Source organism: Clostridium sp. (assembly GCF_016650035.1).
Lineage (GTDB): Bacteria > Bacillota > Clostridia > Clostridiales > Clostridiaceae > Clostridium_AD.
Genome location: NZ_JAENWM010000013.1, coordinates 1 through 57,671, shown reverse-complemented (window position 1 = coordinate 57,671; position 57,671 = coordinate 1). Strand labels below are relative to the sequence as shown.

Genomic DNA, 57,671 nt, shown 5'->3' with positions numbered 1-57,671 from the left:
ATTTTTATTAGAATTAAGGCTATCAAATTTTTTTCTTATTGTTTTTTCATCTACTTTCATTAAATGGCCTCCTTGTAGTTATCTAAGGTAGTCTCTTTGTTATTGTTTACATTAATATAAATTTTAGTCAAAAAAAATAAGATTACTTTATAAATAAACAACTTCAAATTCACCTATTGAAGTTGTTTATCTAATTTTCATCTTATCAACTCAACTTTTCTTTCATTATTTTCAAAACTTTCTTTTCTATTCTTGATACCTGTACTTGACTAATCCCCATCATCTTTGCCACTTGAATTTGGGTATTATCTTTAAAATATCTAAGCATAATTATTTGCCTTGATTTTGCATCAAGTTTTCTAAGTGCTTCTTTAAGGGCTATTTTATCTAAAACCTCATTATCTTCTTCGTACTTTTCACTTAATTTATCTATTAGTAGAACCGGTGCACCATCCTCTTGGTGTATAGTATCAAATAAATACTGCATGTTACTAGCAGATTCTAGTGCATATACTATATCTTCCTTTGGTACTCCTGAAAATACCGATAGTTCTTCAATCGTTGGGTCTCTACCCAATTCTTTTGTTAGAGTATCTTTATCATAATGTAATTTTCGAGCAGTATTTTTAACGCTTCTACTTACTTTTATAATTCCGTCATCCCTAAGAAACCTTTTGATTTCTCCTATTATCATAGGTACTGCGTATGTAGAAAATTTTACATTATATTTAGTATCAAAATTTTTAATTGATTTTACAAGCCCAATACACCCAATTTGGAAAATATCATCATACTCATATCCTCTATTAAGAAACTTTTTACTTATTGAAGCAGCTAACGGTAAATTCATTTCTACTAACCTATCCAGTGCACCAGGCTCTCCAATTTTAGCCATTTCAATGAGATGCACATTATCATCATAATTATAATTGTTTTTTCTCACTATTTTTTGATCCATAATATTCCACCTAATTTAAAGGAGTAAATAGTTTTTTCATGATTATACTTGTTCCCCTACCTTTATCAGACTTTACTTCTAAGCTATCCATAAAAGTATCCATTACAGTAAAACCCATACCTGATCTCTCTAAATCTGGGCGTGATGTGTATAATGGTTGAAGAGCTTCCTCTAAATTATCTATTCCTTTTCCTACGTCGTTTACTATCACTGTTAATTCATTTCCATCAATAATAGCTTCGATAGTTATTATTTCCTCTTCACTATCATATCCATGAATAATTGCATTTGTAACTGCCTCTGATACCGCTGTTTTAACGTCGTTAATCTCTTCAATTGTAGGATCTAATTGAGTAGCAAATGCTGCTACTGCTACTCTTGCAAAACCTTCATTCTGGGATTTACTTAAAAATTCAATTTTTATTTTATTGTGACACATTTTAATCCCCCCACTAAATATTCTTTATAGCTTGTTCAACGTCATCATATGACATTATAATCTTAAACATTCCTGACAACTCGAACACTCTTTTCACTGAAGATTTAATATTAGTTACACATACTTCTCCGTTTCTCATATGTAACTTTCTGTATCTTCCAATAACTACTCCAATACCAGAACTGTCCATGAAGGACACACCATTAAAGTCCATGATTAGCTTGTTGAATCTATCCCTGTCTAAACGATCATCAATAATATTCCTTACTTCTTCAGCACTATGATGATCTAATTCTCCAGACATGTAAACTATCAATTTATCTTGGCTATTTTCAAAATTTAAATGCATTTTCTTCCCCCCAAATAATTTGAAATTAAAATAATTTTCAATAAATATTATTCCTATTTTCTATATTCTACAAATTACATAATTTCCCTTCTTTTTTTGTAATATTTATTCAATTTTTTAATATTATAGTCATTTTTGTTAGTTTTAATACATTATAAATACTTATTTAGATTTTTTATAACTATTTTATTATAATAAAGTGATTGTTACACTTTTGTTTTAGTTTTAGTTATTTTAATTAATTTTTGTAATTATTTATGTAAATATTCAAAAAAAAAAGAAAATATTATACTTCTCCAAGTATAATATTTTTCTCCTCTTCATCAAATTGAAAAAAATCATAAAGATAATTATCGTCTTTGTAATTAAAATCTATCATAGTTGGCATACATAGTTTCATTAAATTATTTGGATAGTATTCATAAGCATCTTCGCCTAGTTTTTTTGCAAAGGTCTTAAAATAAAATTCGTATATTTTACTATTTAATAAATACAATAAAAAATCGTAAGTAAAAGGCACATCTTCTTTTAATATTAGTGCATATACATCTGCACTAAAGTAACTTCCCTTGTCAAGAGCGAATCTATTATTACTGGCTTTGAATGGAAAAATTATCTTTTCTCCTTCAAATATATTTTGATTTCTGCCCCATTGAAGTTCATACCATTTTCTAATACCTTTGACGCATTCTCTTCTTTTTAATAGCTTTTCCTTTTGCTTTCCAATATACGCTATGGCACTTGGATACTCTTTTGAGTTATGGATTAAATCCGAATATATTATGTAACTATCTTTTCTTAAGACTACATTTTTCCCTATGAAACTACTCTTAATCCAAGGCTTTATTATGCTTTTTTCTATGTTTTCTCTTTTAGAAGTATCATCTGTCAGTACAAAAGCTTTATCACAACCAGTTATTATCCCTTGATAACTATTACATATATTACTTAGATTGGTAAAGCTCCTCTGTTCTATTTTATTTATTATATTCCTCTGTTTTTCGTCCCTTAAAATCCAGCCCTTGTTATTTAGTTCATTTTTATTAATATAAAATTTATTATACTCATTGCCCATCTTTAAAAACAAACTGTTGTAAAACTCTCTATTATTTTTACCATTAATATTTATTGGTTTTATAATTTCAATTTCATTTTGATCTTTTTGATGATTTGTAATAAACATAATTACAGGGTCTATTCCCACATTTTTAAATGGCCTTATTCCGTAAAAGTCAATAATTCTGTCTATGTTGCATAATTCTTTTAAAACTTTTCGCAAATCCTTTCCACTAGGTGATTCTAAAAAATATCTAGAAGTTATAAAAGTAAGTTTTCCTATCTTATTAAGGCCTTCTAATGACTTCTTAAAAAAACAATATGATAAATCACCTTTATCTCTATACACTTCACTGTATCTAATTTTTAAATATGATGCATATTCTTTGTCTATAGATTTTTTACCCACATATGGTGGATTTCCTATGAAAATGTCATATTTATGGACCTTCTCATATAATAAAAAATCTTCATTAAAAATATTGCTACATATATTCCCCTGGCTTAAATCATATAAATCTATAACAAGTATTTTTATGGCTATATGGTCAATATCAAATCCGTATAGATTATGTTTTATTATATGTTCACTAATGCATTTGAACTTTATTTTCAAACCATTTTTCTCATTAATTTCAGTTAAATTTTCTTCATATAGATTTCTAAGAAATTTGAAACAAGGAATTAGTAAATTGCCTGTACCACAAGCGGGATCCACAATTTTTATATATGGGTTGTCTATTATTTGCTCCGACTTTATGGTATTCTCAATCATATAAGAGGCTATAGGCTCTGGAGTGTAAACTGTACCTTTTTCTTTATTATTTTTGATAAACTCATAATAAATTTCACCAAAGCACTTTTTCAGTGACGCATCTATTTCATTTTTATAGTTTTCTAAGGCAACTATTTTAAACATATCGTCTATTGGACTTAGAATAATATTATATAATTCACATATTTTCTGTTTAAACACATCTAACATTTATTATCCCCTATCTATTTAACTACAGCTTAACTTTACTTTGTTGTACGCAGATTTATATAATATAAGCTACATACAAACTATGCATAGTTAGTATGTAGCTTATATTTAAAAGTATATGATAAATACTTAATATGTTGAACTATATACTTTCATTAACAATTGCTAATACTTCATCTCGCTTTTTTCTTCCACATTTTATTAATTTTTCGCATTTTGAAGTAATTTCTTCTTTATATGTTTCATCTTTAATACTAGAAAGATTTATTTTAACATTTAAAACAGCACTTTCAATAGATGCTTGAAGCATTAAAGCTGCCACTCCAGCATCAGATAGTGCATTTTTGTTTCCCAGTTCTGCTGCTATTTTAACATGCATATAAATTTTATATGATTCTTCTGCAACCTTCATAGGAATTTCTAAAGCTGCTTTATATCCTTCTTGAATTTTTTGGCTTCTTAATTTCTTTTCTTCGTCGCTTTGTTTAGAAAGTTTAAAAGTTGACATCAGACTTAAAAAAACCTCTGCATCACTGTTCATTAGATCTAAAAATTCTTCCTTATGATTGACACATTGCGCTAAGTTTTTGTCAACAATCATTTTATTTTCTTCACTGTATTCGTTGTATGTCTTTTTATCTACAGTTAAATTAAACACCATTGCACATAAGGCACTAGCTAACGATGAACCTAAGGCCGCAACACTACCTCCTCCAGGTGCAGGGAAATTTGATCCGAGTTCCTTAATAAATTCTCTAACAGTCTTTTGGTCTAACATATTGTAATCTCCTTTATGATAATTTAATTTTGCACAACAATTTTACCGTTTTTTATCACTATGTCTACAGCATTTGCTCCAAAATGATATATTAAATAATTTAAATTTTTACTATTAAAGACAACAATATCTGCTTTCTTCCCAACTTCAATGCTTCCAATCTCCTTTTCACGATTTATAGCACATGCCGCATTTATTGTCATTGCATTGATAATCTCCTCTGGGAACATTTTCATACCAAAACATGCAAAAGTCATAACCGTTTGTAACGATTCTGTAGGAGATGTGCCGGGATTACAATCAGTAGCTAAAGCTACTGTAACTCCTTGCTCTATCATTTTTCTAGCTCTAGCAAAATTGTTTAACATTAAATAAAACGAGGTTGATGGTAATAATACAGCCACCACATCATTTTCAGCTAGTGCCTTTATTCCTGCATCTGAAGCTGCAACTAAATGTTCTGCCGATGTAGCTTTTAGCTCACCTGCAAGTTCAGCACCCTCAACTGTTTTAACTTCATCTGCATGAATTTTTATATTTAACCCAAACTTTTTACCAGCTTTTAAAATGTGTCTGCACTCTTCTACAGAAAACACACCTTCCTCACAAAAACAATCGATAAATTCTGCAAGTTTATTCTCGCTAATATATGGAATCATATTATTATTTATGTTTTCAATGTAACCTTCTCGATTATCTTTGTATTCCTTCGGCAACGCATGTGCACCCATAAATGTGGATATCACATCTATAGCATGGGTGTCGTTTAAAGTTTTATTAACCTTAAGAATTTTAACCTCTGTTTGAAGATCAAGTCCATATCCTGATTTACTTTCGACAGTCGTAGTACCATGTTTAAGCATTATGTCTAGCCTTTTTCTGCTTTCTTCTATAAGCTTCTCTACTTTAATACTTCTAGTATTTTGAACTGTGCTTAGTATTCCTCCGCCACTATTTAATATTTCAATATATCCCACCTCATTAAGTTTTAGAGGCAGTTCCTTTTCTCTCGAGCCCGCATACACAACATGGGTATGCGGATCTATAAGGCCCGGTGTAACAGTCCTACCCGATCCGTTAATAACTACGGAATCGCTTTTTATGTAGTCTTTATAACCATCGCCTTTCCCTACATCTTTTATTTTGTCATTTTCAATGACTATATAACCATTTTCTATAATTTGGGCATCCTTCATCGCTTCACGTTTTTTTCCGTAACTTCCGTTGCAAGTGACTAAGCAATCAATATTCTTTACTATAATAGACAAGATGCTTTCCTCCAATCCAACAAATAATATTATTATAATTTATCTTTAGTCAATTTCAACATTCTATTCCCAAATTCTCTTTTCTAAAACTTGATTCATTGAAAATTCCTCTATTTGCAAATAATATTCTGCACATTGAATTAACGCTTCCATTGGTAGTAATCCAATAACTTCACTTCCAACTACTGGAACTCCGTAGCGTTTTGCCTCCATCTTGACCATTTCGAAAGCTCTATATACTGCTGTTTTCTCATAATTAACTAGATTCATAGATACTTGTGTTATATTTCTTTCTTCCAGTTTTACTCCCATAGCTTTTACAAATCTTAAACCACCACCGAGATTTCTAACAGTTTTAGCTATTTTATCAGCAATTTTAAGGTTATCCGTTCCTAAATTCACATTAAAAGCTACTAGAGGTACTCTTGCGCCTATTGCAACGCAACCACCTTTAACATTAACCTCAGCTATACCGTAATCCGGTACCCATTTGTTTTCTTTAATCTTTTCAAAAAATCCTTCATATTGGCCTTTTCTTACTGTAGCTAAATTTTCTCTATGAGCGGCGGAAGCAGCTTTTTCATATAAATATACTGGTATATTGAATCTATTTGCTATTTCACTGCCTACCCTTTTAGCTAAAGCAACACACTCCTCCATAGTTACTTCGCTAATAGGAACAAATGGTACTACGTCTAAAGCTCCCATTCTAGGATGTGCACCTGTTTGCGAGGTCATATCAATATTCTCATACACTCTTGCTGCCATGTCTAAAATAGCTTTTTCTACTCTCTCTGGTGTTCCAAAAAAAGTAACCACTGTTCTATTATGGTCACTGTCTGATGAGTAATCTAATAATTTAATTCCTTCGGTATTTCTAACTGCATCAATTATTTTTTCAATTACCACTTTATTTCTTCCTTCACTAAAATTAGGTATACATTCAACTATTCTAGCCATTTTATTTCACTCCTAAAGTTTATTATTTACGGGTTATTGTAATTTAAACTAATACCTTTATCTTTTGTTCCACTCTTTTAAGTATATCTCCATCCTGAATTAACTTAGTAACCTTATCTAATTCAACATACATAATCACATCTTTTTCAATAAACTTTATATTTTCTCGTACAACTTCATAAGCCTGCTTTGTACCTACTCCTAAAGTATATCCTACTCTAAAATCTATAGCTTGACAAGCTGCCATAATCTCAGTAGCTAAGACTCTTTGAACATTTTCAATAATATCTCTGCCTTTTCTAGCTGCTATAGTTCCCATACTTACATGATCTTCTTGATTTGCAGAAGAAGGAATAGAATCAACGGAAGCCGGATGTGCTAAAATTTTATTCTCAGATACTAAGGCCGCAGCTGCATATTGAGTTATCATAAACCCTGAATTTAACCCACCTTCTTTTACTAAAAAAGCTGGTAAATCATTTAATTGATAATTAATAAGTCTTTCTAGTCTTCTTTCTGAAATACTAGCCACTTCAGCCATTGCTATTCCTAAAAAGTCAAAGCTTATTGCCATAGGTTGCCCATGAAAATTTCCTCCTGAAATAACATCCCCCTCTTCTGTAACTATTGGATTATCTGTAACGGAGTTAATTTCAATGTCAACCTTGCTTTTAATGTACTCCACTGCGTCTTTACTTGCACCATGAACTTGAGGTATACATCTTAATGAATACGCATCTTGCACTCTAATCTCCCCTTGAGAGGTTATGAATGTGCTTCCTTCTGTTAGATTCAATATGTTTTTAGCAGTTTGTATTTGACCTTTGTGTGGTCTTATACTATGTGTTCTTGGATCAAAGGCATCTTTTACACCTCTTAAAGCTTCTAAGCTTAATGCTGCTGCAATATCACTTATCTTAAGTAGGTTTATACTATCATACACTGCTAATGCACCTACGGCAGTCATAACTTGCGTACCATTTATTAGTGCTAATCCTTCTTTAGCTGTAAGTTCTATAATTTCTATGCCTGCCTTTTTCATAGCCTCTTTACCTTTTAATATTTCACCATTAAATTCAGCTTCTCCATTCCCAATCATTGGAAGCACCATATGAGCTAATGGTGCTAAATCCCCTGATGCTCCAAGTGACCCCTTTTCAGGTATTATTGGATTTACTCCGCTGTTTATCATTTGAATTAATGTTTTAAGTGTACTTAGTCTTATTCCAGAGTATCCTTTTGCAAGGGCATTTGCCCTTAATAACATTATAGTTTTAACAATCTCATTAGAAAAAGATTTTCCGGTACCACAAGCATGAGAAATTATCAGATTCCTTTGTAACTGTTTACAATCCTCTCCTGATATTGTTACATCACTAAATTTACCAAAACCTGTAGTAATACCATAAATCACTCTATTATTATCTACTATTTCATCTACAATACTTCTAGATTTAATAACTCTTTCTTCTGCTTCCACAGTTAATTCTACCTTATAACCTTTTCTTGCAACTTTCACTATTTCATCTAAAGTAAGCTTATTCCCGTTAATTTGTATAATTGTCATAAGTTATCCTCCCTAGTGCTAGGTATTTTGTTATCAGTACTAATATTCTTTATAACCCCACAATAATCCTCTTTAAAATCAATACACAATGGTATTAATATTATTAATTCGTTAATACATTACTAAAGTAAACTATTTAAAATCCTATGCACACTTGGTTTATAATTTGATTAAGCTTTTGTTAATATTACTATAGAAGCCACTATAGTTATACTTCCAATTATAATTCTAGCTGAAACAGGCTCGCCTAAAATTAGTATTCCTAGTAGAAGTGCAACAATAGGTTCAAGAGTATTAAAAATCGAAGCCTTGGACGGACCTATTATTCTAACACCTTCTAAAAATGCAGTTAAAGCCACCACTGTAGATATAAAAGCTAATAATAAAATTGCCACAAGCGCATAAAAATGAATGTTCAGATTTAAATTCTTAGTCATTATTGCTGCAAGAAACATCACTGCAGCAGATGCACACGAGATATAAAAAGTTAAAACATAACTATTTATATCTTTAATTTCTTTTAGGGATGTGCCTAGCACATATAATGAAAATAGTATTGCTGCCATACCAGCGAGTATTAGTCCTTTTAAATTAAAACTTTGGCTTCCTTTATCGATTAATATGTAAATACCTATTAAAGATATAAAAAGTGAAAGGATTTTTCTAGGGTACATCTTTTCTTTATAAAACACATAGGAAAGTAAAGTAACGATAACAGGGTATGTATATAAAATCATTGTTGCCATTCCAATACTTATATAATTATAGGACATAAATAAAGTAGTTGACGTAAGTGTATACCCTAGCACTCCTATTATAAGTACTATGAACAATTGTTTTTTAGTTAATTTAAGTGATATACCTTTAGATTTCAAATAAAGAAAAACCATAATCGCTGCAAAAAAGAATCTAAGAAATAATGTAGTATAAGTGTTTGCCCCTCCTCTATAAGATAATTTTGCAAGTATTGGCATAATACCAAAAGCAATAGTGGATAAAACAATATATAAGATTCCTTTTATTTTTTTCATGTTAGTCCCCCTGTTTAAATAAAAAACGAAAAATAAGTAGCTACTAAAATTGTACCATCTTTATGTTAATTTATCATCATATAAATTCAACTTATGAAATTAGTAAATATAAATCAATTTATAATAAAGTAAAAACCCTAAGTCTGCACATGCAAACCTAGGGTTTTTAAATTTATCTATAGCAATTTTGTTATTTTTTTTCAGTATAAGCATTATTCCAAGCATTCGAAAACACAAAATCTCTTACATCTTTTTTTTCATTATGTTCTTTGCTCTCAGAAATTTCTCCAATAGGAGTTAATGCAACTATTTTATAATTTTGTGGAATGGACAATGTGTTTTTAATAATATCTTCATCAAGTGCAGCAATCCAACATGTTCCATAGCCCTCATTGGTAGCTGATAAAATAAAATGTTCCATAGCTATGGCACTATCCACTAAATAGTAATCTTTGTTTTCTACTTCTCCAGAAGATTCTGGATCTGCCACTACAATAGCAGTCATTGGTGCTTCTAGTATTGACTGTGCTGCTGAATTATCCTTGTTGTTTATTGCTTTAGATATTTGCTCTAATTTTGTTTTATCATTGACTAGAATAAATTTGTAAGAAGTATTATTTTTCCATGAAGGGGACATCATAGCTGCAGTAACCATTCTATCTAATTTATTTGTATCTACGGGGGTATTTTTAAATTTTTTAATACTTTTTCTTGTTTTGACTACATCATAAAAATCCATATAATCACACTCCTTTAATTATAGTATGTCTATTTATTACATAAATAATGTAGCTATTTTAAATATATATTGTGGTAAAATAAAATCATCTGTTACTATATTTTTTCATGTACCTTATCCTATTTCATGATTTTTATAATATTATCATTAAGCATTTCTATTATAATATTCCAATCAAATCTTCGTTTGCATATATTATAAGTTTCATCCGCATATTTTTGCAAATTATTTTCATTAATATACTTTTCAAATCCCTTAGTTAATTCATCAACATCCCCTGGATTTACTAGCTTACCATTCTCATCACTTATAAGTTCTTTAGCTATACCTACATCTGTTGATACAATAACATTCCCCATTGCTGCTGCTTCAATAAAGACAATTCCAAAACTCTCAAATTTAGATGTTAAAGAAAAAATCTTTGCTTTACAATACTCATGAAAAATTTCATTTCTATCCGACATTTCTCCTAAAAAAATCACATTATCAATTAATTTTGGATATCTTTTAAAATATTGCTCGATATAGGGTTTGAATTCCTCTTCTACTGTTCCAACTAACTTTAATTTCCAACCAAGATTTTCTATATTCTTAATATTTGCAAAAGCCTCAAGAAGCATAGGCGTATTTTTTTCCTCAGTACCTATTCTAGCTACATTTAATATAACATTTTCTTTTTTAGAAAAGTCATAGCACAATCCTTTGCTTTTAAGTACTTCAAAATCTATGCCATTAGGAATATTAATTATTTTGCTCTCATGTTTTCCAAGTATTTTTTTTAGTCTATAATATAATTCTTCTTGCTCTATACTAATTAAATCTACCTTATTAAAAAATTTATTTAAAAAATATAATTGGATTTTATTCAGTTCTTTAATTCTCTCCAGCAACTTATGGCTGCAATCTAACTTTAAATACACTTTTCCTGCTTTATTCTTGAATTTATAACTATAAACATAAACTACAGAACTTAAGGTTACATGAAAAACCTGCATTACATCCATATTTTTGCCATGTTTTAATAAGTGTAATGCTCCATCTAGAGAATAACTATTAAATATTTTTTTAACAAATTTTAATTTTAATCCTTTTACTTCATCTTGTAAATATTTATACTCCCCATTTTTATAAGTGACCACGGTTGAATCGTATCCATATTTCTTATGAAGCAAATATGGTATCATACCCATATCTTTAATTAAGTTAACATTTGAAGTTTTAAGATACTGCATAAAATATCTCATACCTAAACACCTTCTTTTTTATCATCTTATTCATTAAAATGCCGCCTTAATGTGAACTCGAAAAATATTTGTCCTTTATAACCATTAAAATAAATTTAGGTATAGATGATAGTCTTTTAATTCTAAATGGTTCTTTAGCAACTCTATATAACCATTCCATCCCTATATTTATCATCCATTTTGGTGCACGTTTAAGATTACCAGCTATAATATCAAAACTACCTCCAACCCCCATAAATACACTACAAGGAAGTCTGTCCATATATTTAGCTATAAATATTTCTTGTCTAGGACATCCCATTGCAACAAATAGCACTTTTGGGTTAACATTTTCTATTTCCTTTAATATTTCTTCACAATTATCAATTTCGAAATATCCATCATGGCTACCTAAAATATCTAATTTTCGATATTTAGTTCGTAAATTAATATTACACATATCCACAGTTTCTTTTGTAGCTCCTAACAAATATATTCCTTGGTTTTCTTTTTCACACTTTTTTACTATACGTTCCATGAGTTCTACACCAGCTATCTTTTCTTGCACCGGCTTACCTACAATTTTTGAACATATTACTGTACTGATTCCGTCTGGAATGATGATTGAATTTTTACTAGTTAAATTATCTAACAATACATTATTTTGAAGTCCATTCAGAAGCACTTCTGGATTTCCTGAGACAATATGTACTTTTTCAAAATCACCTATAGTTTTAAGTAATTCTTCCATATTATTATCGAAAATTTGATACTGAAAAATTTTTGTCGTCATAAAACCCCTCCACGTAAACTACTTTATGCAGCTATTCCTATAAAATCAAACATTCTGATGGTTTAATAATGCTTCTGCAGTAGCTAATAAAAACCAAAAATAAGTTGTTGCTTTAGGAACAAAAAATAAATTATCTGATAAATTCATAAATAGAAAAGCAACCATACTGGCCATTACGCCCATATAAAATGGTTTATGAAACTTATCTTCCGTTGTTCTATAAAATTTTCTAATTCTAAAAAGTGCCGTTATCACTACTCCTAAGAAAGAACCTATTCCAATTATGCCGAGTTCACTTTGTACTTTTAAATATGAATTATGGGTAGGAAAATTTCGATATGAAAAATACCTAAGATCCTTATACTTAAATATATATTCATTATATCTCGCAACGTAATTTCCATTACCAACACCTAAAATCGGATGTTCCTTTATCATCATTAAAGCTGTTTTCCAAAGCTTAATTCTTATTACGTTTCCAGACATATTAGTAATACTTTTAATTCTTTGAAAAACAGAAGGAATAAAGCAAATTAAAACACCAAAGCCGCCAAGGGCAAAAATCAATTTATAGCTATAAATTACCGTAAGTACTAATAATCCGAGTACAAAGCCTAATAATGCATTTCTGGAATATGTCATAAGTAAATTAGTAAGTATTAATGCTGAAAGTAATATATATATTATTTTCCTATATTTATTTTTTTCATAAAAACCTAACATAATTACAGGAAATATTATTAATATTAAATAAGCACCATAAGAATTAGGGTTATATAGTGTAGCAGCTATCTTTACGTTTTTACCAGTTTCATAGATTACTAAAAACTGTCCCTCCAATGCAAACCCTGTAAAATATTGCATAATTCCTACAGAGCACAAAACAAAAGAAGTTACTATATAACATTTAAGCAAAATGTTTATTTGCTTCTTATTATTAAGTTCATATTTTATAATAAAATACATAAATATATAAGTTGCAAATCTTACACTTTCAGTTAATGCTAATTTTTTATTGAATGCATAAATAGCAGATGCAAACATTATAGCAAGTAATATCACCATAAATATACTCATTTTTTCTGTGAAGAAATCAATAATACCCACAACAAAATTTTCTCTGACTTTTTTAGACATTACTAAATTAATTAAATATGCAAGAATAACTAATGCTAAAATTAAATCAGTATATGGTATTCCTTTTAATTTTATTGATTGTGGAACTAAAGGCAATAAAGTAATATAAACACATGTTACTAAAAATAATATCCTCCGATAAAAATTCACACACACACCTCCAATATTTTTTCTTCTATATCTCAGCATATATTATTATATCCTAAATCTTGATATTTGTATAATTTAAAGATGCTCAACAATTAATAATTGTTAAGCATCTTTATCTATCATAGCAATTCTAATCTTGATTTTTATTGCATTTGTTATAAATTTCTTTAAACTTATCATTATCCTTAATAGTTAAAAGATACTTCATAAAAGTTTCCTTTAGGTCATCCCTTTTAAGTGCATATTCCACAGTTGCTTCTAAAAAGCCTTCTTTATCTCCTGCATCATATCTTCTACCCTCAAAATTATAAGCGTACATATCTTCTTCTGATATTAAAGTCTTTAAAGCATCCGTAAGTTGTATTTCTCCACCCTTACCAGGCTTTGTATTTGCTAAAATATTGAATATCCTAGGTGTTATGATATATCTCCCTAAAATAGCTATATTCGATGGTGCTTCACTCTCCTTGGGCTTTTCGATAACATCATTAACTTTATAAACTCTATCCGCTATAAGTGTTCCATCTACTATACCGTATTTAGAAACCTGGTTTAATGGTACCTTTTGAACTCCTAAAACTGAAGTTTTATGTTCTTCATAACAATTCATAAGTTGTTTTAGGCAAGGCACTTCACTATCTACTACGTCGTCACCCAACATTACAGCAAAAGGTTCATTGCCAACAAAAGTTTTAGCACAGTTTATAGCATGGCCAAGTCCTTTAGGTTCTTTCTGCCTTATGTAATAGATATTTGCCATATTAGATATATCTCTAACCATTTTTAAGACTTCGTCTTTACCAGTTTGCTCTAATTGTAATTCAAGTTCAATGGACTTATCAAAATGGTCTTCTATTGCTCTTTTATTTCTTCCTGTGATAATTAATATTTCCTCAATTCCAGATGCAACCGCTTCTTCTATAATATACTGTATTGTTGGTTTATCCACAATTGGTAACATCTCTTTAGGTTGAGACTTTGTAGCCGGTAAAAATCTTGTACCAAGTCCTGCTGCTGGTATTATAGCTTTTTTAACTCTCATATTTATTCTCCCCTCAAATAGCATAATTCTAGATTAAATCATCATCTGCGATGCTGCAATATTAACGACTTCAGAAGGAGATTTAGACTTCCACTGAAGTTTTTTATTTATTATAGCATGTAACTCCCACTTATAGAAGTTGAAGACTTTCCTTCTGAAATGTCATTAAACTTATTTAAAAATATTGAAAAATGAAAATTTCCCTTTTTTAAGGTTTAATTCTAAAAAATCAATCAATGCAATATTATTAATAATATTAGTTTCATTTTGCAAAATCCAGTGATGCAAAGCTTCATTACTTTTCTTTATTATTTCGTAACCATCCTTTAGTGTTGTCTTTCTGCTTGTAATATTATGTCCATCACTACCCAAAATATGTATCATATTCCCTTTTACAAAGTCTTGCGCTGTCTTTTTAATTTCTTTACCATAATCGCCTAATAAACTTCCAACATTTGTTTGCATAAGCACACCTTGTTTTATCAAATTAATAGCCAAATCATGATTTTGCATAATTTTATGATTTCTCTCTGGATGAGCTAAAATAGGTTTAGCTCCAAGTAACATTAATTCATAAAATATATCTTCAGTATACATAGGAAATTGCCCCATAGGAAGTTCAATTAATAAATACTCAGAACCATTAATTCCCCAAATTTTTTTTTCTTTATAGAGTTTTGGTAAACTTGGGTGCATATAAATTTCTAGGCCAGATAAAATTTTTATACTAAATTTTTTTTCTCTTGATGCTAAAATTAACTCATCTAGTTTTTCAGTATATTTTTCACTGCTAATTTCAAATTCTTCAGTTATAAAATGAGGAGTAGCACAAATATATTCTACACCTTCACTCTCTGCATTTCTTAACATCTGAAGAGACATGTCCAAGGTTTTTGCGCCATCATCAATTCCATTAATTATATGGCTGTGAAAATCTATCATAAACTTACACCTTCTAAACTTTTATTCTTCATTTTCATAACAGCAAAGTATTCTATAAGCTACATTATTTATGCTCCGTCAATATATTTTCTAACTTAAGTACTATTTCATCCTCTGGATCTATTTTTCTAGCTATGTCTAAATGCAACCTTGCATCATCAAAATTTTTAGTGTTTATATAACACATAACAAGGTTTGTACATATCTCTATAGATTTTGTAACCTGGAATGCTTTTCTAAAGTACTTAATAGCCATCTCGTGGTTTTCAAGAAGAGCATAATTAATACCAAATTCATTTACTACCTCAATTAAATCTGTATCAATTGCCTCCGCTTCGTTTAAATAATATATAGCCTTTTCATAATTTTGAAGTAGCCGATAAGCTATAGCGCTGTGGTAATATATATCTGGTTTATCTCCTAATTGATCCATTAACGGGATCAAAATTCGGAGTGCTTCTGTAGGATTACTTGGAACCAATTCTTTTGCCCTTTCATAATTTGTTATAGTTTCCAAAGTGTTTTTAAGTTGCATAATTTCTACTGATTGTTCGCCGCCATTTGTAAAATAATTATTTAAAGCTATTAATGCTAAGTCATATTTACTCTCATCATTACGAACTAAAGCTTCATATAAATAAGGGGTACTATAATCGGTTATTTTTTTAGCTTTTTCTACAAGCCCTAGTTGTTCATCCTTGAACATAATATTAGTAGATCTTAATTTATCTACTACAAGAAATATTTTGTCATAATTCTCTTTATTATCTTCAATAGCTAATAGTCCTTTTAATATAATATAGGCTTCTTCATAATTTTCATTTTTAATTTCTTTAAAGATAACACCCTTAATAAACCCTATTGAGTTTGATGTAGTATTTATAATTTTTTTATATTCCTCATTATATCTAAAGTATTCATCTGCTCCTAAAACATAGAACATTCCTTCAATAAATAAATTAACTGGTATATTATCAAAGTCTTCCTTTTGCTTAACCTTTTGAATTACTTCATTAGTTCGCACAGGAAAATATATGTCCTCCAAAATTACATAATCATTAATTTTGCTATTTCTTTTAATTTCTAAAAAAAGAAGTTCTGATAATTTCTCTGAAAAATATGTTTTAATATCCATGCTTACCCCTTCCTACTAATCTTAAATGTATATATATTTAGTCTACTATTAATCATAGTATACTAAATATAATTTGTAAACCATACAAAGTTTTAGTCCTAAAGATTATAATTTAATACTATTTTTAATTTATGCATGCTGCATCCATTATTAACATAACATTTTCTTTTAACTCAATTTTTTTTTGAGATGCATCTTCAAGTGAATTACCTCTAACCGATAAATAAATTTTCATTTTTGGTTCAGTTCCAGAAGGTCTAACCACAAACCAAGAACCATCCTCTAAAACAAACTTTAGTACATTTGATTTTGGTAGTTCCATTGATTTTTTCTTATTATTTATTAAATCCTCTTCTAGTCCAATTTTATAATCCATTTTTTTAATAATTTTTTTATTTCCTATTAGTCCTTTAAGTGAACACCTTAAACCTTCTAATATATTAGCTATTTTTTCAGCACCATCTTTTCCTTTAAGTTCTATGGAAACTAGAGATTCTTTATAATAACCATGTTCTTTATAAACATTCATTAATGCATCATAAAGACTCATTCCTTTATTTTTATAATAAAGTGTCATTTCGCAAATTAGCATTGCTGCTATAACTGCATCTTTATCCCTTACAAAATTTCCTGCTAAATAACCAAAGCTTTCTTCAAAACCAAATACAAATTCTTTTTTACCATCCTGTTCAAATTCCTTGATTTTTTCTCCAATATATTTAAATCCAGTAAGTACATCTAACACTTCAACATTATATTTTTTTGCAATACCTTCTACCATATCTGTAGTGACAATGGTTTTAATTACTACAGCATTTTTAGAAAGTCCCCTCGTCTCATTTAATGAACTCAAGATATAATTACACAACAAAACACCTGTCTGGTTTCCTGTAAGAACCTTATACTCTCCTTCTTTGTCTTTGACTACTACTCCAATCCTATCACAGTCTGGGTCTGTACCAAAAATAATGTCTGGGTTAATATTTTTTGCCATTTCAAGTGCCAACGCAAACACCTTTGGGTCTTCTGGATTAGGGTATGGAGCTGTTGGAAAGTTTCCATCTGGCTTTTCCTGTTCCTTTACAACAAATACATTGTCATATCCTAGTTCACGTAATACTCTTCTCACAGGTATATTTCCAGAACCATGAATAGGCGTATAAATTATTTTTAAATCCTTGGCCTTTTCCTGAACTAACTCTTTTCTCAAAGTTAACCTTTTAGTCTTGTCCATATATGATAAATAAATGTTTTCTCCAATGATTTTTAGCATTCCATCTTTTTTTGCTTTAGAAAGCTCCATAGTTTTCACTTTAGAAAAATCCAGTATGTTCCCTGCACAGGTAATAATTTCTTTTGCAGCTTCATCAGTAACCTGTCCACCATCTTCACTATAGACCTTATATCCATTATACTGCTTGGGATTATGTGATGCAGTAATAACAATACCTGCTTTACTCTTTAGCTCACGAACAGCATAAGACAAAACTGGGGTTGGTGCTAATTCTTCGAACAAATTAACAGTAATCCCATTGCCGCAAAGAGTTTCTGCAGTAGCCTCTGCAAATTCCTTCGACATATTTCTTGAATCATATGCTATACTAACTGAGATAGCTTCCTTATATTTAGAATTTAAATAGTCTGCTAACCCTTGCGTAGCTTTACCTATAGTATGTATATTCATTCTGTTTGTTCCAGCACCAATCACACCTCTTAGTCCACCTGTACCAAACTCTAAATCCTTATAAAATCTATCTTCAATTTCTTTTTCATCTGTTAACTGCATAAGTTCGCGCTTTAATTCCAAATTTATTGAATTAGAATTAATCCAACTTTTATATTTCTCTTTATATGACATAAATATGCATATCCCCCTTGCGATTGTCTTTAATCTACCTTTAGTCTATCATATTATACTATCAACCCAATACAAATAAAAGACATTTTTGTTTGTATTCCATTATAGTTTCCAAATTTATCAATATACAATTGCAAATTTCAAATTATTATTGCAATTGTATATCTTATACTCTATAATTATTAATTGGTTGAATGAATATAATCTAAGTAACTTATTTAATAATAAGACATCTAAAAAGAATATACTTGCGTACCGCATAATTTTTTTTAAAAAATACCACAATATAAATTCTTTTGAAAGGGGTGTATAAATTGTATAGATTAAATCAAAATGAGACTCCGTTATTTGATGTTTTAATGGAATATGTAGATAGAGAAACCTTGCCTCTTCACGTACCAGGGCATAAAAAAGGAATAGGCGCTGATGAACAATTTAGAAATTTTATGGGAGAAAACCCTTTTAAAATTGATGTTACAGTTTTCAAACTTGTTGATAGTTTTCATCACCCAACTGGCGCTATCAAAAAAGCACAAGAATTAGCAGCAGATGCTTATGGTGCTGATGCATCATTTTTCTCAGTTCATGGAACTTCTGGTGCTATTCAAGCTATGATTATGTCTGTAGTTGGTACTGGCGATAAAATTATTGTACCAAGAAATGTTCATAAATCAATAACCGGTGGTATTATATTATCCGGTGCTACCCCAGTTTATATGCAACCTGAATTAGATAAAAAAATCGGTGTTGCTCATGGAGTATCCCCCGAAGTAGTTGAAGCATCCTTAAAGGAAAATCCCGATGCAAAAGCTGTACTTATAATTAACCCTACATATTACGGGGTTTCTACTGATATTAAGAAAATTGCAGATCTTGTCCATGAATACGATATTCCTTTTATAGTTGATGAAGCTCATGGACCTCACCTTAATTTTAATGATAGACTACCAATGTCTGCAATGGAAGCAGGTGCAGATATCTGTTGTCAAAGCACTCATAAAATTATAGGTGCATTAACTCAAGGGTCTATGCTACATGTTAATTCAAGGCGTATTAACCCTGCTAGAGTTAAGCAACTAATAAACCTAATGCACACAACGTCACCTTCCTACATATTAATGGCATCACTAGATTGCGCAAGACGACAAATTGCATTAAAAGGCACAGAGCTTTTAGAAAGAACTATTGATTTATCTAATTATGTGAGAAGTGAAGTAAATAAAATCCCCGGGTTTTATTGTTTTGGCGAAGAGGTTTTAGATGGTTTTGGTGCTTACGCTTTTGATCCAACTAAAATCACAATAACTTGTAGAGATTTAGGTATAACAGGTTATGACTTAGATATGATTCTTTCAAACAAATATCATATACAAATGGAGTTATCTGATCTTTATAACATATTAGCAGTAGGTTCTTATGGAGATACAGAAGAGGGTATGGAGCAATTACTTAAGGCTTTAAGAGAAATAAGTAATGATTACTATGGCAAAGGTATGAAAAAAGCTGATTTTATTGATATACCTAGTATTCCAGAACAAGTTCAAATTCCTCGTGAAGCTTTCAACAGTATAAATACTGCTGTAGAAATTAAAAAGAGTGTTGGTATGATTAGCGGAGAATTCTTAATGGCATATCCACCTGGTATTCCAATACTTTGCCCAGGTGAGAGAATAACTCAAGAAATTATAGATTATGTTGAAAAATTAAAAGCAACTGGATTATATGTTCAAGGAACTGAAGACCCTGAAGTTGAATATATAAAAGTTGTTAGGGAAGAAGACGCAATTTATATAACTGTTGAATAGAAGTAAAAAGAACTCCTAAGAAATTAGGAGTTCTTTTTACTTCTATTTAAGTTTACTCTATAATCATTATAAAATTTAATAATTTTTAAACTACTACCGCTCCAAGAGCTATAGAATATAATTTTGATTTTGCACTATCAGCCCTAGAAACCAATACTACCGGACATTTTGCTCCTACTATAATCCCCGCACTGCAGGCTTTGGCAAAGTACGTAAGCGATTTCCCTAAAAAATTTCCAGCCTCTATATTTGGTACAAGCAATATATCACTATCACCAGCTACATCACTTATAATCCCTTTATGCTCAGCAGCCTCCTTTGAAATAGCATTATCTAGTCCAAGTGGTCCGTCTATTATACATCCCTTTATTTGTCCTCTTTTATTCATTTGTGTTAGTACTGCAGCGTCTACCGTTGCTTGCATTGAAATACTTACAACTTCCACAGCACAAATTGGAGCAACCTTCGGAACATTTATTTGCAGTGCATGTGCTACTACTACTGCATTATTAATTATCTCAATTTTTTCTTTAAGTTCAGGGTACGTAACCATTCCTCCATCAGTTAAAAATAATAATTTATGGTAAGTAGGTACATCGTAAATCATTACGTGTGATAGGAGTCCTTTGCCCCTTAATCCAGCTTCTTTACTGAGAACTGCCTTTAACAAATCAGAAGTACCAAGCATCCCTTTCATAATGAAATGAGCCTCTCCATTAGATACCAGTTCTACTGCCTTTGCTGCTGCCGCTAGTATGTTTTCCTCATTTATGATCCTAATGTTTTGAAGAGATAAATTTTCATCAAGTGCAATTTCTACTATTTTCTTCTCATCACCAACTAATATTGCATCAATAATTTGTAGTTTAACTGCTTCTACTACCGCCTTTAAAACAACACTATCTTGTGCTACTGCTACTGCTAATGTTTTTTTATCTTTTTTAGTGGCAAGTTCTATTAATTCATCAAGTCTTTTAACCATAATCTAACTCCCTTTCTATTATCATATATTAAGTTCATATTTTTTTAATCTTCTGATTTCAGTATAATACATGAATTTTTTTTGTCAATTCAACCTGCTAAAGCGACTATAGTGATTACTCCAGCTTCCTTTCATCATTCCTAGCTTTCAATCAATACACTACAAAAAACACCAAAAACCTTATTACAAAGTTTTTGGTGTCTTTTTAAATTATCGAACCTATATTTTCAACTTGTTAAATTCCAACAACACTCCACGTAGGTGGTGCTTAAACTCCTGATTGTAAAAGTGAAGGACCCTCTTCTGAAATCTCATTAAATATTATTGATTTTAATGGTGTTATGGTAGATATAGCATGCTTGTATATCATCATTTGTTTTCCATCGCAGTTTAATACTACTGTGAAGCTATCAAATCCTGTTACATTACCCTTTAACTGAAAACCATTTGTCAAATATAAAATAATTGGTATTTTATTTTTCCTTGCACCATTCAAAATTATATCTTGTAAATTGTTAGTAGATTTATTCATAATGCACCTCCATAAGACCTATTATTAGAATATTCTATAAATATCTTTAAAATCCTTTTAATATATGAAAATACTGTAATTTATAATTTTTTCATAGAAGATAGCAGGTCTACAATATATTCTACAATTTCATCATCATCTTTAAAATCATCTTTATTAATCCGATTTACCCTTGGGTCTTTTCTAAACCAAGTAAGTTGCCTTTTAGCATAATTTCTGCTACCTTTTTTAATCATTTCTATAGCTTCAACTAATGATATTTTATTGTTTAAATAGTATAATATCTCCTTATATCCTATGCCCTTCATTGATTGCATATCAGAATTATAGCCCATTTCTTTTAATTTTATCACTTCATGGATCAAATTATTATTCATCATTATATCTACGCGAAGATTTATTCTATTATATAATTTTTGTCGTTCCATATTTAACACAAAATAATGTACGTTATAAGGAATATCTAAGGTGTCTTGCTCTGCAGAAAATTCACTCATGGGTTTACCACTTACTTTATATACCTCTAAAGCTCTAATAACTCTTTTTAAATCATTAGGGTATAGTTTGTTGTAAGAATGAGTGTCAATGCCTTTAAGTAAGCTATGTACATATTCATTACCTTTAGTTTCTGCAAGTTTCGTAAGATACTCTCTGTACTCTTCATCCTTATTGGTGTCCGCAAAACTATAATTATATATTAGTGAATTTATGTAGAATCCAGTTCCTCCAACTAACATTGGGAGCTTGTTTTTACTTGATATGTTTTCAATAGCACTTTCAGCTCTTTCTTTAAATTCTGCCACACTAAAGTCAACACTTGGATATATTATATCTACTAGATGATGGGGGACTCCCTGCATCTCCTCTTTTGTAATCTTAGCTGAGCCAACATCCATGCCCTTGTATATTTGCATTGAATCAGCTGATATAATTTCTCCATTTAGCCTCTGCGCAAGTTTAATAGAAATTTCTGTTTTGCCTACGGCTGTGGGGCCTGCTAAAATAAATAGGTCTTTCATATTTTCACCTTTTTCTATTGTATTCTTTTAAATCTTTTTTCTAATTCATTAAGTGTCATCTTTATTATTGTAGGTCTACCATGAGGGCAAGTAAAAGGCTCCTCAATATATCTTAAATCACTAATCAATTTATTCATTTCGGGTTCAGATAACTGATTATTTGCTTTTACAGCAGCTTTACAGGCAATGGATGCTATCTTATTATATTTAATTTCTGCAGTTCCACCTGTACCCATATTTTTTAAATTATCTAATATGTCATTAAAGAGATATTTAATGTCTGGTTTACCAAGTATTATAGGAACTTCCCTTATACTTATTGTATTTTCACCAAATTCTATAATATCAAACCCCGTATTTTTGAAAACCGCCTCATTTTCAATATAGTATGCATAGTCCTCATGTTTAAGCTCTATTACTAGTGGTATAAGTAAGATCTGGGATAATACCTCTGCGTTTATAATATCTCTTTTATATTTCTCGAATATCACTTTTTCATGTGCTGCATGTTGGTCAATTAAATAAAGCTCATTATAGGCCTCACCTATGATATATGTTTTATTAAATTGACCTATAAGCCTAAGCTCTGGAAACTTTGAAATCTTGGATATTTCATTTAATGATGTAACTTTATCATAATTAATATCATAACTTTCTTTAACATTTTCAGTTACATTGTCATTTGGTAATATATTAGTAGTTTCATTGTAACCATCTCTTTCATTTTCAACTTCTTTATAATTAAAATCTATGGGTATTTGAACTCTCTTTTCTAGTTCTTCTTTATCTTTTTCATCTATAACCATTCTGTTAAAACCATAAATTTCACTTCTTAGTGTTTTTTCTCTAGTTTCTTCTGCCCTATCATTTTCATTATTCTCTTCTGGTATATTAAAATTGCCTCTTAAACTATCAGCAATTGCAGTATGTACTGCATCAAAAACTAGCTTGAATACTAATTTATCTTGCTGAAATTTAATTTCAGTCTTTTGTGGATGAACATTTATATCTATATACTCAGGAAAAATGTCTAGAAATATAACAAAGAAAGGGAATTTGTGAACAGTTAAAAATGATTTAAATGCATTTTCAACTGCTGCAGTAATTAGAGCACTTTTAATATATCTTTTATTAACAAAAATACTTTGCCTGTTTCTGCTTCCTCTACTTATTTCTGCATTACCAATAAATCCATGAACAGACATTATATCGTTGTAATTCTCAAAACTTGTAATGTTATCTACAACCTCTTTACCATAAATATATCTAATAGTATCGCATTTATTTGTAGAGCTATAGGTTGCCAAAACCTTTTTATCATTATTTAATAATTTAAAAGAAATTTCATTATTAGCCAGTGCTAGTCTACTTATAATATCTGATATTAGTGCAGCCTCTCTTTGAGGAGTTTTTAAAAATTTTTGTCTTGCAGGCACATTAAAAAAAAGATCCACAACTTCTATTGTTGTACCAACATTACATCCTATATCTTTAACATAGAGTATATCCCCTGAGGATTGGGATATCTCTTTACCAAAGGAGGATTCACTTGTTCTACTGCTAAGCGTAGTTTTAGATACTGAAGCAATACTAGGAAGCGCTTCTCCTCTAAATCCTAATGTGTGTATTTTATAAATATCTTCAACATTTTTTATTTTACTCGTAGCATGAGGCATAAAAGCTTTTTCTATATCATCTAAATGTATTCCATCACCGTCATCAATTACCTTAATGCTTTTTTGACCACCTTCAGAAATCTCTATTATAATATTTTTAGAACCAGCATCTATGCTGTTTTCTACTAATTCCTTTACAACTGAAGAAGGCCTTTCTACTACCTCGCCTGCAGCAATTTTATTGGAAGTTTCAACTTCTAATATATTAATTCTCACGACAAGTCACATCCTTTGCCATTTTTATAGAAGCTTTGCTTTTTTAACTAACTCATATAGCTTGTTAAACCCGTCCATAGGGGTTAAATTAAGTACATCTATATTTTTGATTTCCTTTAGCATATTATTCACTTCTATGTCTGTAAAACTAATTTGAGTTACTTCATCTTCCGCCACTCTATTCTCACTTGTTATAGCCACTTCAGCCTTTGTATAATTAACCGACTTCTCGCTCAATAAGTCAAGTTCAGTGGTATTATTAAAAGTCTCTAGTTCCTCTAATATTTCATTTGCCCTGTTTATTACATCCTTTGGTAGTCCTGCCAGCTTTGCAACTTCTATTCCATAGGATTTATCTGCTCCACCAGGTACAATTTTTCTTAGGAATACTATTTCATTATCAATTTTCTTAACGTCTACAGAATAGTTTTTAACACCTTTAATTATACCCTCAAGTTTTGTTAACTCATGATAATGGGTAGCAAATAAGGTTTTACTCCTTAAATTAGAATTCTTACAAATATACTCAATTACAGACCAAGCAATACTTAGTCCATCGTATGTACTAGTACCTCTGCCTACCTCATCAAGTAAAACTAGACTTTTATTTGTTGCATTCTCTAATATATTGGACACTTCCCACATCTCTACCATAAAGGTACTTTTGCCAGCAGCAAGATCATCTGACGCACCTATTCTTGTAAATATCTTATCACATATAGATATATCTGCAGAAGCACTTGGAACAAAACTTCCTATTTGAGCCATAATAGTTATTAGTGCAACTTGACGCATATAGGTGGATTTACCCGCCATATTAGGTCCTGTTATTAATAATAATTGATTATCTACAGTATCCATGTATGTGTCATTTTCAATGAAAGTATTTGTAGGCATCATTTTCTCAACTACAGGATGTCTCCCCCCTTTAATATTAAATTTGCCTTTTGTATTTATTTTAGGCTTAATATAATTATTTTCAAGAGCGATAGTACTTAAAGAGCTTAAACAATCTATTTCTGATATTTGCTTTGCAGTAGCTTTCATTCTTTCTATGTGCTTTTCAACGTCTTCTCGTATACCAGTAAATATATTGTATTCAATTTGAACTAATTTTTCTTGTGCACCTAAAATCTTTTCTTCCATGTCCTTTAGTTCAGGAGTAATATAACGCTCCGCATTAGACAGTGTTTGTTTTCTTATATAGCGTCCCTCAGGAATTGCTGCAATATTTGATTTTGTAATTTCAATATAATAACCAAATACTCTGTTATATCCTATTTTTAAGGATTTAATTCCAGTTGCTATTTTCTCATCATTTTCTAAGGTAGCAATCCACTGCTTACCGCTCGTCTTAGCAAGTCTTAGTTCATCTATTTCTCTATTAAAGCCGTCTTTAATTATATTTCCGTCTTTTATTGAAATAGCTGGACTTTCAATAATTGACTTATCTAAGATATCATATATATCTTGCAAATCGTCTAAACCACTATATATTTTTTTCATAAGTTTGCTATTTAATAGAGCTAAAATGGATTTAACCTTTGGTATTTTCTCTATAGAATTTTTAAGAGATATCATTTCCTTCGCATTAACATTTTTGGATGATATTTTCCCTACAAGTCTTTCTACATCATAAATATCCACTAGCACATCTTTTAGATCTTCGTGAAAGGAAACATTATCTTTAAGTTCCTCTACAGCCTCTAATCTTTCTTCTATGGACTTCTTATTTATTAGTGGTTGATCTAACCATTTGCGAAGCCTTCTTGCTCCCATAGCAGTATTGGTTCTATCTAATACCCAAAGCAGTGATCCTTTTTTTGTTTTATCTCTTAAAGTTTCCGTTAGCTCTAAGTTTCTCCTAGAATTTTCATCTAAACACACATAATCTAAAATGTCATAATACTCTATAGTGTCTATGTGAGACAGTGAGTTCTTTTGTGTATCTATAATATACGTTAAGAGTCCTGAAATACTAATAAGTAACGTTTCAGATAGTGTATCCTCACAAAAATCATGAAATTGATTTTTTATTAGTGTATAGTCCTCTGTAATAAAATAATTATTTGGGAAAGATGAATAGGACACATTAAATTTTTCTTTTAATGATAAAAGTATCTCCTCTGTAACATCTTCTGATACTATAATTTCTTTTGGGTTGAACTTTGAAATTTCATCTAATATGGTAACAAGACTGAATTTAGTATCAGTACAACTGAATTCACCAGTTGATACATCACAAAAACAAAGACCACAAAAATTAGTCTTTTTGTCAACATAAATACTCATAATATAATTGTTTTTACTCTCTTCTAAAAAATTAGAATCAGTGTAAGTTCCTGGGGTAACTATTTTAATAATAGCTCTTTTAACTATTCCCTTTGCTAGTGTCGGATCTTCCACTTGCTCACATATAGCCACCTTAAATCCTTTATCAATTAATCTTCCTATATATGTATTTGCAGCATGATATGGAATTCCACACATAGGTGCTCTTTTTTCTAGTCCACAATCACGGCCTGTAAGCACAAGCTCTAATTCTTTTGCTGCAAGCTCTGCATCTGTAAAGAACATTTCATAAAAATCACCTAATCTAAAAAACAAAATGCAATCCTTACATGTATCTTTTATTTCAAAATATTGTACCATCATTGGAGTTAATGCCACTTGTATTGCCTCCTTGTCTTGATTAAAAATAGATAGCTTTTATATTTCTTCACCAATAAGTGAAAAAGAATGTGCCTTCGTTATTTGAACTGATACCAAACCTCCAATGGTTCTATAATTACCTTCAAAGTTCACTAATTTTCCAGTTCTAGTTCTTCCAGTTAATTTACTTTCATCATTTTTGCTATAGCCTTCAACAAGCACTTCTACTATTTTACCTTCATATTGTGTGTTTTTTTCTGCAGAAGTTCTATTAACAACTTCCATTAATCTATTAAATCTTGCATGCTTAACGTTATCTGGTATTTGGTCTAGCATTTCATCTGCTGGTGTTCCTTTTCTTTTAGAATAAAGATACATATATGCTGAATCAAATTTTACCTCTTCCATCAAACTTAAGGTCTCTTCAAAATCATCATCTGTTTCTCCTGGAAAACCAACTATAATATCTGTACTTAATCCTACATTTGGCATTGCACTTTTAATGTTTTTAACAAGATTCAAATATTGTTGCCTATCATAATGTCTATTCATTTTTTTCAGAAGAATACTTGAACCAGATTGTGCTGGCAAATGAACTTGTTCACAGATTTTGTCCGCTTTAGAAATAACTTCTATTACCTCTTGAGACAAATCCTTTGGATGAGATGTCATAAATCTTACTCTATCTAAATTCTCAATTTTGTTAATTCTTCTAAGAAGTTCTGCAAAATTTATTTCAGGTTCCAGTCCCGTGCCGTAAGAGTTAACATTTTGACCAAGCACAGTTATTTCTTTGTAACCTTGCTTAACCATATCTTTTATTTCATTTATAATATCTTCCGGTTTTCTACTTCTCTCTCTTCCTCTTACATAAGGTACTATACAATAAGTGCAAAAATTATTGCAACCATACATAATAGTAACAAAGCCTTTTATCTTACTTTGTCTATCTATTGGGATTCCTTCTATGATATTTTCTTCTTTATCCCAAATTTCAACAATAGCAGGTTCCCCACCTTGTATTCTTTTTAGGTATTCTGGAAATTTATATGCATTATGTGTTCCAATGATAATATCTACGAATGGAAATTTAGTTATTATATGTTTAGCCATACCCTCTTGTTGCATCATGCATCCAGTCACCGCTATTATGAGGTTCGGATTTTGCTGTTTCATAGTCTTTAATGCCCCTATATTCCCATCAACCTTTTGCTCTGCATTCTCTCTAACACAACAAGTATTGAATATAATTATGTCAGCCTCTTCCTTAGCAACGGCTTTTTTATATCCCATAGGTTTTAGCATACCGGATAGTTTTTCAGAGTCCTCTTCATTCATTTGACAACCCCATGTTTTTGTATAATATTTAAGCATTTCATTCATTAGTACATTTCTCCTTCATAAAAAAAATATTACTGCCTTCTATTATATATAATGTGCAACTTTTTTTAAAGTTATTTTTACTAATCGAATATATTTAATCATTTTATTTAGGGATGTGAAAATAAAATTAGGGGAGTAGTGTTACAAATGACAACACAAAAGCAAACCGCCGGCTAGCCGGCGGTCATGATTCAAAATTGGACTGTATGTTCTCTTTCCTATCTTTTTGCTTCAAACTTTCTTAAAAGTTCAACAAATAATTCAGGAACCTTTGCCATATTTTCAGGAGTTTCTACGAATGAAATTCTAAATTGTGTGTTTCCAGGATTTTTCTCACCTTCATTAATATTATAGAATCCCTTCATCGGTGCTGCCAGAAGGGTTGTTTCAACCCCGCCTATGTTAACAGATCCTTCCTGTGCACAGTACAAAACAAAGTCTGTTCCATTAAATCCAGGTTTTACTACATTTCTAACATCAATTATTAAGTATATGGATGCGTCAGGACTGGAAACAATTAAACCTGGCTCCTGCTCCCTCAGACCATTATATACATTGAATATTAATTCTTTGTAGTATTCTCGAATATTCTTGCACCACCCGTCAATTTGTTCCTTGCTTTCATGCGCTAATGCGCCGAATATATACTGGCCAATTACATTAGCGCAAAGGTTTGCAGTATATTCAGCTATAGAACGGTTGTTGAACTGCGCATTGTCCGTAATCAAAGCACCAATTCTTAAACCGCAAGCATTCCATACCTTTGATGCAGTCTCTATACTTATTCTTCTGCCTTCTATACCAGGTACATCTGCGTCAGTGATTCCCCAGATGCTCACAAGTTCGCTACCTTCTTCATAGAAGAGTTCACGATAAGCTTCATCGCTGATCATCCACATGTTGTATTTCACGCACAATTTAGCTAATTCTTTAAGCGTTTTGTAATCGTAGAACTGTCCTGTAGGATTGTCATAAGGTATGACAAGAAGTGCTCCAGGATTATTTATTTTAATCTCTTCTTCGAGTTTATTAATTTCTGGAAGGCTGAACTTGCCGTTTTCGTCTAAGTTACGCGTTACTGTAACCATTTTACGTCCGATTCTTTGTGCAAAAGAAATATAATTGGTATATGCCGGATCGATCATCATAAGAGGCTTGTCACTAGTACCCGCAGCTCCACAAACACCGATTAACAGCAATTCCATAGCACTAGATCCGCCATCAGTTATTTGAACGAACATTTTGCTTGTATCGAAACCTTCGCACTTAAAGATGTTTTTAAATGCATCTTGACACTCTTTTGTACCAGCAGTAGTTGAATATCTTACAACACCATTTGCAAAGGGACTTTCAGGTGCACCAAGTGCAAACATCCTTTTCTGCATAGCAGGATTTGTTGGAAGTGAAACATTGCCGATGCCTACATTAATTACAGCTTCAGGTTTAACTTTACGCTCCTCATATTTCATTTGTGCCAATCGAACTCCTGAAGGTGTCCTTGATTGGAAGTGAGCTGATAGAATTGGTTTACTCATTGTTAAAACTCCTTATCAAAAAAAATTTTAATTTACAAGATATATTCCTTTATATATCTTGTATGTTTTTTTACATACATATGTTTCAATAATATTTCTACACTCACTTTACTTTCGAAACAAGTCTTTCTCTAGAATAGAAATGTAATTTTAAAATTGAAGCATATATAATATCATTTTAACATCAATTCATGTTCATTTCACTTTTTTTTATGCAACTTTAATAAAAATTTGTTATAAATAATCGATATATGTGGTATTTCATGAGATTTCAGTTATTTGAACTAGAATGGGAATAACTGATATCTTGTTAAGATGCCCTAAGTTATCATAATTAGATATATAAATATAAAAGGAGATGGATGAATTACCATCTATCTCCTTTTATATTATAATATTTTAGTCTTTTGCCAAGTATACAATGTTCTTTTAGTATTGAATCCTTGAGAGTGATATAACTTAAGAGCACTCTCATTATTAGAATCTACCTTTAGTGAAATACTAGAAAAGTCATTATCAATAGCTAAATTAATCAAATAACTTAAAAATAACTTCCCATATCCCTCTTTTCTAAATTTTTCTACAATTCCGAAATTTACCAATATAGCCATATTGTCTTCAATTATAATTTGACCATATCCAATGGGTACATTGTTAAGTTCAATAAATATTGCCCCTTTGTCAAAATAATACTCCTGTGCTTCATCATAATAAATATCTTCTATATTTATTGGAATCCTATCATTATTTTTGAATATTTCATTTTGTAATAAACAACGCGATTTTTCATCTTTATCCTTTACTACTATGGAAAATTTAATATTATTAGACTCTACGATATTATATTGCTCTGTACACTTTTTTTCCAGTTCTACAAAGCCCTTATCCTTTTTAAATCCTAGTCTACTTAGTATTTCCATATTAATCTCATTATCTTCAGATTCGTAAGTTATTAAACTATTATTCTCAAGTGGTTTAATTAACGTTTTGTAATAATTTAAATTATTATCCCCTATTACATTTATTGAATTAATTGAACTATAGTTTTTATTATGTCTCTCGAACCATATATATCCTATATATTTATTTTCTTCTATTAGCAAATTTACATTTTTCCTTAAAAATAATTTTTGAATAACGTTACTATTATCATATTCCTGAAAAAAATCTTTGTTTGACAAACTAAAGTTACTATTAAACTTATTTATTTCCCTAAAAATATTAATGTTTTTTAAAGTTAGATTTATTGACTTATCCATTCAGCTTTACTCCATTATTTTTTATTTTTGAACAAATCTTTATTTTAAAATTCAAATCTATTAACAATTATAAATTTATAACAATACTTTTACAATAGCTTTACAATAAATTTATTATGATTTAAATATATTCTTCTAAATAAATTAAATAGTCACGTAAAAACAAATCCTCTGTTTCAGCAAATCTTATTATTTTGTTAAGTTTATGCAAATATTTAGTCTCTGACCATTTTTTTCGTTTAGTAAATCTTTTCTCTCCTAACTCCAAAAATTTCTGTGGAAAGATTATTAAAGCAAGCATTATTTCTAAATCTTCTTTACTTATCCTATTTATGGAATTATATGCTTCAATTAAAACTTTAGCAACATTAAAGTCCCAGCCATAAGCTTTTTTGAACATTAATTTCCTAATAAGTTTACCTAAATCACTTATTTCTAAATCTATTATAATACTGTCCATATCTGTTATGAAATACTCTCCATCAACTTTAATTATGTTCTTATAATATATGTTATTGTAACATATTATCTGCTTATCTTTTGCGGCTTTTGCTACTTTATAATATTCTGATTTCATTAGCATGTTAAGGGCACACATACCCCTATCATAAAAGTTCTCAGTATTTTCCAGGAAAAGTATATCGAATTCATTTTTCACCCTTTTACCCACAATTATCCTTTTGAATTTTTCAATATCATTTATATCCCTAGTAAAAGTTCTTGGTAAGTTCATTGCATTATTCCTTATATGAACTTCATCATGATCAATTTCGGTTGAGGCCTTATGAAATTTTGCTAAAGTCTTTGTACAATTTATAACTTCATCTATATTTCCCAAATCACATTCGGCCCCCCCTAACCACTGTGTTAAATAAAATATATTCTTTTTATAACTTACATAAAAAGCTCCATCTTTTGTTCTAAAATATTTAACTGTGTTGAAAAAGTTATTTAAACGTAGCTCCTCTGTTAACACACATCCATTTTTAGCCTTGTCTCTTCCATGCTTATTTCTCTTTAAACAAAAATCACCCTTGTCTGTTACAATTTTATATGCATTTTTAACTTTTTCAGCACTTATTAACTGGAAATTATACTTGTACATTACAGTAGTTAATATTTTCGTTTCTTTATCAGTAATAGTTTTAATGTGCTCCAGTGATCTTTTCTTACCCATATTTTTCTTCACTCCCCATAATAGTGCTATTAAATTATATTAACTAATTTTATTTAGTATTCAATAATTCGTAAAAAAAGCTAATAACTCTTAAATATAAAAAAACGTGCACGCATAATTAATTTTATGCATGCACGTTTCTATGTGATTCTAACAATTACATTAAAATGTATTATCATTCATTTTTAAAATTGCTTCTTTAATAATAAAGTCTGGCGTTGAAGCACCTGCTGTAACCCCTATGCTTTTAATGTTTTTATCTTTTATGAATTCATCTGGAATACCTAATAAATTTTCTACGTGTACTGTATTTTTACAATTTTTCTTACATATTTCATAAAGTTTCGTAGTATTCGAACTATTAAATCCACCAATAACAAGCATGGCATCAACTTTCTGCGAAAGCTCTTCAGCTGACTTTTGACGCACTTCTGTTGCACTGCAAATAGTATTGAATGCAACTATTTCCTTGCTACACTTTATAATCACAGTTAATACGTCCTCCCAAGTAGCTTGCCTTTCAGTTGTCTGAGATACCACGCATACTTTATTAGATATATTGTGGACCTCTCCTCCACTTTTGACAATTACGGCTGAATTATTACACCATCCATTAATTCCAATGACTTCAGGATGATTTTCATCTCCTACTATAATTATACTATATCCTAAATCGTAGTATTTTTTTACCTTCTTATGAATACTTTCTACGTAAGGACAAGTTGCATCTATTATATTAAGTTTATTTTCCTTTAGGATGTTTAATGTTTCTTCAGACACTCCATGTGACCTAATAATTATAATATCATTTTCTTTTAAGCTAGATATATTATGGATTTCTATTGGGAAAATCGACTTTTCTTTTAAATAATTTACAACATCATTATTATGAATAAGTGGCCCCAGTGTATAGATTTTGCAATTGTACTTTTCTTTAACATTTAAAGCCTTATCTACAGCTCTTTTAACTCCAAAACAAAAACCAGCTGAATCTGCAAGCATTATTTTTTTCATTCTGACATCTCCTTATATAAGGCTCTTAAAAGTTGCTAAGCTAATTTTTTTTAATCTTTGAATTAATATAATCCACTATTTTTTCAACTACTCCATTTATGTCTAATTCAGAAGAATCAATTTCTATAGCATCCTTGGCTTTTGTAAGTGGGCTAACCTCTCTATGAGTATCATTATAATCCCTTTTTATAATTTCCTCTAAAATAACATGATAATGAACTTCTATATTCTTAAACATTAATTCATCATATCTTCTTTTTGCTCTTTCTTCACAGCTAGCAGTTAAGTAAAATTTGAATGTAGCATCCTTAAGTACTACTGTCCCAATATCTCTTCCATCCATAATTACATCGAATTTTTTAGCTATATTTTGTTGTAACTTCACAAGAATTTGTCTGATTTCAGGAACAGCTGCATATCTAGAAACATTATTACTTATAACAGGCATATTTATCATGTCTGTCAGATCTTCATTACCCACAAATAAACGCTCCTTTTCAAAATGCATTTCTAATGATTCTACCATTTTAACTAGATCATCCACATTATTTTCTGTGATATTTGCATTCATAGCCTTAAGCGTAACCGCTCTATACATTGCTCCTGTATTAATATACATAAGGTTAAATCTTTCGCCTATTATTTTAGCTATCGTACTCTTGCCTGCACCTGCAGGGCCATCGATGGCAACAGAAAATTCCATTATTCTTCATCCTTTCTTTGTATAACTGCTATTTATATAATCTATATAGTATTAATTTACTCCCGCATTACTTCCAGCTAAATATCCTGTAGATAATGCTATTTGAAGGTTATATCCACCTGTATATGCATCCACATCTATAATTTCACCTGCAAAATAAAGATTATCAATTTTTTTTGATTTCATAGTAGATGCATCTATTTCTAAAGTATCTACCCCTCCACTAGTTATTATTGCCTCTTCTATTGGACGAAGGCACTTAATGCTAAACGTCAAATTTTGAAGTAAATTGACTACAGTTTTTCTTTCTTCTTTAGTAACAGAATTCACTTTTTTATTCTCATCAATATTAGATAACTTAATTATTGTGTTGATTAGTTTTCTAGGAAGTAAATCATCTAATGCATTTTTAAAATCTTTGTTTGCATATTTCAAAAAATCATTCTGAACTCGTTTATCAAGCTCAATTTCACTTAATGCTGGTTTCAAATTAATTACCACCTTGAATTTTTTCCCTTGTTTAATAAAACTGCTGGCACTTAAAACAATCGGTCCAGAAATACCATAATGAGTAAAAAGCATTTCCCCAAATTCCTTATATAAACTCTTATTTTTAGTATCAGTTATTTTCAGTTCCACATTTTTTAAAGAAAGGCCCTGTAAATCTGAAACCCATGTTTCATCAACCTCAATTGGTACGAGTGATGCTTTAGGTTTAATTATATTATGTCCTAAAAAACGACTGAATGTTAACCCTTCACCAGATGAACCTGTTTGTGGATATGATAGTCCACCTGTACATAATATAAAATAATCGCCATATATATTGGTCCCATCTGCAAGTTCAACCGAAACAATCTTCTGATTATCTCGAGTTAGACTTTTCACTTTTGAGTTTAACATCACTTTAACCTTTTTGTTTTTTAATGCTGTGTTAAAAGCTTTTATAATATCAGAAGATTTATCTGATTCAGGAAATACTCTATCACCTCTTTCAACTTTAAGAGGTACTCCCAATTCTTTGAAGAAATTTATTGTATCTTCATTGGTAAAGGAATATAGTGAACTATATAAAAAATGAGGATTACATGGTATATGCTCAAAAAAATCACCAATATCCTTGGCATTTGTAATATTACATCTTCCTTTCCCTGTTATATAAAGTTTTCTTCCTAATTTTTCATTTTTTTCAATGACGATCACATCATGTTTTGATGAAGCTGTAACAGCTGCCATCATGCCTGCTGGTCCGCCTCCAATAATAATTATTTTTGACACCAAATCACTCCCTTATAATACATACTATTATAATACATACTATTATAATTTAATATAATAGATTAATTTATTCAAGCTTATTTAATAAATAATAATATAATCGTGTTAAAAACACATATTTTTCTATAATTTCACCTTAAACATTCATAAAAACGCAAAAAACAAAAGAGAATCCTAATAAAAGGATTCTCTTAAATATTAATTTGTGTATTAATAATTACCTTGTGAGAACATAGCATCTGCGACTTTAACAAATCCAGCAATGTTTGCACCTTTAACTAGATTATAACCAAATCCAAATTCTTCTGAAGCATCTTTACAATTATTATATATATCTATCATAATTGCATGTAATTTTTGGTCTACTTCTTCTGCAGTCCATGATAATCTCATGCTATTTTGACTCATTTCAAGACCTGATGTAGCAACTCCGCCTGCGTTTGCAGCCTTAGATGGTCCTACTTTTAGTCCCATTTCTATGAAGTAATCAACAGCTTCGTTAGTACAAGGCATATTAGCACCTTCACAAACCATAGTTATTCCATTTGCAACTATTTGTTTAGCATGCTCTATATGAATATCGTTTTGAGTAGCACATGGTATTACTACATCAACTTTTACGCCCCATGGTTTTTGTCCAGCGTAGAATTCACAACCAAATTTGTCAGCATAGTCCTTAACTCTTGCTCCTTTGTTTGCACTTAACATTTCAACCATATAATCTATTTTTTCTCCTGTTACTCCTTCAGGATCATATATGTATCCGTCTGGACCAGAAAGTGTTACTACTTTACCACCAAGCTCAGCAACTTTTGTACAAAGACCCCAAGCAACATTACCAAAACCTGAAGTAGCTACTGTTTTGCCTTTAAAATCTGTTCCCTCATGCATAAGCATTTGTTCACAGAAATAAGCTATACCGAAACCTGTAGCACTTGGTCTTCCAATACTTCCACCATATGATCTACCTTTTCCTGTAAGAACTCCATTTTCAAAATTTCCTTTTATTCTTCTATATTGTCCAAATAAATAACCAATTTCTCTTCCACCAACACCAATATCCCCAGCTGGAACGTCAACATCTGGTCCTATGTGTCTGTAAAGTTCAGTCATAAAGCTTTGGCAGAATCTCATTACCTCATTATCTGATTTTCCTTTAGGATCGAAATCAGAACCACCTTTACCTCCGCCCATTGGAAGTCCAGTTAAAGAATTCTTTAATGTTTGTTCAAATCCTAGGAATTTAATAATTCCTATGTAAACTGAAGGATGCAATCTTAAACCACCTTTAAATGGTCCTATAGCTCCATTAAATTGCACTCTAAAACCACGATTAACATGTGTAACACCTGCATCATCTATCCATGGCACCCTAAACATAATTTGTCTTTCAGGCTCACAGAATCTTTCTAAAAGGTTTGCTTCAATGTATTCTGGGTGCTTATCTAGAACTGGTCCTAAAGATCCTAGCACCTCTTCAACTGTTTGTAAAAATTCAGGTTCATTAGAATTTCTCTTATTAACATTTTCTAGTACTTGTTGAATGTAAGTCTTTGTATCCATAACTTAATCCCTCCTATAAATAAATGTTTTATTTCAATTTAATATGTTTTAATATGTTTTAATATTTACGTGCACACTAAATTGCTTTACTTTTACTATATTCTATATCGTTTACATTAATCCTTCTTATTTTCGAAAGTTTTTTATTTTTTAAAATTAAGAGTAAACATTTACATCGTTTTATTTTTAAAAAATGCTCTTTAATCCTTATCTTTATAAGAATAGACTTGATATTCTTCCCATATATTCTCTAAAGTTGCAAATGTGTTGGATATTTTTTCTTTTTCCCGAAGTCCTACCGCAATTATTAATGCATTTATTAGACTAAGTGGCGCTACTAAAGAATCAACAAAGGATGCCATATTACTCTGAGCTATTAGTGTATAGTCGGCTCTAGCTGCAAGTGGAGATAATAAACTATCTGTAATTGCTACAACATCGGCATTCCTACTTTTAGCAAAAGCTAGTGCTTCAATTGTTCTTTTAGCATATCGCGGAAACCCTATTCCAATTACCACATCATCTTCAGAGAGATTAATCATTTGCTCAAATATATCACTAACACCATAGGCAACAACTTTAACATTATCTAAAATAAGATTTAAATAAAATCCTGCAAATTCTGCTAATGCAGATGAGCTTCGAAGTCCTATTATATATATTTTTTTAGCTTTAAATAATGAATTCACAACATCCTCAAAAGTTTTATGATTAATCTTTTCAAGAGTAGCTCTGATATTTTCCATATCAGCTTTTAGTACGCCTTTCAGTGCATTTTCTTGAGTAATGAAATCATTAGATAACTCAATCCTTTGTACAGTAGTCAATTTATTTTTAATTAATTCTTGAAGAGCTTTCTGTAGTTTTGGATACCCACTAAAACCTAACTCATTAGCAAACCTTACAACTGTTGACTCGCTTACTCCTACACTAATTCCTAATTTTGCTGCCGTCATAAATGCAGCCTTATCGTAATGCTTTAAAATAAATTCCGCTATTAATTTTTGCCCTTTGCTCAACCGCGGAAACTTAACTTGAATAGACCTCATTAAATCTTGTTTGTTATTCTCCATAATAAACTCAATCCTTCCTATGTTAATTTAAGATAAATGAATTAAAAAAATTCAATAAACGGTAAAATGAAATATATATTTCATTTTATCATTTATTGAAGAAATTTTCAATGATTTATTCATTTTTTAAATTATTAATAACATAGGTGACTTATTCGTCCTATTAATAAAATAGAATATGAATAATCCTTATTATAAATTCTTCAAATATTCTACTTCACTGTTAGTTAGATTTCTCCATTCCCCTTTTCCTAAATCTCCTAAAGATATTTTACCAACAGAAACTCTTTTCAGGTTAATAACAGGATGATCGATAACCTCACACATTTTTCTTATTTGACGGTTTTTCCCCTCGTGTATAGTAATTTTAACATTACAGTTTACTCCAAACTTATTTAACACCTCAAAATCTGCCTTAGCTGTTATGTATCCATCAATATCTACCCCGTTACAAAATTTATGGATTTCTTCCTCTGTTGGGTAACATTCTAATAAAGCTATATAAACTTTATTAATTGCTTGTCTTGGATGTATTACCTTATTATATATATCTCCATCATTGGTTAATATAATAAGTCCTGATGTATCATAATCTAAACGTCCTATGGGATATATTCTTTCTTTTACTTCTATTAAATCTAAAATAGTTTTTCTACCTTTTTCATCATTCACTGTGGATACTATGCCTTCGGGTTTATTTAACGCAATATACACTTTATGTTCTTCTAATTTAATAATTGTATTATCTACGTGCACCACGTCGATGTCAGGGTTAACCTTATTACCAAGTTCTACAATTAAAATATTATTTACTTTAACTCTTCCACTAACAATTATTTCCTCACATTTTCTTCGTGAAGCAACTCCACATCTTGCCATGAATTTTTGCAAACGCTCTTCCACTATACCACTCCTAATTAAAATTTAATTTCTTATACTTATATATAACCTTCACGATGAATTATATAAGTATCTAGCTAAAAAATCAATTTTTTTCGTTTTTTTAGGACATTAAAAATAATAAACACATTATAAGCACAATTCCGAAAATAAATAGTGAGCAAGTTAAACCATTCATATTATATCCTATTTCCTCAATTTTCTCTTTAATATTTATTATTCCTGACTTTTCTCTTTCAATATCATTTTTACATTTGTTAACATCTTTAGTAACAAATAAATTAATAAATTTACTTTTAACTACTCTTATAATAGATTTTCCATTATCAATTTCAATTTTAGTAATTGAATCAATACCATTACCTACAAAAGCGACACTATTAACTACCGATCGGTCAATGATGTTAAAAATAAACATACTAACAATAATAATGCATTTACCTAGTGGCTTATATATATTCTTCTCTAAACTTATCCAATTTAAAGTTGGGTTCACATAATACCAATTAGTCCCTTCACCTTTTTTCAACACTTTTCTTACAAATCCCATATAAACTATGATACCAATTACTATTATAATAAAAGAACTTTTAATATTATTATAAGTGTATAAACTTACTGCTAGCGGCTCTGCATTTCCAAAGGGTTTCAATGCTTTATCTAACACATGTAAAATGGCACTAGGATTAAGTCCAATATAAATACTCATTAAACACAATATAATCATTGGTAAAAGCACCCTTTTACTTAATTTTGCCTTTACCTTTTCAATTTCATGATTACTTTTTTCTATAAATACAGCTACAAATATTTTTAATGAATAGGCTACAGTAAAACCACTACTTATTATAAATACAATTTCACATATCTTAAAGAATACTCCACTATACATATGCTGAGCTTCAATAAGTGCCTCATGCAACATAGTTTTACTAGTGAAACCATTAAAGCCAGGCATTCCTATAATTGATAGGACCCCTATAAAAAATATTATTTTCAATAAAGGTTTTTTGATTCCAAATCCTCCAATTTTATTTATGCTAACCTCATTTAGCACCATATATATAGTACCTGTCACCATAAATAGCAACCCTTTAAATATTCCATGGTTTATAACATGATACAAGGTACCATAAACAGCTATAGTCCTATGATCTTTCAAAACTCCTATAAGTCCTATTCCAACTAGAATATAGCCAATTTGGCTCATGCTGCTATACGCAAGAATTCTTTTAATGTTTCTTTGCATCATGGCGAGGATTCCACCAATGAACATATTTAGAAATCCTATCACTAGAATAATAATAGAAATAATAAAATCTCCACTCATAATTACTTCAATTGTTAATATAATTCCAAATATACCTGTTTTAGCTAAAACTGCTGATAAAACTATGGTTGCAGGTGTTGGCGCTGCAGGATACGCCTTAGGCAGCCATATGTGTAGTGGCACCATCCCAGCTTTCACTCCAAATCCTATAATTATTAGGGCTACGATAAGATACTTTACACTTCCAAGCCCACTTACAGCCACACTAAGTTCACCTATATCTAATGTCTGAGTATAATTATATAGTAAAAACAATCCCATAAGCAAAATGAGACCACCAGTAACTGCCATTATAATATAAGTATTGCCGGCTTCATGAGAATAATCATCTTCATCGTTAATTATTAATGCATAAGATGTAAATGACATCATTTCAAAAAAGGTGAACAAGTTTAAAAAGTTTTCTGATATGAAAATTCCAATAGTGCTTGCTAATGTTAGCATAAAAAATAAATAATATCTATTTCTGTTTCTATGGCTCATTAAATAATGCGTTGAATACAGTGTAGTTAAAAACCATATCATAACTGTAAGCCAAACAAAAACATATCTAAACATATCTAATTTTAAATGAAGACCTGTACCCATAATATATGGAACAGATAATTCTATAGGTTGTATTACAACATATTTGTATAACATAGTGGTAACCAAAAGTACAATGGCTGTCATTATAGTATTAAAAATGTCCCTATATTTTTCACTTTTTCTGCCTATAGCGTAACCAATAAAAGAACAAACAAATGGAAATAGCAAAATAAATAGTAAATACATAGTAGATTTCAATATAATATTCTCCTTTCTTAAAGTACCTCACTGGCAATTTCTTGTATAAATGAGATAATCATATTAGGAAATAACCCAAGTAAAACAACAATGATAGTAATCATAACTATAGGGATTAACATTTTCTTTGGGGCCTCTTTAACTATAGCGTCTTCCCCTTTTTTGAAAAAAGCTTCAGTTATAACTGGAAGAAGATATAGTGCAGTTAACAGTGCACTAATAAGGAGTATTGCAGGGAAAATCATTTTCCCCTCTGCAAGTCCACCTTGAGCTAGATACCACTTACTAACAAATCCGTTTGTAGGTGGAATTCCGATTAATGATATAGAAGCTATACCAAAACAGCACATTGTTATTGGCATTTGTTTTCCAATACCTCTAATCTGGCTAATATCCGTTTTTCCAGTAGTGTACATTATCGCTCCTACACAGAAGAAAAGAACAATCTTAATTACTGCATGGTTAATTAAATGAAGGAGACTTCCAACAAATGCATCTTCATTTAGAAGAACTATTCCGAGTAAAATATATCCCAGTTGACTAATGGTTGAGTATGCTAATCTCTTCTTTAAATTTTCTTGATGCAGCGCTAAGAATGAGCCCATCAAAATTGAAAGTACTACAAGAATGCTCAAAAATATGTTTACATGAAGTGCCTTAACAATTTCTGCTCCAAAGATAAAATATGTCATTCTAACAATAGCAAAAATCCCTGATTTCACAACTGCAACTGCATGAAGAAGTGCACTAACTGGTGTTGGTGCAATCATTGCAGCAGGTAGCCATGAATGAAATGGTACAAGGGCTGCTTTAACTCCAAAACCTAAAAACATAGCAACATAGCTTATTATATATAGGGTCCTATTATCATTTGTTAGTGGTGATAAAATACCATGCGAAGCAAATGTCAAATCACTAGTAATACTGAATAATAAAAGCATTCCAAGTAAAACTAGTGCTGCTCCTGAAAAAGAATATATTAGATATTTCTTTCCACTTTTTAGAGCTTGTTTTGACTCTGTATGTATTACAAGTGGAAAAGTTGACAGTGTTAGAAACTCATAAAAGGCGTAAAGTGTTATAAGATTCCCTGCAAAAGCAATTCCAATGGTTACCCCAAGGGTTGCAAGAAAAAAACTGAAAAACTTTCTTTCTTTTCCCTCATGCTTCATATATTGCATTGCATAAAAAGCAGTAAAAACCCATAAAATCGAAACCAATAGTGAAAATAGTATGCTTAACTTATCTATTCTAAAGTAAACATCCAGAAATTCATTCAATTTGAGTAGATGAAAGTTGCTTTCCCCAAACTTATAAAATATAGCAACTAGAAAAACAAAATTCAATATAACACCTATGCTTACAAAAACATTCCTTTTCTTCTCATCAAATTTTATAGTTGCCATAATTATTGCTAATATAAATGGAAATATAATGGGAAGTATTATTATGCTACTATTCACTTTATAATTCCCTCCTCTATTTAAGTCCCAGAGTAATTAAATTTATAATTCCTCTAGATGCTATTCCTACGTAAATCATTGAACCCACTAAAAAGATTACAGGAATCATTTCTTTTATAGGCTTACTTTTGGATTTATATACTTTACCTTTTAAATTTTCTTCTCCAAAAAATCCATTTATAACAATTGGAGAGTAATAAACTGCATTGAGTAAACTACTAAGCAAGATAACTACAATTAAAATTGTTTCTCCAGCTGCAATAGTGGCTAAAGATAAATACCACTTACTTATAAACCCAGGCAACATAGGAATTCCTATCATAGATAGTGCAGCTACGGAAAATAGTCCCAAGGTTAATGGCATTTCTCTACCTATTCCCCTTAGATGTTCTAAGGTCTTGTGCCCTGTTTGTTCTATCATTGCTCCAACTAATAAAAACAGTGCTGATTTAGTTAAGGCATGGCCGATAATATGAAATATAGCAATGGAAACCCCTATATCTGTTCCTAGCCCAACACCTAAAAATATATACCCCATTTGTGCCACGGTAGAATATGCTATAACTCTTTTTATATTCTTTTGAAAGATAGCAAATACCGAGCCCATTATCATTCCTAAACTACCTAGTATTAAAATAATATTTAGAACTGAATAATGGTGCAGTATCTCCATTCCATAAAGTCTATATAATATCTTTATCAAAAGTAAGACAAAAGCCTTTAAAACTAGCGAAGATAGAATAGCACTTGAGGATGACGGTGCGTTTGAATGTGCATCTGGAAGCCAATTGTGCAGCGGGAACATTGCACTCTTTACTCCGAGACCAATAATAAATAAAACTATAGATATTAATACTGCATTGGGATAATTTAAATAGGATTTTATTAATTCTTCATGGATGTAGTTAATATTTAAATGTCCAGTCATTGAGTACAAATAAGCAATTCCCATAAGTACAAGGCCAGATCCCAGACAACTCATTATTAAATATTTTAATGTAGCTCTTATATTTTCTTTTTTGTCTTTAACAATAATAATTCCACAGGATGCAAGTGTTCCTACTTCTATAAATACAAAACAGTTAAATAAATCATTAGAATATACTACTCCAAGGAGGGACCCTATTAAAATATTAATAAGTAAATAATATAAACCTATCTTTGACTCTTTAATTTCTTTTTCTATACTATAGGTTGAATACCAAACTATCATAAGTGCAACAAAGGTAAAAAGGAGTCCCATCATAGCCTCAATGATTCCAATTCGAAATTCAATTCCATAGGGAGCATTAAAATGTCCAATTCTATACAAATACTCTCCATTTTTAATAACAAACTTTAAATTTAACATTGCTAAAATCATAACTATTGTCATTGATACTAAACTGATCATCTTGACAATCTTTTTCTTTTTAATAAGTGGCATTATAAACGCCGTAACAAACAAAATTAATATAATAGTAAGTGGAAAACTTTCAATTAAGCTCATTTTATTCACTCCTCATTTTCATAATTTCATCTAATTCAATACTACCGTATCCTTCATATAGTTTTACTGTTAGAGCAAGGGCAAATGCTGTTGTACTAACTGCTACAACTATACCAGTAAGCATTAAAGCAGAAGGAACAGGATTGATATAACATTGAACTCCCTTATGTGCCCCTATAATAATAGGTGCATCTAGGCCTAAAACATATCCTTTCGCTATAAAAAACAAGAAAATTGCTGTATCCATTATATTCATGCCAATAATTTTTTTTATTAAATTATTGTGTAATAATAGTATTGCAAATCCAATTCCAAACAGTATAATCGCGCCAGTTTCATAATAATTGCTTATTAAGCCTTCCATATTAAATTTCTCCTCCGTCGAATAAAGTAAAAAAAAAGTAAATAGTAATTGCCACAATAAGTCCGACTAATATGTTTAATGGCAATAAAAAACCACCACTGAGTATATTGCCTGGAATTCCAAGTCCTGGTTGTGGAAGTTCTAAATGATTTCCACCAGTTATAAAACTATACCCTTTTAGTAATCCATAAAAAATAATAGCACCGCAGAGATAAGTTATTAATTTTGAGTACGGAATTTTTTTATCAGTAAATTTTTTTCCATAAATTATTCTATACAAAATTAAACTTGTACCTATAATAGTTCCACCTGCAAATCCTCCCCCTGGGCTTAAATGCCCATAGAAAATTATATATATTCCAAAAATTTGAATACAAGGTATTAGCACTTTACTTACCTGTTTTAAAATAGTGCTTTCTATAATCACTTCTTCATTTTCTAAATCTCCCGATCTTTTTTCTCTTTTAAGAACCAATAACACTATAATTGAAGCAGTAAATAGTACACTCGCCTCAACAAAAGTATCAAAGGCACGGTAATCTAAAATAATTCCTGTAACAATATTCATTGCACCAGTTTCTTTTGTTGTGTTCTCAATGTAATACTGTGCAACTTCATTATTGGCCGGGTTATCATATTGTCCAAATTCGGGAAGTTCATTAACCCCCAAGAGTAAAATAATAATTAAACTTATTGTAATTAGTATAGATAAAAGTTTTTTCATTTTGTTACTCCTTTAATTCGCTTTAGTGTAAGTACAAATAAAATTGTAGTAATACCCGCACCTACTGCCGCTTCAGTTATTGCCAAATCTGGGGCATTTAGCTGTTGCCATAGAATCGTCATTATAAGGCTATAAACCATAAATACTATTATTGCACCAAGTAAACTTTTTATAGTAGAAACGGCTATAGCAGATCCTATTAAAAACGCCAGCATTATAACACTAAATATTTTCATGCTTTTTCACCCCATTTGTTTTTTCTAGGGTAGCCTGCCTTATGTGTTCAGCCTTAGCAATTAAATGTGTAGCTGTGGGATTTGCTATCCACACAAATACAAGAATCAATATAAATTTAAAACTAACCATATCTAACCCTTCCAGTACTACTAATGAAGATAGGCATAGAACAGCCCCTAAAGTATCACATTTAGAAGAACTATGAGCTCTTGTAAATATATCTGGAAATCTTATGATTCCTAAGGTGCCAACCATGAAAAAGAATAACCCCCCAAGGAGAAAGATTGTTACAATAATATCTTTCATATATTTTTCCCTCCTGAATTTTCAATAACTTTCGCTATTACAATAGACGATAAAAAACTTATTAAAGCATATACTATGGCTACATCCACAAAATAAGTTTCATGAAGCAAAAATGAAACTATGAGAATAAGTACAATAGTTTTAGTTCCTATTACATTAACAGCAATAAGTCTATCTGCCGCAGTCGGTCCCTTGATTGCTCTGAACATACATATAAAAATTGTAACTGATAAAAATAAAATAGAAAAAATTAATAGTTTACTCATAAATGCCTTCCTCAACTTTCAGTATTATTTTTTCAAAAGATGAATTAGTTAATTCATTTGAATACTCACCTTTCAAACAATGCACAGTTATTTCATCTTCATTCATTGAAATAGTTAAGGTTCCTGGAGTTAATGTTATTGTATTGGCAAAAATTGTTTTATTAAAATCAGATTTTATCTTTGTTTTAATTGTTATCATCTGTGGTGATATAATCATTTTAGGGCTCAAAACTATCTTTGCTACATTAATATTGGAAACTAATATTTCTTTTAACATAAGGGTTGTGTAGGAAATCCACAACATACTATTTTTCCTAAACTTCCATTTTCTGTTAATACAGATTAAATCTTTATTTAAAGTTGCAACTAACAAACTTATTATTATACCAATACAAATAGTTTCAATTTTTGCATTTTCTGATATAACTATCCAAAATAACAGGTATAAACCTACAATCCCATAATACATGTTAGAAATCCTCCTATACATTTTCAGCTTACTTTTCTTCGATTTTTTTATCATTATATTCTTGAATAACTAAGTAGCAATAACCATGCCATAATCCCCTATTTCAATAAAAAAAAGGTTATAAACCATTGGCTTCCAACGGTTTACAACCTTTTTTTTATTATTTTTATAAATAGTGAATTGCAATATAATCTAACTGTTTACATCGACCTGTTTCAAACTGACACACTAAATCACTATCACCAATGAATTTGTGTTCCATTTTGATACATATGTATCATGTCGACACAGATATCGTAATTGCATAAAGTAGTATTGCATACTTTATTTCACGTTAACTATTACTTAAGTCAAAAAATTTTCTATCTATTAACTAATTTATATTTTCCCATCTTCCTATACAGTGTACTTCTACCTATACCTAATATTCTAGAGGCTGCTGCCATATTATCATTTACATCTATTAATGTTTGCATAATAGTATTCTTTTCAATTTGTTCTAATGTAAGTAGTTGTTTTATGCCACTTGTTTCTCCAACATTTTCTTTCTCCCTTATATAACTTGGTAAGTTAACACCTGTAAGTGCATTGTTATTTTCAGCTATATTTAATACGAGCTGCATAATATTCTGTAGTTCCCGAACATTTCCTGGCCAATCATAATTAATCATACCTTCATAAAAGCTTTCATGAATCTTTTTTATATTCTTATCATTTGACTCACAGAATTTCTCATAAAAATAATCAATAAATATCTTAATATCTTCTTTTCTTTCCCTAAGAGAATTTATATAAATAGGCATAACATTTATTCTATAAAAGAAATCACTTCGGAATTTTCCAAGGGCAACTTCTTTTTTTAAATCTTTGTTTGAGGCTGCAATAACTCTAACATTTATTGGTATAACATCATGTCCCCCAACTCTTACTACATTACGTTCTTCTAAAACCCTAAGTAAACTTACCTGAACATCAAGGGGCATATCTCCTATTTCATCAAGAAATATTGTTCCTCCATCCGCAAGTTCAAATTTTCCTGGATGCCCCCCTCTTTTAGCTCCCGTAAACGCACCTTCCACATAACCAAACAGTTCGCTAGAAACTAGATCGCGAGGAATAGCACCACAATTTAAAAATACAAAAGGTCTATCTTTTCTTCTACTAGCGTTATGAATAGCTTGTGCAAACATTTCTTTTCCTGTTCCACTCTCACCTTGAAGTAGTATAGTAGCGTCATTCTTAGACGCTATTGTTGCAATTTTGATTGAATGAGCTATATTTTCACTCTTGCCAAATATATCATCAAATGTAAATCTTGCATTCGCTCCAACAATTTTATTAATCATACTTAGAACGGCTTTATTTTCTTTAAAAGTAATTACCCCACCGCCTAAATCTGAAGATCTAAAAAGTCTTATGGGCGTAACATTAACTATACACATTTTATTGGCACCCAATTTTGTAGTGAAATCAATTTCTTCCTCTTGATATCCTTTCCCCTTATTTACAGCACCTAGAATATCTTTTTTACATTTAGTAGATAAAACATCACTTATGTGTATATTCTGTATATCTTTTGCACTATATCCCAATAGTTTCCTTGCAAATCTATTCATACTAGTTATTTCGCCTTGATTATCTATTCTAATAATACCCTCTGATAATGATTCCGTAATTTGATAAAATTGTTCATTAACTATTTTCAATTTTTTATTGGAATTCTCAAGCTTCATTTCTTTTTCTATGGCTTTTGCTGCAGCTACTACCATACCTAAAGTATGTGGATGTACAAATTCAAAGTTACCTGTAATACTTAGCACACCTAAAATTCTGCTCTCTTCATCCTTTATAGGACATGCAGACGAAGTCCAATTATGATACTTATGTAAATAATGTTCGCCACCAAGCACTTGCATTGGTTCACCCGTTATTAACGAAAGTCCAATAGCGTTAGTCCCTATTACTTCTTCTCTTATATTATATCCATCTTGTAATACCTGAAAATTATGATGACGTATTAAGCTATCCTCTCCTATATGTTCTAATACATATCCGTCTCTATCTGTTAATCTAATCATAAAATCCGAATTTTGAATCAAGTTGTACAGTGTTTGCATTAACGGTTTTGCTGTCTCTAGTAGGGGTAAGAATTCCTTATACCTCTTTTTTAAATCATCTTCAGTAATATCAACAGAAAAATTGTTTTCATAGGGATCTATACCATATAATTTACTTCTCTTCCAAGATTTTGAAATAATGTCTCGAAGTCCATTTTTATTTAAAATATCTTCAGAAATAAATAATTTCCATTTTTTTATAATTTCTTCATCATTATCAAGCAATCTTTTAGTTGGCAAATAAATCCTCCCCTTAATAGAATTATAATGTAACTCTATTTAATTATACCTACTACTATTTACTTTGTCTAATAGTTTAAATTGACTTTTAAAAAACCCCTTGGATAACCAAGGAGTTTTCAAGCTTCAAATCATTAAATTTTTATTATAACTTAATTCTTAATCATTATTTAGATTGACGTGACAGTAGCCTCCAGGATTTCTTTGTAGATACTTTTGATGATAATCTTCAGCATCATAAAAACATGATAGAGGTTGTATCTCTGTAACTATTGTCTTATTATGCCTGCTTTGGACTTCATCTCTAGTTTTTAATATAATGTCTAAATCCAATTTATCAGTATAATAAATACCACTTCTATATTGGCTACCTATATCCGGCCCTTGTCTATTAGAAACCGTAGGATCTATAATTCCCCAAAACTTATTTAATATCTTTTCTAGTGATACTATTTCTTCATCATAACTTATTAAGCAGGCTTCTGCATGACCTGTGTTTCCTTCACAAACCTCATTATATGTGGGCTCCTTAACTTTACCATTGGCATACCCAACCGCAGTTTTAATGATGCCTTCTATTCTTGACATGTAAGCTTCCACACCCCAAAAACATCCTCCTGCTACAACAATATTCTTCATAATGCACCTCCATATTATATAAATCAGTACATATATATATTACTACAAATGCATTCTTTTTTATCTAATCCTATAAAATAATTTAAACTATTTCTTTCTTTTTATCTAAGAATTTAAAATCTTCAGCTACAACTTCCATACTATATTTTTTGTTTCCCTCTTTATCTGTGTAGCTACTGCTACAAAGTTTACCGGTTATAGCAATTTGTCTTCCTTTACCTAAATATTTGCACATTGTTTCAGCTAGTGCATTCCAAACCATAACGCTTATAAAATCTGCTTCAGGTTGCGAATCCTTACGTGGTGTTCTATCAATTGCCAATGTGAATCTAGTATAAAACCCTTTACCTTCGTTATACTCTTTAAGTTCTAAATCTTTTGTTATTCTTCCTATTAATGATACATTATTCATAATATCTCTCCTTTATGTTTAATAACTTTTTTAAATTATTGACAACAAAAGTAGAATTTATACAAACAAATGTACAGAATTTTGTCTAGGAACGTGATATTTCTTAAATGAAAGTTTATTTACTGTAATAGGTAAGCTTAATATATTTTTCTATTTGTTCTTTGTTTCTTTTGTCAAAAGGATTATTTGACATCGCTGTAACAAATAAATATGGAAAAGTGTTTTTTAGATGTTTCATATACAAAAGCCATTGGCTTACAATTGCTCCATATACTCTTTTTATATCAACTTCTAAATGTTCTTTTTCATCATCCCGTAGTTCTGATAAATTTCTAGAAGATAGCTCATCTTCTAAATGAAAAACTGCAGTTAATAAATGTGTGAAAGTTTCATGCTCAAGTAGATTTGGATTTTCTAATAATTTCATTAAAAATTCCCTTTTAGATAAAAGAAATTCTCTGATTTTATCTAAATCTACTTTATCAAACTCAATTTGATAATCATAATTTTTACATTTTTCTAATGCTTCTTTGAAATCCCTTTCTTCCCAACTAGGCTCAACTATTAAAAAATTCGCTATTTTATCTACATGAGGATCAATTAATGTACAGCTTTTTAAAATAGTAGTTCCTACTTCATTAAAAAATACACCTATTATTAAATTAAGTTTTTCTAATAAGATCTCAATTTCTCTTTCTTTAATAACTCTGTCAATAACTAACGTTACCAATAAAACCTCTATAGGTATAAACGCTAATTCACCTACTAAAAATATAAATAAATGATGAGCATCTTTAAACACAATATAGTGAAAAGAATATAATAATATTGATGAAAATATTAATAATGCAGAAAATTTCACACGCCAATCCAATTTCTTCATGCTTTTCCTCCTTTATTTATAAAATATTGTTTGTTGCCCACTCTCCATTAAAGTTATCCTTCTCATATGCTTTTAGATTAGCCTTATGGTTGCCTTCATGGCAAAGACGCACTTCCCCTTCATAATCATAACAAGCCTAGTTATTCCTTGCAGAGGTGTAAATATAGAGCGTTCTACTTCAACCACTGCGGAACTAAGCCTCCAATTAAAATCATGCTCACTATAAATTGAACCTTTTGGATGAATGTAAAGTTCAGTTGTTGTACCGCCTGACCATACACTTGTTTTATGTGGATTTTTTCTAATTTTTTCTATTTTGTAGAACATTTTTAAATCCCCCATGCTAGTATTAATAGTAAAAGTAATACGAGTCAATCATATATTCAGCATTATACTTGTCACATAATTTTTTCAGATAAATCTTAACTTTCCCTTTATGTTCCATATCAGAAATATTTTTTTTGAAATGCATTTGTTCTTTCTCAGAAGCATTATTTTTTACATATCCCCAAACGTGTTCTGCAGTATTAATAAAACTTCCATCCTCTACATCAAGTTTCATTATTTCATCTATATACTCGTAAAATTCCTGAATACTACAATTTTCTTTTACAATGCGGCTACACTCTTTATAATATTTATAATTTCTTTCCATCAGTAGATATTTATATTTCGCCCACTGTTTTTCAATAGTTACATGTTTTAATTTGCTTTTCATATTACTAACTAAAAGATTACATTTTATAGCGGAAATATCCTTATCTTTTACTTCCAGCATAATATCAATATTAAAATCTTTAACCTCTTCATAGTATCTCAGAAATTTCTTACCTGTTATAGAAGTTGAATGAGCCCCTAAATGTTTTTGCAAATTTTGTTGACTATAATGAACTTTTATATTACCATCTTTTTTATTCCATGTTTTTGCTATCTTATTCATTATTTCTTTTATAGGCAACTCTATTTCATGATTACACTCATGGTGAAGATTATCAAATATTACTGGAATATTGATTTTATTACTTACAAAAATCAGGTCTTCAATATTGAATATTCTATCATCATTTTCAATGACAAGCCTATTTCTTACTGAAAGTGGCAATCTTTTAAAATTTTCAACAAACCTATTTATGGCAGCATCCTTATCACCGTAAGCACCACCAATATGCAGTATTATCTTATTACTCCCATCCACACCTAGGGAGTCTAGAAATCTAGCATGATATTCCAAATCTTTAATTGCTTTTGCTACAATATCTTCTTTTTCTGCATTAAGTACTGTATACTGGCCTGGATGCATAGACACCCTCATGCCACACTTTTTTATATATTCTCCTATTTCACACAATTCATTTTTAAAAACCGTATGCCATGGAATTTCATTAATACTATGGCTCCCTAAGGGAACTATATCCGAGCTTATTCTAAATAATTTTATATTGAACTTCTCATTATTTTCTAATATTTCTCTTAAGTCTATTAGGTTTTGCTCTAATACCTCTAAAAACATAATTTCAGAAAAGTTTTTGAGCATTAATCTTCTATTTGTTCTTGCATTTGTTGTAAGTGGTATACATGCATATCCTATTTTCATCTTTTCCTCCTATGTTTTTCTTTAGGTTAATTCTACTTCTAAAACCAATATTGTTCAACATTTCAAAATAGATCAATCAAATCTCCAGCATTATTTTTCAACTTATCTATCGAGTGAATATATCTATTCGTTGTAGCTAAATTCTTATGTGCAGCAAAATCTCTAACTTTCTCTACCGTAGCCCCTGCTAAAATTGCTAGTGTAATAGCTGTATGTCTAGTAGAATGAACCCGCAATTTTTTTTCTATACCAGCATTCCTACATACTTTTTTTATCATGTAATTTAATGTACTTGCATCTAATTTTTCTTTGTTTTTTCCATTAGTTGAGTGACCAATGAATAAATACTCCTCAGCGTTAGATATCTTATTTCTTTTAGTAAGCAGAATATATTCATTAATCATAGCAAGAACATTTTTTTGAAGTTTTACTATATCCTCTTTACCCCCTTTTCTAATTACTTTTACTACATCATAACTCGTATGCGAAGTAATATGCTTTAGTTTAATATTTATAATCTCAGATTTTCTTAGTGCAGTGGTTAAAGCCAGTACTAATATAGTTTTATTTCTATGTCCTAATATAGTAGATGTATCTATACTATTTATTAAAATTTTACACTCATCTTTTGTTAGAAACTCTGTTTCCACGTTATTAATAACCGGTCTTTCTTCCTTCAGGTTTCCGAATGGATTATATTTAATTATATATACACCTGTAGAATTGTCTTGATACTTTAATATCCACTTATACAATGCACTAAGTGATGATATTTTTCTATTTATAGTAGCCGATGACATATTTTTATCTATTAATCCTATTATAAAATTCTGTGTATGTATTAACGACACTTTCTTAATATCTTCCATTGTTATATCACAAATAGATTGAACGCAAAAGAAATCTTTTATATCACGTTCATAGCTCTTGGAAGTGTAAACACTTTTCCTGGCTTTAATCTCTAGAAAATACCATATAAAGTGTTTGTTATCTATAATTACATCTGAATTACGAGTAGGTTGTATAAGTTTATTTAACATATATATTCTCCTTTAGTAACTGCTCCTACGTATACATTTTAAAAAGCTGCAAACAATAAGTTAGCAGCTTTTTAAAACGTACAGGCCATAATTATTCCTTTAATTCTTTAATCAGATTTATTATCCCTTCTAATGCTAATTGTTCATCAACACCATTAGTTATAACGTTTACAATGTTATTAGGACCAACTCCTAAAGATAGAATACCTATTAAGCTCTTAATATTAGCCCTTTTGCCCATATATTCTATACTTATATCTGATTTAAAAGAAGAAGCTTTTCTTACTAATAATGTAGCTGGTCTTGCATGTAGTCCCTTAGGATTAATAACCATAATTTCTTTTGTTACCAATTCACTTCACCTCAATCTTTTATAATAGCATGAATTAATATTTAACAGCTTATATTAATTCATACTATAATAATATCATTAAAAATTATGTAAATCAATTTTTAATATTATGAACAAACCTTGCTATTCTTCGGAGTCCATTTTCTATATTTTCCATTGAAGTAGCGTAAGATATCCTAACAAAATTATCAACTCCAAATGCTATCCCCGGTATAACCGCAACTTTCTCTTTTTCCAGCAAAAGATCTGAAAACTGAATTGAATTACTTATAACTTTTCCGTAGACTAATTTATTTAAAACATTAGATATATTGACCATAACGTAAAAAGCACCTTCTGGTTTTACGCAAGATAAATTATCTATGCTATTAATCTTTTCTACCATGTAATCTCTTCTTATTCTAAATTCTTCAACCATTTTTATTATTTCTTCTTGTTGTCCACTTAAAGCTGCAACTGATGCATGTTGTGCAATGGAATTCGGATTAGAAGTAGTATGGCTTTGAATGTTTACCATTAATGCTATTATTTCTGCACTACCAGCAGCATAACCTATTCTCCATCCCGTCATAGCATAAGCCTTAGATACACCATTTATTACAATAGTTCTGCCATATGCATCCTCTGAAAGAGTAGCTATACTAATATGTTCATTATCTCCATAAATTAATTTTTCATAAATTTCATCTGAAATTATAATTAAATTATTTTTTTTTGCAAAATCAGCAATTTGTACAAGTTCCGCCTTTGAATATACTGTTCCAGTAGGGTTATTGGGACTATTTAATATTAATGCTTTAGATTTAGAAGTTATTACTTTGATAAGATTTTCAATTGTTAATTTAAAATTATTATTTTCTTCTGTTGGTACATAGACAGGTACTCCATCTGCTAATTTAACTAATTCAGGGTAACTAACCCAATACGGAACTCCTATTAAAACCTCATCCCCTGGATTTAAAATAGCTCCAAAAACATTAGCTAAGCATTGTTTTGCACCATTTGAAACTATAATTTGATCTATTTCGTAAGTTAAGTTGTTTTCTGTTTTAAATTTATGAATTATTGCATTCTTAAGTTCTATAATACCTGATGTAGCTGTATACTTTGTCATTCCCTCATTAATTGCTTTTATAGCTGCTTCTCCTATATTTTGGGGCGTATTAAAATCAGGTTCACCTGCACCAAATCCTATAACATCTATACCACCAGCCATCATTTTTTTCGCTTTTGCAGTTATATCTAATGTTAAAGATGACGATATGCTTTTAGCTTTTTTAGATAATACCATTTTTTTACCCCCTATGAACACATATTTTTTTTGATCTATATAAATATATCATTTTTTTTTTGTAATGTAAATAGAATGAATTTATCCCAGTTTCCAATTTACTATTAAAAAACAGAGGGCTTATCACTCAAGCTCTCTGTTTATTTATTATCTAGATTGAATTATTAACTTAATTGCCGTTCTCTCTTCGCCTTCTATAATAACATCCGTGAATGCAGGTATACAAACTAAATCGATACCAATCGGTGCAACAAACCCTCTCGCTATTGCAATAGCCTTTACTGCTTGATTAATTGCCCCAGCACCTATTGCTTGTAATTCTGCTGTTCCCTTTTCTCTAATAACACCTGCTAGAGCTCCTGCTACTGAATTTGGACTTGATTTTGCTGAAACTTTTAATAATTCCATAATATATTATTCCCCCTATTAGTACATTAAATGCTATATTTATACTATTCTACAAATATAGAAAAAATCCTCTTAAATTTCAGAAATTGCCTAAAATTTAGGAGGATTCAATATTATGTTAGTTTATTTTGCATAATCAATAGCCCTTGTTTCTCTGATTACATTAACTTTAATTTGGCCTGGATATTCTAATTCATTTTCAATTCTCTTAACTAGATTTCTGGCCATTTCAACCGCTCCTGCATCATCAATTATATCTGGTTTAATCATAATTCTAACTTCTCTTCCAGCTTGAATAGCATATGACTTTTCAACACCTTCATAGGAGTTTGCAATTTCTTCTAATTTTTCTAACCTTTTAATGTAAGCTTCTAAAGTCTCTCTTCTTGCACCTGGTCTTGCAGCTGATATAGCATCTGCTGCTTGAACTAGTATTGCTTCAAGAGATTGTATCTCAACATCACCATGATGTGCAGCAATAGCATTTACAACACTAGCTGATTCATGATGTTTTTTGGCTATTTCAGCACCTATAAGTGCATGAGGTCCTTCAACTTCGTGATCCACGGCTTTACCTATATCATGTAGTAATCCACATCTTTTAGCAAGTGTTGGATCAATTCCAAGTTCTGATGCCATAAGTCCTGCTAAATATGAAACTTCTATAGAATGCTTTAATACATTTTGACCATAACTAGTTCTGTATTTAAGTCTTCCAAGTAGCCTAACAATTTCTGAATGAAGACCATGTACTCCTGTTTCAAAAGTTGCTTGTTCTCCTTCTTCTTTAATATCGCTATCAACTTCTTTTTTAGCTTTTTCTACCATTTCCTCAATTCTTGCTGGATGAATTCTTCCATCCACTATTAGCTTCTCAAGTGCAATTCTTGCAACTTCACGCCTTATCGGATCAAATGCTGAAAGGATTACCGCTTCAGGTGTATCATCTATTATAAGATCCACTCCTGTAAGTGTTTCTAGAGTTCGAATATTTCTACCCTCTCTGCCAATTATTCTTCCTTTCATCTCATCATTAGGAAGCGAAACCACATGAACTGTTGTTTCTGCAACATGGTCAGCAGCACATCTTTGAATAGCATAAGTAATAATTTCCCTTGCTCTTTTATCTGCTTCTTCTTTTGCTTTAGTTTCAATTTCTTTAATCATAACTGCAGCATCATGTTTAATTTCTTTTTTAATTTGATCTAATAAAACTTGTTTTGCTTCATCAGATGTTAAACCTGATAATCTTTCTAATTCTTCCCTTTGCTTTGTGTGTAAATCTTTAATACTAGCTTCTAACATTTCAACATCTTGTTGTTTTTTATTAAGATTTTCTTCTTTTCTCTCTAACACGTCACTTTTTTTATCTAAAGATTCTTCTCTTTGGATATTTCTTCTTTCTAACCTTTGAACTTCATTACGTCTTTCTCTTGATTCTTTTTCTAAATCAGTTCTAAGTCTGTGAACTTCTTCTTTGGCTTCTAAAATAGCTTCTTTCTTTTTGGTTTCAGCTTCTTTTTCGCTTTCGTCAATAATTTTTTTAGCTTCTTTTTCAGCTTCAGATATATTTGCTTGAGATATATTTTTTCTAGAATAAATCGCAACAAAAATAACAAACACAATAACAATCAAAATAGCACAAGCTACTAAAATTGTTCCCGTTGTAATATCTCCCATGATTATCAACACCTCCTTAACTTATTTTCGAATTTATTTAAGAGTAAATACGAAAGCTAGAAAAGGTGTTATATTTATTCAATTTGTAATAATTTTTATATACTAAACCAGTATTTGTATTTATTTTATATTACTTTTATACTAATGTCAAGATTATAACATCTAAAATGTTAATTTTATAATAATATTATACAATAACCATTCTATTCATTAGCCTATTGCATAGTAAAAGCTTACAGAAATAAAGAAAAAAGCAAGTTTAAATAAACTGGTACCTATGTCAAGGACATTCTAAAAAAAGAAGATTAACAAGACAAGAGATGATTTCTGTATTGTACAGGGGTCATTTTTTTTAAGTCCCATTGATACCTATAATTATTATAATATATAATGTACTTATCAAT

General features: G+C 30.2%; 54 protein-coding genes and 1 pseudogene (1 of these 55 running past the window's edge). 1 reads left to right on the top strand and 54 read right to left on the bottom strand.

Annotated features, from left to right (window positions below):
• The 18 genes from spoVAC to JJD95_RS04950 all read right to left on the bottom strand — a co-directional run.
• Positions 1–60, bottom strand: the start of a protein-coding gene (gene spoVAC / locus JJD95_RS05035) for a stage V sporulation protein AC (protein WP_291640989.1). It extends 393 nt beyond the left edge of the window; only the first 60 of its 453 coding nucleotides appear in the window; the start codon lies at positions 58–60; the stop codon falls past the left edge of the window.
• A 145-nt stretch (positions 61–205) separates the two neighbouring features.
• Positions 206–958 (bottom strand): RNA polymerase sporulation sigma factor SigF, encoded by a 753-nt coding sequence (sigF, locus tag JJD95_RS05030; protein ID WP_291640988.1) that lies wholly within the window; start codon positions 956–958, stop codon positions 206–208.
• A 10-nt stretch (positions 959–968) separates the two neighbouring features.
• Positions 969–1,397: an anti-sigma F factor gene (spoIIAB, locus tag JJD95_RS05025; protein WP_291640986.1), complete on the bottom strand. Its 429-nt coding sequence runs from the start codon at positions 1,395–1,397 to the stop codon at positions 969–971.
• A 13-nt stretch (positions 1,398–1,410) separates the two neighbouring features.
• Complete coding sequence (gene spoIIAA / locus JJD95_RS05020; RefSeq protein WP_291640984.1) at positions 1,411–1,746, bottom strand: anti-sigma F factor antagonist; 336 nt, start codon at positions 1,744–1,746, stop codon at positions 1,411–1,413.
• A 286-nt stretch (positions 1,747–2,032) separates the two neighbouring features.
• Positions 2,033–3,787, bottom strand: a complete 1,755-nt coding sequence (locus JJD95_RS05015; protein ID WP_291640982.1) for an N-6 DNA methylase — start codon at positions 3,785–3,787, stop codon at positions 2,033–2,035.
• Between the two features lie 142 nt (positions 3,788–3,929).
• The gene (locus tag JJD95_RS05010) at positions 3,930–4,565 is read right to left on the bottom strand and encodes a cyclodeaminase/cyclohydrolase family protein (protein ID WP_291640980.1); all 636 of its coding nucleotides are present in this window, start codon (positions 4,563–4,565) and stop codon (positions 3,930–3,932) included.
• A gap of 23 nt (positions 4,566–4,588) precedes the next feature.
• The gene (gene hutI / locus JJD95_RS05005; protein ID WP_367114779.1) at positions 4,589–5,833 is read right to left on the bottom strand and encodes an imidazolonepropionase; all 1,245 of its coding nucleotides are present in this window, start codon (positions 5,831–5,833) and stop codon (positions 4,589–4,591) included.
• A gap of 63 nt (positions 5,834–5,896) precedes the next feature.
• Positions 5,897–6,793: a glutamate formimidoyltransferase gene (gene ftcD / locus JJD95_RS05000; RefSeq protein WP_291640978.1), complete on the bottom strand. Its 897-nt coding sequence runs from the start codon at positions 6,791–6,793 to the stop codon at positions 5,897–5,899.
• A gap of 43 nt (positions 6,794–6,836) precedes the next feature.
• Positions 6,837–8,360, bottom strand: a complete 1,524-nt coding sequence (hutH, locus tag JJD95_RS04995; RefSeq protein ID WP_291640976.1) for a histidine ammonia-lyase — start codon at positions 8,358–8,360, stop codon at positions 6,837–6,839.
• A 170-nt stretch (positions 8,361–8,530) separates the two neighbouring features.
• A complete protein-coding gene (locus JJD95_RS04990) occupies positions 8,531–9,391 on the bottom strand; it encodes a DMT family transporter (protein WP_291640975.1) in 861 nt (286 codons plus the stop codon).
• A gap of 190 nt (positions 9,392–9,581) precedes the next feature.
• Complete coding sequence (locus tag JJD95_RS04985; RefSeq protein WP_291640973.1) at positions 9,582–10,130, bottom strand: nitroreductase family protein; 549 nt, start codon at positions 10,128–10,130, stop codon at positions 9,582–9,584.
• A gap of 119 nt (positions 10,131–10,249) precedes the next feature.
• Complete coding sequence (locus JJD95_RS04980; RefSeq protein ID WP_291640971.1) at positions 10,250–11,374, bottom strand: glycosyltransferase family 4 protein; 1,125 nt, start codon at positions 11,372–11,374, stop codon at positions 10,250–10,252.
• 46 nt (positions 11,375–11,420) lie between these two features.
• Positions 11,421–12,146: a WecB/TagA/CpsF family glycosyltransferase gene (locus JJD95_RS04975; RefSeq protein ID WP_291640970.1), complete on the bottom strand. Its 726-nt coding sequence runs from the start codon at positions 12,144–12,146 to the stop codon at positions 11,421–11,423.
• 45 nt (positions 12,147–12,191) lie between these two features.
• Entirely contained in the window at positions 12,192–13,433 is a 1,242-nt protein-coding gene (locus tag JJD95_RS04970) for an O-antigen ligase (protein WP_291640968.1), read from the bottom strand.
• Positions 13,434–13,563: 130 nt separating this feature from the next.
• On the bottom strand, positions 13,564–14,475 hold the full coding sequence (galU, locus tag JJD95_RS04965) for a UTP--glucose-1-phosphate uridylyltransferase GalU (RefSeq protein WP_291640966.1): 912 nt from the start codon (positions 14,473–14,475) through the stop codon (positions 13,564–13,566).
• A gap of 171 nt (positions 14,476–14,646) precedes the next feature.
• On the bottom strand, positions 14,647–15,417 hold the full coding sequence (locus tag JJD95_RS04960; RefSeq protein WP_291640964.1) for a CpsB/CapC family capsule biosynthesis tyrosine phosphatase: 771 nt from the start codon (positions 15,415–15,417) through the stop codon (positions 14,647–14,649).
• A 64-nt stretch (positions 15,418–15,481) separates the two neighbouring features.
• Positions 15,482–16,552, bottom strand: a complete 1,071-nt coding sequence (locus tag JJD95_RS04955; RefSeq protein ID WP_291640962.1) for a capsular biosynthesis protein — start codon at positions 16,550–16,552, stop codon at positions 15,482–15,484.
• Between the two features lie 124 nt (positions 16,553–16,676).
• A complete protein-coding gene (locus tag JJD95_RS04950) occupies positions 16,677–18,410 on the bottom strand; it encodes a phospho-sugar mutase (protein WP_291640960.1) in 1,734 nt (577 codons plus the stop codon).
• Between the two features lie 314 nt (positions 18,411–18,724).
• On the opposite strand from JJD95_RS04950, the gene JJD95_RS04945 reads away from it, so the two are divergent.
• On the top strand, positions 18,725–20,215 hold the full coding sequence (locus JJD95_RS04945) for an aminotransferase class I/II-fold pyridoxal phosphate-dependent enzyme (protein ID WP_291640958.1): 1,491 nt from the start codon (positions 18,725–18,727) through the stop codon (positions 20,213–20,215).
• Between the two features lie 85 nt (positions 20,216–20,300).
• Here the strand turns inward: JJD95_RS04945 and JJD95_RS04940 are convergent, their stop codons facing one another.
• The 36 genes and pseudogenes from JJD95_RS04940 to JJD95_RS04765 all read right to left on the bottom strand — a co-directional run.
• On the bottom strand, positions 20,301–21,197 hold the full coding sequence (locus tag JJD95_RS04940) for a phosphate butyryltransferase (protein WP_291640956.1): 897 nt from the start codon (positions 21,195–21,197) through the stop codon (positions 20,301–20,303).
• 268 nt (positions 21,198–21,465) lie between these two features.
• The gene (hfq, locus tag JJD95_RS04935; RefSeq protein ID WP_291640953.1) at positions 21,466–21,729 is read right to left on the bottom strand and encodes an RNA chaperone Hfq; all 264 of its coding nucleotides are present in this window, start codon (positions 21,727–21,729) and stop codon (positions 21,466–21,468) included.
• A gap of 80 nt (positions 21,730–21,809) precedes the next feature.
• A complete protein-coding gene (gene miaA, locus JJD95_RS04930; RefSeq protein ID WP_291640951.1) occupies positions 21,810–22,748 on the bottom strand; it encodes a tRNA (adenosine(37)-N6)-dimethylallyltransferase MiaA in 939 nt (312 codons plus the stop codon).
• Positions 22,749–22,762: 14 nt separating this feature from the next.
• Positions 22,763–24,640 carry a DNA mismatch repair endonuclease MutL gene (mutL, locus tag JJD95_RS04925; protein WP_291640949.1) on the bottom strand — a complete coding sequence of 626 codons (1,878 nt, stop codon included), beginning with the start codon at positions 24,638–24,640 and terminating at the stop codon, positions 22,763–22,765.
• Positions 24,641–24,664: 24 nt separating this feature from the next.
• Positions 24,665–27,310, bottom strand: coding sequence for a DNA mismatch repair protein MutS (gene mutS / locus JJD95_RS04920; protein WP_291640947.1), 2,646 nt, complete (start codon positions 27,308–27,310; stop codon positions 24,665–24,667).
• Between the two features lie 39 nt (positions 27,311–27,349).
• Positions 27,350–28,675 carry a tRNA (N6-isopentenyl adenosine(37)-C2)-methylthiotransferase MiaB gene (gene miaB / locus JJD95_RS04915; RefSeq protein WP_291640945.1) on the bottom strand — a complete coding sequence of 442 codons (1,326 nt, stop codon included), beginning with the start codon at positions 28,673–28,675 and terminating at the stop codon, positions 27,350–27,352.
• A gap of 218 nt (positions 28,676–28,893) precedes the next feature.
• Complete coding sequence (locus JJD95_RS04910) at positions 28,894–30,210, bottom strand: aminotransferase class I/II-fold pyridoxal phosphate-dependent enzyme (protein WP_291640943.1); 1,317 nt, start codon at positions 30,208–30,210, stop codon at positions 28,894–28,896.
• Between the two features lie 389 nt (positions 30,211–30,599).
• Positions 30,600–31,469: a GNAT family N-acetyltransferase gene (locus JJD95_RS04905; RefSeq protein WP_291640941.1), complete on the bottom strand. Its 870-nt coding sequence runs from the start codon at positions 31,467–31,469 to the stop codon at positions 30,600–30,602.
• 121 nt (positions 31,470–31,590) lie between these two features.
• Positions 31,591–32,646 (bottom strand): CotS family spore coat protein, encoded by a 1,056-nt coding sequence (locus JJD95_RS04900; protein ID WP_291640939.1) that lies wholly within the window; start codon positions 32,644–32,646, stop codon positions 31,591–31,593.
• A gap of 171 nt (positions 32,647–32,817) precedes the next feature.
• Positions 32,818–33,660 (bottom strand): annotated as a pseudogene (locus JJD95_RS04895) (4-hydroxy-3-methylbut-2-enyl diphosphate reductase); the annotation flags it as partial.
• Between the two features lie 40 nt (positions 33,661–33,700).
• Entirely contained in the window at positions 33,701–34,363 is a 663-nt protein-coding gene (cmk, locus tag JJD95_RS04890) for a (d)CMP kinase (protein ID WP_291640937.1), read from the bottom strand.
• Between the two features lie 51 nt (positions 34,364–34,414).
• Positions 34,415–35,641, bottom strand: a complete 1,227-nt coding sequence (locus JJD95_RS04885; RefSeq protein ID WP_291640935.1) for an NAD(P)/FAD-dependent oxidoreductase — start codon at positions 35,639–35,641, stop codon at positions 34,415–34,417.
• A 210-nt stretch (positions 35,642–35,851) separates the two neighbouring features.
• A complete protein-coding gene (gdhA, locus tag JJD95_RS04880; protein WP_291640933.1) occupies positions 35,852–37,204 on the bottom strand; it encodes an NADP-specific glutamate dehydrogenase in 1,353 nt (450 codons plus the stop codon).
• Between the two features lie 200 nt (positions 37,205–37,404).
• Positions 37,405–38,277: a MurR/RpiR family transcriptional regulator gene (locus tag JJD95_RS04875; RefSeq protein ID WP_291640931.1), complete on the bottom strand. Its 873-nt coding sequence runs from the start codon at positions 38,275–38,277 to the stop codon at positions 37,405–37,407.
• A gap of 192 nt (positions 38,278–38,469) precedes the next feature.
• Positions 38,470–39,180, bottom strand: coding sequence for a pseudouridine synthase (locus tag JJD95_RS04870; RefSeq protein ID WP_291640929.1), 711 nt, complete (start codon positions 39,178–39,180; stop codon positions 38,470–38,472).
• Between the two features lie 100 nt (positions 39,181–39,280).
• A complete protein-coding gene (locus JJD95_RS04865; protein ID WP_291640928.1) occupies positions 39,281–41,293 on the bottom strand; it encodes a proton-conducting transporter membrane subunit in 2,013 nt (670 codons plus the stop codon).
• Positions 41,294–41,310: 17 nt separating this feature from the next.
• Entirely contained in the window at positions 41,311–42,756 is a 1,446-nt protein-coding gene (locus JJD95_RS04860) for a proton-conducting transporter membrane subunit (protein ID WP_291640926.1), read from the bottom strand.
• 16 nt (positions 42,757–42,772) lie between these two features.
• Positions 42,773–44,245, bottom strand: coding sequence for a proton-conducting transporter membrane subunit (locus tag JJD95_RS04855; RefSeq protein ID WP_291640924.1), 1,473 nt, complete (start codon positions 44,243–44,245; stop codon positions 42,773–42,775).
• A gap of 1 nt (position 44,246) precedes the next feature.
• Entirely contained in the window at positions 44,247–44,609 is a 363-nt protein-coding gene (locus JJD95_RS04850; RefSeq protein ID WP_291640922.1) for a sodium:proton antiporter, read from the bottom strand.
• Between the two features lies 1 nt (position 44,610).
• Positions 44,611–45,333 (bottom strand): hydrogen gas-evolving membrane-bound hydrogenase subunit E, encoded by a 723-nt coding sequence (gene mbhE, locus JJD95_RS04845; RefSeq protein WP_291640921.1) that lies wholly within the window; start codon positions 45,331–45,333, stop codon positions 44,611–44,613.
• Positions 45,330–45,569, bottom strand: a complete 240-nt coding sequence (locus JJD95_RS04840; protein ID WP_291640919.1) for a hydrogenase subunit MbhD domain-containing protein — start codon at positions 45,567–45,569, stop codon at positions 45,330–45,332. Before JJD95_RS04840 ends, mbhE begins: the two co-directional genes overlap by 4 nt.
• Entirely contained in the window at positions 45,556–45,876 is a 321-nt protein-coding gene (mnhG, locus tag JJD95_RS04835) for a monovalent cation/H(+) antiporter subunit G (RefSeq protein ID WP_291640918.1), read from the bottom strand. Before mnhG ends, JJD95_RS04840 begins: the two co-directional genes overlap by 14 nt.
• Complete coding sequence (locus tag JJD95_RS04830) at positions 45,873–46,142, bottom strand: monovalent cation/H+ antiporter complex subunit F (protein WP_291640916.1); 270 nt, start codon at positions 46,140–46,142, stop codon at positions 45,873–45,875. The genes mnhG and JJD95_RS04830 overlap by 4 nt, the downstream gene beginning before the upstream one ends.
• On the bottom strand, positions 46,135–46,611 hold the full coding sequence (locus JJD95_RS04825; RefSeq protein ID WP_291640914.1) for a Na+/H+ antiporter subunit E: 477 nt from the start codon (positions 46,609–46,611) through the stop codon (positions 46,135–46,137). Before JJD95_RS04825 ends, JJD95_RS04830 begins: the two co-directional genes overlap by 8 nt.
• 362 nt (positions 46,612–46,973) lie before the next feature.
• Positions 46,974–48,968, bottom strand: a complete 1,995-nt coding sequence (locus JJD95_RS04820) for a sigma-54-dependent Fis family transcriptional regulator (RefSeq protein ID WP_291640913.1) — start codon at positions 48,966–48,968, stop codon at positions 46,974–46,976.
• Between the two features lie 159 nt (positions 48,969–49,127).
• Positions 49,128–49,607: a peptide-methionine (S)-S-oxide reductase MsrA gene (msrA, locus tag JJD95_RS04815; RefSeq protein WP_291640911.1), complete on the bottom strand. Its 480-nt coding sequence runs from the start codon at positions 49,605–49,607 to the stop codon at positions 49,128–49,130.
• A gap of 82 nt (positions 49,608–49,689) precedes the next feature.
• Complete coding sequence (locus tag JJD95_RS04810; RefSeq protein WP_291640909.1) at positions 49,690–50,019, bottom strand: single-stranded DNA-binding protein; 330 nt, start codon at positions 50,017–50,019, stop codon at positions 49,690–49,692.
• Between the two features lie 115 nt (positions 50,020–50,134).
• Positions 50,135–50,902 carry a hypothetical protein gene (locus tag JJD95_RS04805; RefSeq protein ID WP_291640908.1) on the bottom strand — a complete coding sequence of 256 codons (768 nt, stop codon included), beginning with the start codon at positions 50,900–50,902 and terminating at the stop codon, positions 50,135–50,137.
• A 72-nt stretch (positions 50,903–50,974) separates the two neighbouring features.
• On the bottom strand, positions 50,975–51,229 hold the full coding sequence (locus JJD95_RS04800) for a HutD family protein (protein WP_291640906.1): 255 nt from the start codon (positions 51,227–51,229) through the stop codon (positions 50,975–50,977).
• Positions 51,230–51,251: 22 nt separating this feature from the next.
• Positions 51,252–52,496 carry a UV DNA damage repair endonuclease UvsE gene (gene uvsE, locus JJD95_RS04795; RefSeq protein WP_291640904.1) on the bottom strand — a complete coding sequence of 415 codons (1,245 nt, stop codon included), beginning with the start codon at positions 52,494–52,496 and terminating at the stop codon, positions 51,252–51,254.
• A gap of 62 nt (positions 52,497–52,558) precedes the next feature.
• On the bottom strand, positions 52,559–53,536 hold the full coding sequence (locus JJD95_RS04790) for a tyrosine-type recombinase/integrase (protein WP_291640902.1): 978 nt from the start codon (positions 53,534–53,536) through the stop codon (positions 52,559–52,561).
• A 91-nt stretch (positions 53,537–53,627) separates the two neighbouring features.
• Complete coding sequence (locus JJD95_RS04785; RefSeq protein WP_291640900.1) at positions 53,628–53,888, bottom strand: HPr family phosphocarrier protein; 261 nt, start codon at positions 53,886–53,888, stop codon at positions 53,628–53,630.
• A 94-nt stretch (positions 53,889–53,982) separates the two neighbouring features.
• Positions 53,983–55,179, bottom strand: a complete 1,197-nt coding sequence (locus tag JJD95_RS04780; protein WP_291640898.1) for a pyridoxal phosphate-dependent aminotransferase — start codon at positions 55,177–55,179, stop codon at positions 53,983–53,985.
• Positions 55,180–55,326: 147 nt separating this feature from the next.
• On the bottom strand, positions 55,327–55,587 hold the full coding sequence (locus JJD95_RS04775) for a stage V sporulation protein S (RefSeq protein WP_291640896.1): 261 nt from the start codon (positions 55,585–55,587) through the stop codon (positions 55,327–55,329).
• 123 nt (positions 55,588–55,710) lie between these two features.
• Positions 55,711–57,267: a ribonuclease Y gene (gene rny / locus JJD95_RS04770; RefSeq protein ID WP_291640895.1), complete on the bottom strand. Its 1,557-nt coding sequence runs from the start codon at positions 57,265–57,267 to the stop codon at positions 55,711–55,713.
• A gap of 305 nt (positions 57,268–57,572) precedes the next feature.
• Positions 57,573–57,671 (bottom strand): IS3 family transposase (locus JJD95_RS04765; protein ID WP_291639266.1); only part of this gene is annotated, 99 nt, incomplete at its 5' end.

Excerpts from the sequence above, each read along its gene's own strand:
- sigF (WP_291640988.1), bottom strand. The coding sequence starts at position 958 with ATGGATCAAAAAATAGTGAGAAAAAACAATTATAATTATGATGATAAT.
- spoIIAB (WP_291640986.1), bottom strand. The coding sequence starts at position 1,397 with ATGTGTCACAATAAAATAAAAATTGAATTTTTAAGTAAATCCCAGAAT.
- spoIIAA (WP_291640984.1), bottom strand. The coding sequence starts at position 1,746 with ATGCATTTAAATTTTGAAAATAGCCAAGATAAATTGATAGTTTACATG.
- JJD95_RS05015 (WP_291640982.1), bottom strand. The coding sequence starts at position 3,787 with ATGTTAGATGTGTTTAAACAGAAAATATGTGAATTATATAATATTATT.
- JJD95_RS05010 (WP_291640980.1), bottom strand. The coding sequence starts at position 4,565 with ATGTTAGACCAAAAGACTGTTAGAGAATTTATTAAGGAACTCGGATCA.
- ftcD (WP_291640978.1), bottom strand. The coding sequence starts at position 6,793 with ATGGCTAGAATAGTTGAATGTATACCTAATTTTAGTGAAGGAAGAAAT.
- hutH (WP_291640976.1), bottom strand. The coding sequence starts at position 8,360 with ATGACAATTATACAAATTAACGGGAATAAGCTTACTTTAGATGAAATA.
- JJD95_RS04990 (WP_291640975.1), bottom strand. The coding sequence starts at position 9,391 with ATGAAAAAAATAAAAGGAATCTTATATATTGTTTTATCCACTATTGCT.
- JJD95_RS04985 (WP_291640973.1), bottom strand. The coding sequence starts at position 10,130 with ATGGATTTTTATGATGTAGTCAAAACAAGAAAAAGTATTAAAAAATTT.
- JJD95_RS04980 (WP_291640971.1), bottom strand. The coding sequence starts at position 11,374 with ATGAGATATTTTATGCAGTATCTTAAAACTTCAAATGTTAACTTAATT.
- JJD95_RS04975 (WP_291640970.1), bottom strand. The coding sequence starts at position 12,146 with ATGACGACAAAAATTTTTCAGTATCAAATTTTCGATAATAATATGGAA.
- galU (WP_291640966.1), bottom strand. The coding sequence starts at position 14,475 with ATGAGAGTTAAAAAAGCTATAATACCAGCAGCAGGACTTGGTACAAGA.
- JJD95_RS04960 (WP_291640964.1), bottom strand. The coding sequence starts at position 15,417 with ATGATAGATTTTCACAGCCATATAATTAATGGAATTGATGATGGCGCA.
- JJD95_RS04955 (WP_291640962.1), bottom strand. The coding sequence starts at position 16,552 with ATGGATATTAAAACATATTTTTCAGAGAAATTATCAGAACTTCTTTTT.
- JJD95_RS04950 (WP_291640960.1), bottom strand. The coding sequence starts at position 18,410 with ATGTCATATAAAGAGAAATATAAAAGTTGGATTAATTCTAATTCAATA.
- JJD95_RS04940 (WP_291640956.1), bottom strand. The coding sequence starts at position 21,197 with ATGGTTAAAAGACTTGATGAATTAATAGAACTTGCCACTAAAAAAGAT.
- hfq (WP_291640953.1), bottom strand. The coding sequence starts at position 21,729 with ATGAATAAATCTACTAACAATTTACAAGATATAATTTTGAATGGTGCA.
- miaA (WP_291640951.1), bottom strand. The coding sequence starts at position 22,748 with ATGAAAGACCTATTTATTTTAGCAGGCCCCACAGCCGTAGGCAAAACA.
- miaB (WP_291640945.1), bottom strand. The coding sequence starts at position 28,675 with ATGAATGAAATGCTTAAATATTATACAAAAACATGGGGTTGTCAAATG.
- JJD95_RS04910 (WP_291640943.1), bottom strand. The coding sequence starts at position 30,210 with ATGAGTAAACCAATTCTATCAGCTCACTTCCAATCAAGGACACCTTCA.
- JJD95_RS04905 (WP_291640941.1), bottom strand. The coding sequence starts at position 31,469 with ATGGATAAGTCAATAAATCTAACTTTAAAAAACATTAATATTTTTAGG.
- JJD95_RS04900 (WP_291640939.1), bottom strand. The coding sequence starts at position 32,646 with ATGGGTAAGAAAAGATCACTGGAGCACATTAAAACTATTACTGATAAA.
- cmk (WP_291640937.1), bottom strand. The coding sequence starts at position 34,363 with ATGGAATTTTCTGTTGCCATCGATGGCCCTGCAGGTGCAGGCAAGAGT.
- gdhA (WP_291640933.1), bottom strand. The coding sequence starts at position 37,204 with ATGGATACAAAGACTTACATTCAACAAGTACTAGAAAATGTTAATAAG.
- JJD95_RS04875 (WP_291640931.1), bottom strand. The coding sequence starts at position 38,277 with ATGGAGAATAACAAACAAGATTTAATGAGGTCTATTCAAGTTAAGTTT.
- JJD95_RS04855 (WP_291640924.1), bottom strand. The coding sequence starts at position 44,245 with ATGAGCTTAATTGAAAGTTTTCCACTTACTATTATATTAATTTTGTTT.
- JJD95_RS04850 (WP_291640922.1), bottom strand. The coding sequence starts at position 44,609 with ATGGAAGGCTTAATAAGCAATTATTATGAAACTGGCGCGATTATACTG.
- mbhE (WP_291640921.1), bottom strand. The coding sequence starts at position 45,333 with ATGAAAAAACTTTTATCTATACTAATTACAATAAGTTTAATTATTATT.
- JJD95_RS04840 (WP_291640919.1), bottom strand. The coding sequence starts at position 45,569 with ATGAAAATATTTAGTGTTATAATGCTGGCGTTTTTAATAGGATCTGCT.
- mnhG (WP_291640918.1), bottom strand. The coding sequence starts at position 45,876 with ATGAAAGATATTATTGTAACAATCTTTCTCCTTGGGGGGTTATTCTTT.
- JJD95_RS04830 (WP_291640916.1), bottom strand. The coding sequence starts at position 46,142 with ATGAGTAAACTATTAATTTTTTCTATTTTATTTTTATCAGTTACAATT.
- JJD95_RS04825 (WP_291640914.1), bottom strand. The coding sequence starts at position 46,611 with ATGTATTATGGGATTGTAGGTTTATACCTGTTATTTTGGATAGTTATA.
- msrA (WP_291640911.1), bottom strand. The coding sequence starts at position 49,607 with ATGAAGAATATTGTTGTAGCAGGAGGATGTTTTTGGGGTGTGGAAGCT.
- JJD95_RS04810 (WP_291640909.1), bottom strand. The coding sequence starts at position 50,019 with ATGAATAATGTATCATTAATAGGAAGAATAACAAAAGATTTAGAACTT.
- JJD95_RS04805 (WP_291640908.1), bottom strand. The coding sequence starts at position 50,902 with ATGAAGAAATTGGATTGGCGTGTGAAATTTTCTGCATTATTAATATTT.
- JJD95_RS04800 (WP_291640906.1), bottom strand. The coding sequence starts at position 51,229 with ATGTTCTACAAAATAGAAAAAATTAGAAAAAATCCACATAAAACAAGT.
- uvsE (WP_291640904.1), bottom strand. The coding sequence starts at position 52,496 with ATGAAAATAGGATATGCATGTATACCACTTACAACAAATGCAAGAACA.
- JJD95_RS04790 (WP_291640902.1), bottom strand. The coding sequence starts at position 53,536 with ATGTTAAATAAACTTATACAACCTACTCGTAATTCAGATGTAATTATA.
- JJD95_RS04780 (WP_291640898.1), bottom strand. The coding sequence starts at position 55,179 with ATGGTATTATCTAAAAAAGCTAAAAGCATATCGTCATCTTTAACATTA.
- JJD95_RS04775 (WP_291640896.1), bottom strand. The coding sequence starts at position 55,587 with ATGGAATTATTAAAAGTTTCAGCAAAATCAAGTCCAAATTCAGTAGCA.
- rny (WP_291640895.1), bottom strand. The coding sequence starts at position 57,267 with ATGGGAGATATTACAACGGGAACAATTTTAGTAGCTTGTGCTATTTTG.